Genomic DNA, 57671 nt, shown 5'->3' with positions numbered 1-57671 from the left:
TATAGGCCGTGCCGACGCCGATCAGCTTGCTGTATTGCAGAAGGAAGCCGAAGCTCCACTCGTAATGCATCTCGCCTATCCCATACCAAATGATTGCGAATAGGCGGTCTGGGTCAGTCCCGAATAGAACCAGCGCCCGAGTGTAATGACATCGTAGACCGGCAATCCGAATTCACGCGACACCTCGGCGGAAAACGGCGGCAGATTGGTACATTCGAACACGATGGCACCGATGTTCGGATGACCGGAGAGAAGTGCCTGGACGGCCGCGAAGACGTCGCGCCGCAGCCATTCGCGATCATAAGGGCGATCGCCTTCGATATGCGCGCGCAACGCCCCGTCTGGAGGAAGTCCGACCCGCGGCGTGCCAGGATCGGCGCCGACGGCAACGAAGTGTCTCTCCGTCAGGGCCTTCGCATCGTAGGTGACGACGCCCGCTCGGCGGCCGGCCGAAAGGCAGCGCTCGACGATAGGTAATTGCAGAAGGCTGGAGGTTGCGAGCGGCAGCTTCATCCGCGCGGAAAGCTCGCGCTGTCGGGCAGCCAGAAAGCCGCACGACGTCGTGAGTCCGATGGCGCCCTCCGCATGCAGCTCGTCACCGGCTTTGACGAACGCATCCATGAGGTCGGCGTCATCGCCACCGACGATCTTACGGGCGGATGCGCCTGGAACGATCTTGAAGATCACATCGAACGGCCAGCTTGCGGAATGGCCGACGTCCCCCGGCGGACGGTGGATCGCTGCATCGAGCATGATGATGCCGAGCGGAGGATGTCGTTCATTCTGCGTCAAGCCGTATTCCTTCAACATCGCTGCGGGCCAGCTCAGCGTGGCCCTGACACAAAACTGCCCGCGTCAGACGTGGACGCGGGCAGATCGATGGACAGCATCAGAACTGGAGACCAGGAGGAATATCCTGCTCCTGGATGTTCACCAACGAAAGACTCCCCAGGATCCATTCGCGCAACGCGCCGAGGGCACGGCTATATTCCAGCCAGTTGTCGACATAGGTGCGGAAACGGGTATCGGAATCGACACGCACTCCGCAGCAGGTCGGCTGCGCGGCCACCGGCGTCGGGATGATGACCTTGCCGACCTTCGCGTTCTTCTTGACGGTCACCAGCGACAGCATCGCGACCTGGATCAGGCAGTCGGCGCGGCCGGATTGCACCGCCAGCACAGCCTCATCCGGCGACTTGAGAGCAACCAGCGTCGCCTTCGGAAGGGTTCGCCGCGCGTAGAGATCGTGCGTAGAGCCGATGTCCACGGCCACTTTCACCTCCGGCTTGTTGAGGTCATCCCACGATTTCGGCTCGAAGCCGGACTTCGCGATGATGGTAAACGTGTTGTTCATGATCGGGCGGGTGAATTCCACGATCAGGGCCCGTGACGGCGTCGGGCTCAGTCCGAACATGATGTCGATCTTATTGGCCTGGAGATCCAGCACCGAGTTGCCCCAGGTCGACTCGATGATCTCGACCTCGGCCTCCATCGCCTTGGCGAGTTCGGTCGCCATGCTCACGCAGAAGCCCGACCATTGCCCGGTCGCGATGTCCTTGTGGTAGTAGGGCTCGGTACCGACGATACCGGCAATCCGAAGCTTCTTGGTCCGGCGAATTTGCGCGAACGTGCTCTCCGGTTGCGACTGCGCGAGGGCCGGCGATGCGACCGAGCCAGCTGCGAGTGCGGCCGCGGCTGCGCCAAGTCCCACGAGCGATCCGATGTCGCGACGATTAACCATTCTCAAACTCCCCCTGTAGGTGTTGAACTCAGGACGTCGCGCGTCGATACCGCGGACAAGACACATTCATGCAGCTCTCTTGCTAGCAAAGCGAGCGGCAAAGTCACCCGTTTCGGAGCTGCGGGCCTCCCTGGCCAGCCGGCTGCCTTCACGGGTGGACAGGAAGTCCGACAGGCTCGCATCCTCCTGGCGCACAAAGCCCTTCGCCGGAAGCTTGCCCGCGAGAAACAGCTCGACCATCGCGACACAGCCCGCGGCCGTCGTCAGTTGGATGGCCCCGAGCTCGGGCCGGCCATCGTAGCGCAGGACGATGCTGTCCTCCTCCATGCGGCCGTTACGCTCGCCGATGCCGGTGACGAAGATCACGACGACGTCCTTGTGCGTGAACGGGGCGGCGCGGTTGAGAATGCGGCGCATCGTTTCCCGGTCGTCAGCAAGCCCCAGACCCTGCAGCAGCAGCTTCATGATCTCGGCATGCCCGGGGTAGCGCAAGGTCTTGTAGCTCATGTCGCGAACCTTGCCCGCCAGGGTCTCCGTCAAGGTGCCGAGGCCGCCCGAGGTGTTGAAGGCCTCGTAGGCGACGCCGTCGATCATCACGCCCTCGACCCCCTCCAGCGCGGGTACCGCAATCGGCTTGCCGTCGAAAACGATCTCGCACGGATTGCAGTACTCGTTGATCAGGCCATCGATGGACCAGGTCACGTTGTAACGCAAGGCATTGGTCGGATAGAGCGGCAGCGCGCCGACGCGCATCTTGATGGTTCTCACGCTATCGAACCGCGATGCCATCTCGGCCCCGAGCACGCAGATGAAACCCGGCGCCAGGCCGCATTGCGGCGCAAACATCACGTCGGCGCCCGCTGCAAGGTCCTTGATGTAGGCGGTCGTGGCGACGTCCTCGGTCAGGTCGAAATAGTGTGTCCCGGTCTCCGCGGCGATCTGCGCAATGCCACGGTTGAGAAAATACGGACATGCGCTGACGACGATCTCCTGCTCCTTCAGAAAGGCGCGGAGGGCAGCTAGGTCTCCGGCATCCACCACTTTGGTAGCGAAGATGCGTCCGACACTCAAGCCGAGCTGCGCGTCCGATGCGTCCGCCAGCGTCACCTTGTGCCCCTGCTCCGCGAGCATGCCGGCGATCACGGCACCGATCTGCCCGGCACCGAGAACAGCGATGTTTTTCGACGATTGAGCCATTTCGAACCCCTCCTAGAGAGCAGCCTGAACGCCGACGGCCGCCGGATCGGCCCCGACCTTCTTGAGCCATGAGAATACCGGCGGCAGGCGATCGGCGATGGATTCCACCGCAACGTCGATGAAGACCGGCTCGTTCAGCTCGAACGCCTCGCGCAACGCGGCCTCCAGTTGCGCCGGCGTTTCGACCCGGAAGCTGCGGATGCCATAGACGGACGCGAGCCGGCTCATGTCGTATTTGCCGAAGTCGACGCTGAACGTCGGGTCGTTGACCGGTACGGCAGGGCTATGCTCGGACGCCTTGCGCGCACGATCACGGTCGACGACCCGCTGCAGGGCCTTGATCCAGCCGAAGCAGGCATTGTTGAAATGGATCAGGACTGCCGGAACTTGCAGGCGCGAAAGCGTCTCCAACTCGCCGGCCGACATGCCGAGCGAGCCGTCGCCGAACAGGCCAACAGGCCTCAGATGGGGAGCCGCGAAGTAGGCACCGATCACCGCCGGAATGGCGTATCCAAGTCCGCCGTAGAAGCGCGGGATCACGAGCTTGGACTGCGGATCGCGCAGGCGAAGAAAACGCGTGGCATAGGGTGTCGGCGTACCGGCATCAGACACCACGTTGCAGGGCATCGGCAGGCAACGGTTGAGCGTTTCAATCACCCGCTCGGGCCGCAGCGGCACCTCGTCGCTTTGCAGATGCGGCGCCATCACATCCCAGAAGTCGGCGCGACGGCTGTTGATCTCGTCGACCCATGCAGCGGTCACCGACGCATGATCGGCGGGCGCCTTGGCGATCAAGGCCTCCACGACCGCACGCGCATCACCCACCAGCGGAAAATCGATGGCGTAGGTATTGCCGATGACTTCCGGCTCGAGATCGACTTGAACGATCCTGGTCTCTCCGTTCGGGACCGGCCACTGCCAATTCATGGTGGCGACCGACCCCATGCGGCAGCCGACATAGATCACGAGATCGGCACGGCCGAGCGCCCATACCGCGTGCGGATGAAAGCCGTTGTCGCCGATGATTCCGATCCCGAGCTTGTGGTCGTCGCGAATGACGCCCTGCCCGGTGATCGTGGTGACGACGGGAATGCCGAGACGCTCGGCAAAGGCGGTGATCGCCTCCGCCGCTGCAGACCGATTGGCTCCGCCGCCCGCAACGATCAGCGGACGCTCGGCGGCGAGAATCGCGTTCAGCGCGCTGTCGAGATCGGCGTCGGCGGGCCTGCTCCTATAGGACGGCGCCTGCCGGCATTGCGGCTCGACATGCAACGACACGCCCTCGCTGGGCAGGTCCTGGTAGAGAATATCCTCTGGCAGCGCGAGGACGACGGCGCCGGGCCGGCCGCCGGTGGCCTCGCGAAAGGCGCGGCGCACGACCTCTGGAAGCTTTCGCACATGAGCAAGCGTCTCGGCCCGCTTGCTGATCGGCTTGAACAGATCCTGGACGGGCAGCTCGGTCAGCGTGCCGCGCCCGACGCCCGGCTGCGGGATGTCGTTGACCAGCAGAATGAGGGGCACCGACGATTTGTTGGCTTCAGCGACGCCGGGCAGACCGTAGAGCGCACCGGCCCCGCTCGGCACCTCCGCAACCCCAGGCTTGCCAGACAGGCGCGCATAGCAGTCCGCCATGAACACCGCCGAACGTTCGTCACGGCACAGAATGTGGCGAGGCGCGCCCTTCGTCATTCTGAGAGCCTCATAGAGCGCGACATTGGTATCGCCCGGGACGCCGAAGATGACGTCGACGCCATATCCGGACAGCATGCTCACGAGCGCGGTTGCACCGTTCATTTTCAAATGCTCCTTGTTCTCAGTTGTTATTCAGGAGCATAGGCGCGGCATAAATATCCAAACCGCCGGCTATAGGAAGAATATAATTGCAAACCGCTGGACTAAGACTCGTTTCGACGGGAAACGAGACATCTTGCTAACAATCGAAGCGAGAAGAACGACAACGAGGCAGGATTTGCCCAGGCATTGTTCACCTTTCGAATTTCCTGGCGAGAAGAATCGACGACGTGGTGCGTCGAACACCATCCATCTCGGCGATCCAGTCGATGATTTCGTCGAGATGCGCCGACGTCGCGCAGTTGATCTTGACGAACAGATCGAACGGGCCGCTCAGCGTGTAGCAGTCCACGACTTCAGATTTCTTCCGCAGCGCGGCAATGACGTTGCCCTGCTGCCTGACCTCCAGCTCGATCAGGATGATCGCCGAGATCGAGGTCACATGCGCCTGCTTGCCCAGGATCGCAGTGTAGCCGGCGATTGTTCCGTCCTTTTCCAATCTTGCCAATCGCCCCTGCGCGGTCGCCCGGGACACGCCGAGCGCCTTCGCAAGATCGGAAATCGAGGTCCGCGCGTTGGACATCAGGATGTTGATGAGGTCCTGATCCTTCCTGGCGTCCGCGGGGCGGGCCATATCTTACCTCTTCGAATTGATCGTTTCTGAGCAAAACGAAGGGAAATTATTACGTTCTGGCCAAAACGGTCCAGCACTTCTTCCAGTCAACCCCTGCCTGTCTATCGATCAGGCGCGGTCACCGCGATGAGCCACTCCCGGAACGCGCGAAGCGGCGGATAGGCTGCACGCTCCGATGGCCAGACCAGATAGTAGCGCTCCGGGCTCTCCATCGGCAGATTGATGGCGCGGACCAGCTTGCGGCTCGCAAGCTCCTCCTCGATCAGGAATGTCGGCAACAAGGCGACGCCCAGGCCCGCCATCGCCGCCTGCGCCGCGGTCGCAAACTGATCGAACACCATTCCCTGGGCTGCCCTGGCTGCGACGTCGTGCATCGCAAACCAGCGCGTCCAGGCCTGGGCCCGGGTCGAGATGCTAAGCAGCGGCGCCCGCCTGAGATCGTCGGCGGCACGAAAGCGATACTCCCGTTTCAGGCCGGGACTACACGCCGGGATGACCTGCTCGGAGCGCAGCAGGGCCATTTCTGCGCCCGGCCATTCCGCCTGGCCGAAATGGATGGCAGCATCCAGGGCTTCCGCGCCGAAATCGAAATAGGACAGCCGCGTCGCAAGGTTGATCGTGATCCCGGGATTGGCCGCGAGGAATTGCGGCAGCCGCGGCGCCAGCCAGCGCGTCCCGAATGTCGGGAGAATGCCGAGATTGAGCGTTCCCCCACCCGGATTAGCCCGCAAGTTCAACGAGGCGGAGCTGATCTTGTGGAGCGCGTCGCGGATCTCGCGCGCATAGGACGCTCCGGCGGAGGTGAGCCGCACCGTCTGGCGTTCGCGAATGAATAGCTCGGCCTCGAGCTGCTGCTCTAGGATCTTGATCTGCCGGCTGACCGCGCTCTGTGTCAGCTGGAGCTCCTGCGCCGCCATCGTCATGCTGCCGGTGCGGGCCGTCGCCTCGAAGGCGGCGAGGACTGCGGTAGAGGGCAGGAAGCGGCGCGGTGTCTGGATGCTCATCGGGTCATTCCAATTCAGAATGATCTTCTGAGCAATCATTGTTTGAACCGGCCCCAGCGACAAGTCTAATCTGCAGATGTCATGATTAAATTGCATGACTGAGCGATCAGGGCCTCGCACGATCAGGCTGGTCCGGCCCCACTGGAGATCTCCGATGCGAGCACTGCACGCGGACGCCGACAACATCCGCACCTTGTTTTCGCGCGCCATGTCGGACATGTACCGCGCCGAGGTGCCGCAATACGGAACGCTGATGGAGTTGGTCAGCGAGGTCAATCGGGCGACCTTGCAACAGAGCGAGCAGTTGCGCGAGAGCCTCGAGCGGAGCGACGAACTCGAGCGATTGAGCCTCGAGCGTCACGGCGCGATCCGCCTGGGACGCCCGGAGGAGTTGTTCAACGTGCGCCGCGTGTTTGCCGTGATGGGCATGCACCCGGTCGGCTACTACGACCTGTCGGCCGCGGGCGTGCCGGTGCATGCGACGGCGTTTCGCCCGATCGACGATGCGGCTCTGCGCCGCAATCCGTTTCGGGTCTTCACCTCGCTGCTGCGCCTGGAGCTGATCGAGGACGACGCGCTCCGCGCGGCAGCCCAGCGAATCCTCGGCGAGCGCAGCATCTTCACGCCGCGCACCCTCGAGCTCGTGGAGGTGTTCGAGACGCAGGGTTACCTGACCGTCGCGCAGGCCGAGGAGTTCGTCGGCGAAGCGCTGGAGACCTTCCGCTGGCACAGCGAGGCCACGGTCAGCCTCGACGTCTACCAGCAGCTGCATGATGCACATCGGCTGATTGCCGACGTGGTGAGCTTCAGGGGTCCCCACATCAATCATCTGACACCGCGCACGCTCGACATCGACGCTGTCCAGGCCGGAATGCCCGGACGCGGCATCGCGCCGAAGGCCGTCATCGAGGGCCCGCCGCGCCGCGGCTGCCCAATCCTGCTGCGCCAGACCAGCTTCAAGGCGCTGGAGGAACCGATCATCTTCATGCGGGACGACGGCACATCGGCGCCCGGAACACATACTGCGCGCTTCGGCGAGATCGAACAACGCGGCGTGGCCCTGACGCCGAAAGGGCGCGCGCTCTACGACGCGCTGCTTGCGTCGGCGCGCGAAACCGACGGTATCGAAGCAAGCACGCGCAGCTACTCCGAGAGACTGGCCGAACGCTTTGCGGCGTTTCCCGATGATTGGGCAACGCTACGACAGGAAGGCCTGGCCTTCTTCCGCTATTCGGCGACCGAGGCCGGGGCTGGATCGGGCCAAGCTTGGACGTCCTCCGTCGATGATCTGATTGCCGAGGGGCTGCTGCGCTTCGATCCGATCATCTACGAGGATTTTCTCCCGGTGAGCGCTGCCGGCATCTTCCAGTCGAATCTCGGCTCCGAGGATCAGAGAACCTACGCGTCCAACGCCAGCCGGTCCGCATTCGAGGCCGCCCTTGGCGCCAAGGTTTGCGATGACATGGAGCTGTACGCGAGGGCGGAGCAGGAATCGCTGCAGCAGGCTCTGCTACAGCTGAAATCACCGCATTTCGGACGCACGGCGATCGCCCGTTAGCCGCGGGCTGATCGCGACAACTCTTCGCATCCACCGTTTAAAGGCCGTTTGCCATGACCGATACGCCGTCCCGTTCCATCACATCGCTCGCCGACGAAGTGGACGCATTGCTTGCCAGGCTCGGCGTCGAGCCCGGCCGGCATAAGGGCGGCACGCTGGTCGCGCGGACCCCGATCACCGGCGAGATCACCGGACGCGTGCACGAGGTCAGCGCCGCGCAGGCGGCCGTCGAGATCGACAAGGCGCACGCCGCCTTTCTGGAATGGCGGCAGGTCCCTGCGCCGAAGCGCGGTGAGCTCGTGCGGCTGCTCGGCGAGGAGCTGCGCGCCAACAAGGAGGCGCTCGGCCGGCTGGTCTCGATCGAGGTCGGCAAGATCGCCTCGGAGGGTCTGGGCGAGGTCCAGGAGATGATCGACATCTGCGACTTCGCCGTCGGCCTGTCGCGCCAGCTCTATGGCCTGACCATCGCTACCGAGCGCAGCGAGCACCGCATGATGGAGATATGGCATCCGCTCGGTGTGACCGGCATCATCTCCGCGTTCAATTTCCCGGTGGCCGTGTGGTGCTGGAATGCGGCGCTGGCCTTGGTGTGCGGCAACAGCATCGTCTGGAAGCCGTCGGAGAAGACGCCGCTGACTGCGCTCGCCACCGAGGCGCTGTTCGCGCGCGCGCTCGAGCGCTTCAAGCAGGCGGGCGGACCGGCTCCGGATGCGCTGTCCGTGGTGCTCTTCGGCGGACGTGACATCGGAGAGATTCTGGTCGATCACACCAAGGTCCCGCTGGTCTCGGCCACCGGCTCGACCGCGATGGGCCGCGCGGTCGGCCCGCGGCTCGCCAATCGATTTGCGCGGGCGATCCTGGAGCTCGGCGGCAACAACGCTGCGATCGTAACACCGACGGCAGACCTCGACCTGACGCTGCGCGGTGTTGCGTTCGCTGCGATGGGCACCGCCGGCCAGCGCTGTACGACGCTCCGGCGTCTCTTCGTGCACGAGACCGTCTACGACACCTTCGTGCCGCGCCTGAAGCGCGCCTATCAGAGCGTGACGATCGGCGATCCGCTCCAGGCGGGCGCTCTCGTGGGGCCGCTGATCGACCATGGCGCTTATTCGAGCATGCAGAAGGCGCTCGATGCGGCGCGTGCCGTTGGCGGCCACGTGCTCGGCGGCGAGCGCGTTGCGCTGGCGGGAGCCGACGAGGCCTATTATGTGCGCCCGGCGCTGGTCGAGATGTCCACGCAGACCGGTCCCGTCAGGCACGAAACCTTCGCGCCCATCCTCTACGTGATGACCTATCGCGATCTCGACGCGGTGCTCGAGCTGCACAATGACGTCCCACAGGGGCTGTCGTCCTCGATCTTCACCAACGATCTGCGCGAGGCGGAAACCTTCCTGTCGGCGCGCGGATCCGACTGCGGAATCGCGAACGTGAACATCGGCCCCTCCGGCGCCGAGATCGGCGGCGCGTTCGGTGGCGAGAAGGAGACTGGTGGCGGACGCGAATCTGGGTCGGACGCCTGGAAGGCCTATATGCGGCGCGCGACCAACACCATCAACTTCGGACGCACGCTGCCGCTCGCCCAGGGCGTCAAGTTCGACCTCGCCTGAGAGGAGCGGCCCGTGAACGTGCTCGCCAAACAACCGTCTCCGTTCAAGCCGGCGCAGCGGCTGTCCGCGATCGGCGTGTCGGAGATACTGAAAGTCACCGGGCTCGCCGCGCAGATGAAGAGAGAGGGCCAAAATGTCATCATCCTCGGCGCGGGCGAGCCGGACTTCGACACGCCCGAGCCGATCAAGGACGCCGCTGCGCGGGCGATGCGCGATGGCGCCACCAAGTACACCGCTCTCGACGGCTCGCCCGAGCTGAAGGCCGCCATTCGCGCCAAGTTCAAGCGCGACAACGGCCTCGACTTCGCGCAGGACGAGATCACCGTTTCGGCCGGCGCCAAGCAGGTGCTGTTCAACGCCATGATGGCAACGCTCGATCCCGGCGATGAAGTCATCATCCCCACGCCATTCTGGGTGACCTATGCCGACATCGTGGCGATCGCGGGCGGGACGCCGGTTCTCGTGCCGTGCTCGGAAGCCAATGGCTTTCGGCTGTCGCCCGAGGATCTCGCGCGCGCCATCACGCCTCGCACCCGCTGGCTCATGCTGAACTCGCCGTCGAATCCGTCGGGAGCCGCATACTCGGAACATCAATACCGGCCGATCCTCGACGTTCTGCTGAAACATCCCTCCGTTTGGCTCATGGTCGACGACATCTACGAGCACATCGTCTACGACGGCTTTCGCTTCGTCACGCCAGTCGCCATCGAGCCGGCGCTGCGCAACCGCACCCTGACGGTGAATGGCGTCTCCAAAGCCTATGCGATGACCGGCTGGCGCATCGGCTATGGCGCGGGCCCCAGCGCGCTGATCAAGGCCATGGCCGTCGTGCAGAGCCAATCGACCTCCTGCCCCTCGTCCATCAGTCAGGCCGCCGCAATCGAGGCGCTGACAGGACCGCAGGATGTCATCGCCGACCGCTGCCGGTCGTTTCAGCAGCGGCGCGACCTCGTCGTCGACGCGTTGAACAGCATCGAAGGCATCAGCTGCTGCGTCCCAGAAGGCGCCTTCTATACGTTCGCGAGTTGTGCAGGCCTCATCGGCAGGACCACGCCGGATGGCCGCGTTGTGGAAGATGATACAGTGTTCGCAGACTATCTTCTGCGCGCCGCCGGCGTTGCCGTCATCCCGGGTTCGGCCTTCGGCCTCGCGCCCTATTTCCGGATCTCCTACGCCACCTCAGCGGCCGAGCTTCGCGACGCCTGCCAGCGCATCGCTGCCGCGGCGGCTCGACTATTGTAGATTGCGCCGAACGTTTGTGAGCCGCTCGCATTTCACCCATTTTCTTGCGCAGATACTGACGCAAGGAGATATCGCGTTGCATGAGCGACGAACTGGTTACACAGTTCGCCCCAGCTTGTGACCTTTTGCCGCGATCGCCTCTAATTCGCGCCGGCTTTTTGTAGCCCACAGCTTGCGGGCCTCCTCACCTTTGTCGCTGCGGAGCTTATCGGCTAGGGGAGCAAAAACCAAAACTCCCGCAGCCGAGGCGGCTACGGGAGTGTCGTTGGTTGCGGGGATAGGATTTGAACCTATGACCTTCAGGTTATGAGTACGATGATTGCTCATTCCCGCCTGTTCCCCACGTGTCCTCACGTGTCATAAGTCTTTGTTTTCGCACTATTTATTTGACTTTTAGATTTCGGTGATGTCCTGTCATTTCCGCTACGGTGGCGACACGGTGGCGACACGAAGAACAAACCGACACCCCATTTCTCCACTGGTATGCCAATCAAGCTTTCCAAACGCACTGTTGACGCCATCGCTGCTGGTCCTCTCCCCGCCATTCAATACGACGTGGAATTGCGAGGGTTCGGGGTTCGTATCGGCGCGAGCGGCTCGCTCAGTTGGTTCATAGAATATCGGCCGGGTGCCGGTGGTCGGCGCGTCGCGAAGAGGCGGTACTACTTTGGGTCGCGCGAGTTCACGCCGGAGCAAGCGCGCCAGACCGCGAAGGAGCTGCTTGCCAACGTGGCGTTGGGCGGCGATCCAATGAAGGATAGGCTTCACGAGCGCCAATCACTAACATTCAGCGAATTCGCCGAACGGTACTTGTCCGAGGAAGCCGAACCGAAGTTGAAGCCTGGCACGGTCGCGAACTACCGCATTGCCGTTCGCCGACATGCCAACCCCGAAATTGGCAAGTTGAAGCTCCACAAGATTTCGAACGCCGATCTCGCGCGGCTGCACACCAAGATCGGCAAGACTAGCACGGTGAATGCAAACCGGACCCTGGAATGCGTTTCGTCGATTTTTCGCTATGCGGTCACCTGCGACATCGTTCCGGTCGGCCACAATCCGACCAAGGGAATTCGAGCCTTCCGGGAGAATCGGCGCGAACGGTTCCTGAACTCCGACGAACTCGCCCGCCTTGGCAGCGCAATCCGGGAAGCCGAGACGGTCGGCATTCCCTACGAGATCGACGAGACAAAGCCGACTTCCAAACACGCACCGAAACCCGAAAATCGTCGAACCAAGATCGACTCGTATACGGCAGCAGCGCTACGCCTGTTGATCCTGACCGGCGCTCGCCTACGCGAGATTCTTCACCTCAAGTGGGATTACGTGGACTTTGAACGCGGATTGCTGCTGTTGCCGGACTCCAAAACAGGACGAAAGGCTATCGTGCTCAATGTGCCCGCCCTTGCAGTTTTGTCCAGCCTCGACCGCAAGGGCCAATACGTCATTTTTTCCGAACAGGAAGATAAGCCACGCGCCGACCTAAACAGGCCGTGGCGAACAATCTCTGCACGAGCGAAACTGCAAGGTGTTAGGCTCCACGATCTGCGGCACACTCACGCGAGCGTCGGTGCCGGTGCCGGTCTTGGGCTGCCCATCATCGGAAAATTGCTTGGACATACGCAGGCGAGCACGACGCAACGCTACGCTCATCTTGATTCTGATCCTCTGCAGAAGGCATCGAACAAGATTGCCGCCAGTATCTCTGCTGCTATGGGTGACGACGCTGGGCATGTTGCGCAGTCGAGAAACGTTGCGCCAAAATCGTCGGCAATAAGAAAGCCTCGCTGATATGGCCAGACTCAAAGGTGACGGTGCACGCCTGCCCCTGAAGAAGATTCATAGGTACGTGGTCCGCGATACAGAGAACGCCTGGCGCGAAGTGGAGACGGCAGCAGGCATCAAATTGACCTCAGAGTCTCGGGAAAGGATTCATCTTGCCACAACCGTCTATGCAAACATCGGCCCGATCTACTCTCCCAAGCGGTCCGTATTGGCGAAGGATGCCAAACTGGCGATTGACTCGTGGTTAGCCGCGACCGAGCGGCTAATTGAGGCACTCACCCCTCCTGGTGCCGATCTAGGGGATTTTATGCCGCCTATCGACGAGAAGCTGTTTTCTCGAATGTCGAAACTGACCTCAATCGGGCAAGTTGCGCTTGTTGGATTGATCGCGGTCGGGGTAAGTCAAAAGGCTCTCGACTCCTTGGGTCAGGAGAAGCGAAATGGGCGTATCGAACAGGACCAATGGGTCGCCTGGGTGTGCTTGGTGACAAAGGAACTGAGGGCAGCGGGACTTAAAATAGCTGGCAAGAGCCTCGACAAATCAAACAGTGAATCGCCCTATATCAGGGTCATGCTGATCCTTCAGTCCTGGCTTCCTGGCGAATGTCGTCATTGCGGTTCATACGAATCGATGCGAACGCGGGCTCAGGCAGCCCTCAGGAAATTCGGCCGTCTACGCGAAACAACATTATTCCAGATCATTGCTGGCTGGGGCACTCAACTGCTTCCGAGCTATCCTGGTAACCTAAGGCAGGCTTCCGAAGAGACGCTCGCAAGTTTTGATAATTTCGCCCAACGGGTTCTTGATCAAGCGAAATCGCGGGTTTCAAAAGCTCGCGCTCCCGGCTGAGGCCTCGAACGAATCATGTGTGCGTGCCTGCGCCCACCAAGGAAGCTGCGGGAACGAGAATCCAAGATTTGAGCCTTAACTGCTCCCGCTAACCCTCAGCCATCGCATCTATGTGTCGTCTCTCGCTTCCGGGCTAGTCCGGAAGTTTCCGCGAGACAACCATGTCACAGGCAAAAACACCTAACGAACCCGCGTACTTGAGGCCGCGTCTGGCGGCCGACTATCTCAACACTTCTACATCCACTCTGGCAAAACGGCGTCTTTACGGCGGTGGCCCCAAGTTCTCCCGCATCGGGAGAGCGATCCGGTACGCCAAAGCAGACCTCGATGAGTTCATGGCCCTCAGCGCGGCCTCATCGACTACCGAGGCGTCGGCTCAGATCAAGCAGGCGAACGAGAAAACGCTGCGCTTGCGGCAGAACGTCTGCGTCGAGGAATCAAGCTGACGTGAGGTCAACTGGTCACTCCGCAACCCAGCGACATGGAGACCTTCTTGCGCAGTTGGTCTCCTCAACGTTCCCCCATTCCAGGTCGTAGCCAATCGCGACCGTGCATCTCAACATCAAAACGAGCCTATCATGAAAAAACGATCAACTGACATCTTGGATCTTGTTCATCAGTTTGCAGAACGAGACCTACCCGTTCTGCCCCTTCTTGCCGAACAGAAGCGCCCGGCGATCAAACGCGGTGTACATGGCGCGACGACGAACAAGAAAGAACTCAAGCGGTACTTTCGAAACAATCCTCAGGCCAATTACGGGGTCAGCACCGGCGGAACATCGAACATCTTTGTGCTCGATATCGACGGGCGCGCCGGGAAGCACTCTCTGTCGAAGTTGATTTCCGAGCATGGCAAGCTGCCAAGGACGGTTACGGTTCTGACCGGAAGCGGCGAACACCGTTACTTCAGAGGCAACGGAACGCCGATTAGGAACTCGTCCGGAAGGCTCGGCGAAGGTCTCGATATTAGAGGCGACGGCGGCTACGTCGTAGGCCCCGGTAGCATTCACCCCTCCGGTAAAGTTTATTCCTTCAAGGAAGGGCGGGCACTAGATGACGTGGCAATTGCGAAAGCTCCGCCCTGGCTTCTCTCTCTGATTAGCTCAGATCGCCCGCACCAGGCCACCAGGATGCAGCTTGAAGTGCCAACCAATAACTCGCGCCGGTTGGCCGCATACCTGGTCGCAGCGCAAGACCGTGAATTGGAGCGGCTCTCAAGGGCACCGAATCACCGGCGGAATCACTGCTTAAATCGGAGCGCCTTCAAGCTTGGGCAGCTACTTCCCTATAGAATTCTTGATGAAGGCGGCTGCACGCGCAAGCTTTCCGAGGTTGCGCGGAGCATCGGTCTCGAAGAATCAGAGATCATTCCTACGATCCGCAGCGGTCTGTCCGCTGGGAGCCGTAACCCTCGTCCCCTGCATTTTCTGAAATGCCAGATCGACAATCCAGCCGTTGCCAAAAACGAGTCTCAAACCCCAGAGCTGACAATCGAACTCGCTAAGCTTCGTGAAAATGACACGGACAATGCACAGCGTTTCGCATCGCGCTGGGCTGACCGCATTCTCTATACCCCCGGAAAGGGGTGGCTTGTTTTTGACGGCAAGCGCTGGAAGCCCGACAGCCTTCTGGAATGCATGGAGTTCGCGAAAATCACAGCCCGCATGATCGCTTGCGAGGCGCAACACTTGCCGGATGATCAAGCAAAAGCGACTCGAAGGAAGTTCGCCGATAGCTCTCTTTCAAAGGGCTCGTTGGAGCGGATGATCGACCTGGCGAAGAGCTTAGTGATGGTAGACGATAGCAGGCTGGATGCAAACCCGTGGCTGCTGAATACCACAACCGGAACTATTGACCTTCGAACCGGAGATTGTGACGATCACGACCCTCGCGACCTCCTAACCAAGATGATACCGGTCGCCGCCGACCCAACAGCAAAGTGCCCCCAGTTCAGAAAGTTTCTGAACCGTATAACGGGCGGGGATCGCGCCTTGATGAGATATCTCAAGAAGTGCGCGGGGTATACTTTGACAGGGTCCACTCAGGAGCAGGTCTTCTTCTTTTGCTACGGGAAGAGCGGCAGCAACGGGAAGTCCACTCTTATCAACCTGCTGCGGGACATGCTGGGCGACTACTCACGTCACACTCCAACGGAGACATTGCTTACTAAGCAGTATGACAACAACATACCTGCCGATCTGGCGCGGTTAGCTGGAGTTCGCATGGTCACAGCCATTGAGGCAAACTTTGATCGCCACTTGGATGAGGCCAAGCTAAAAAGCATGACCGGCGGTGAGCCGATTACGGCTCGGTTTATGCGGCAGGACTATTTTGAATTCACTCCCGCCTTCAAACTGTGGCTCGTGGCGAATGATATGCCGCGCGTGCGCGGCACCGACACAGCGTTCTGGCGGCGGGTACGGGTCATCCCATTCGACGTTCAAATCCCCGAATCGGAAAAGGATCCCGAACTTCCGGCGAAATTGCGAGACGAATTTCCCGGCGTTCTAGCCTGGGCCGTGCGGGGCTGTAAGGCGTGGCAAGCCGAAGGTTTGGCCGAGCCTCAGACGGTGAAGCTTGCTTCTGGGCGATGGCTCGAAGCAGCCGATCATCTCAAGAGGTTCGTTGCGGAGTGCTTGATTGTTGATCCTGAAAACAGGCTGCCCTCGTCATCGCTGCTCAACCGGTACAGCAACTGGTGTAGCAAGAATGGAGAACAGCCGCTGACCGTTCAAAAGCTAAATGCTTCATTACGCGAAGCTCACAACTTCACCCACAAAGAGTCAAAACATGGAAGTGAATGGGTCGGCTTGAAGCTCCGGCTGTAGGAGCGAGCCATGGTGGCAGAGGTGGCAGGCATTTTTATTAAGATCTGAGAGAAAACATTGCCTTGAATTTATTACTATTTGGCCTGCCACCTCTGCCACCATGGCTGGCATAGCCTCGATGCATCTTGGAGTTCTTAGGGCACGGCAGCCGACATGCCCCAGCTAAGCACTGGCCAGGAGCCGTTGGCTGTGTCCTCAACGGTGAAATGAAGATCCTTCAGGCGCTTTGCTTCCAGCATCCTCAGCATGTCTGAAAACTCCCCGCGCGTAACGACAAGCGAAAGGTGCAGAGAAGGAAGCTGATCGGCCTTGAACACGTGGCCGGCATCCGGGAATTCCGTTTTCAGGGGAGTGGGCGTCATAACCATGATTACGCCGGGCCAGGTGAAGCGCACCTCAGGCATAGAGAAGGCGGCGGGCATTATCATGTAGGTGAACTCGACGGACTGCTTTGGCGGGCCGGGCTGAACGACTTGTCCGAAGTTGACCGTGCAGCCTCCAAGGATTTCACCCCGCCAGTTACCCGGCTTTACATCAGGCAGTTTGAACGAGGGCTTTTTCTTTGCGTCGCGCGCCATCGTGCTTCTCCACCAATCGAGCTGCTCAGGGGAAAACGTCGATTTAGTATCTTCAAGACTTCAAGAAAGCGAGACTCTCATGATGGTATGTCGTGTCTACCCACCCGTCGGCGACTCAATCTCTTGATTAGACGGCCTCGACCTGGGGCTCGATCAAAGCGAGTTCGAGCCCATCGATGTCTTGAAGAGCCTTACCAGCAATGCCTTGCAAATCACCATACATGCCAACGGTGGCTTCGATGACGCCCCGGATTCGGCCTTCGCGTTTCGCTCATAAATGAGCATTCCAGCCGACGACAAATCTTGAGGCAAGTGATTTTAGACCACCGTCAAGGAGCGAATGGCGCTCTGTTTAATCGCCCCTGCCCCAGCACGATCACCGTACAATGAACTTGAGCGCGGGTGATCGCGTTATACAGCAACCGGCGCAAGTGATCGGAACTGCCCGCAGCGGTATGCGGCCAAAGCACAATGACGTTTGGAAATTCCCGATTCTTGGCGCGTTGGATGGTCATGGCAAGATGCCCCCGGTGCTGCCGGAAGCCCAGACGCGAACGGCTGCGCACGGACTCCCGCACAAACTCGGTCACTTGCGCAGCGGTGAATACCGCGTGGCCGTGCACCCGGCGTAATCGGTCCATGCGGCTGATTGCCTGCGCGACGGATGCGTGTTCGGTCAGCGGCCTCAGAAGCGCGCGGAGGTCCGCGCAAGAGGCTGTTTCTGGCAAGACGATATCGGCGAGCAACGCGTCGACTTCTTCGTCATCGTGACGATCCCATGTATGAGGATACGGGCCGAACGTCACGCCGCTTTTTTTATAGATTTGCTGTTTTGTCTGCACTGTTTGCAACGCCGCACGAATAACCTGATTGTTTGAGTCCGGAGTAAGAATAACCACCGAACCTTGCCGTTGATTTATGTCATTGGCGATCACCCATGCCAAAAGACCGGAATTGTTGTTCTTAATAGATGCTTCTACGAGTCGAAACCCCGCGCCACTCCAAGATGTACCGCTCTGAGCCGTCCGGGCCGTGAGAACCGCCCTCACATCGCGACCTTCGCGCACGGCTAGGGCGGCGGCAAGAAGCCCCTGTTGCGTCGTGCGCCGAACCTGCGTGAGACGATGTGTTTCTCCTGCGCCTTCAAGCCAGCCCATGAGAGGAGCCGTATCGCGTCCCTTGTGAAGGCACTGGAAGGCGTCTGCCGCCGCGACGATCCGGCAAGACCACGAAAGTCCTTGGAGAATGCGCATTCGGTGTTCGTCGAGGTCTTGCGCTTCATCGACCAGAACCAACGGGAATCTTCGCGCCACCCATCGGCGGACAGCTTCTTGTTCCAAGAGCGCAGCCGCCAGAGCGCACGGCCCATCAAACTCGTTTAGGAAGTTGGCCTGCTCCTGCATCTCCGGCGTAATCAGACTCCTGCGCCGCGCTGTCAGCATCCGGGCGAACACATCGAATGTCTGGCAATCAAAGCGCCTTCGGAAAGCCGAGTTATCGCCAAGGCGCGCATCAAGACGACGGCGCGCGCCGTTCATAAACGTAAGCGCCAATAGCTTATGCCCGTCGCCAAGGACGCCGTCGTTAGCGAATTCTCCCGCGCGACTCACGAGATTGTGGGTCTTGCCCGTTCCGGCCGCGCCCTCGAAAAAATCGAACGTCATGGGGATGCAAAACGAAAAACGTGCATAGCGGCGGTGGATTCAGCCTGAATCCGTGTAAACAGCGGAACATTCGCGTTCGCTGGATCCCGCAATACCTCACACAGGGCATTGAGCAACTGCGTGGCGCGAGTCCGGCAAGCGGCATTGGCCATGAGCGTGACAGCGACGCTCTCATGAGTTGGTGCATAGGATTTCTGGGTAAGCAAATAGGAGGCGAGCGCCTGACGGTCGGCGAAAGGCATCCCGAGCAAGGTCCCAAGGGCGGGCAGCGTCGCGGCTTGGTCTGCGCCTGCAATCCATGAAACAACGTGCTCCATCGCCCAGCCCTGTGACCAGAACACAACGCAGCGTGGGGGTGGATTGGCAACCCTCACAACGTCGAAATAGCCGCGCCCGTCGTTGTCCCCGTCAACGAGAATGCACGGCCGGGCATGAACGGCACTGACCAGCGTAAACGTGTCGGCGATCTTGGCGTCTATGGTCGGCACAATGCCAACGAATGTGGAGAGAAGCGACGCTCCATCTCCGGCATCCTGCCAACTCTGATGCAGTTCAAGGGCGGTCTGCAGCGCCTCAAGCCACGCCACGTCCGAAACCCCTTCGGGGATCAACACGCACTCGTGCATAAGCGCGGCCACCAGTTTTTGCCGCCATGCGTAAAGCAAATGCTGCTGGTGATTGGTCGGCTGCGCGGGGACGGCGCTCATCAATGGCTTGGCTTTCAAGACGCCCTCCCGCGTTTCGATGAAAAGCGTATTGGGCGCGGGAAACAAGGCCGCCACGATGGGCGAATGCGTCGTGACAATCGTTTGATCACAGAGCGCATTGAGGCGGTTGACCAGCCGCTTTTGCTGCGAGGGCTGGATATGAAGCTCGGGTTCCTCAACTGCCAGCACAAAAGATTGTCCGGTTTCCGCTCGCGCCTTGCCAAATTGCATGAGCAGAAGAAGGCTTTGCAGGGAGACAAGACCCGTGCCCTGCCGTTGCGAGGGAAGGGTCGGCCCCGTTCCCTGAACGAAGTGCGGCATGACGCTTTCTAGAACGGAATCGCTGTCAGTAGCCGTCAGCCGCAGTTGGAGCTTGGGCGCGCTGGCCATAAGCGCACGCAACTCATCGTTGGCTGCGCCGACGATTTCAGAAAGTCCCGGCTGGTCTTCGAGCCGCGCCCCTTCGGGCGGTGCCCAGAGGCGCTGCCGTTCGGCGCGCACGGCCTGCGCGGGCATGTCCCCGCGTGTCGCCACCACGCGGCGGAACAATTCCGAAGAAAAGGAAATCCAACGATCCCATGTGCGCGAAGCCGGAACCAGAAAGAACCCCAATTCCTGTAGCGTCTTGGTGTAAATTGTGCGCAAGTGCGCGTCCTCTGCGAAGGGATCACCGAGCGTGGCTTCGTCATCCACGAAGAAGCGGATGGTTTCGGCTTCCAACTCCTCCAGATCGAAACGCGCGGCAAACCCGATTTGCACGGCCAAGTCCGTATGCTGCGCGTCCGCGGTTGCGGTCAGCGTCATGGCGTTCGGATCGAACCATTTTTCGACACCGCGCTCGGGGCTGAACCAAGAGGCGTGGTGATGCGGATCATTGGGTGTGAAGCCCGTCACGGTGGCGATGCAAAAGATTCTCGCGGTCTCATCCGGCGCACTGCCGTGAAAATCATGTTCGGTAAGACGGCGCACCAGACGGTCGCGCCCGAACAGCAACGCCAACGCCTCTATGATCGTGGTCTTGCCGCTGTTATTCGACCCAACCAGAACGGCGTGACGACCGAGCAAAATATCTGCCGAGCGCGCTCCTCGAAAGCCGGAGATTTTCAGGCGGATGATGTGCATCTCAATTCCTTCTCAAATTCCGCCCTTATCGATAGCTCGCACAGGCGTGCGCCATCGCACGGTGTGGGACGGGCTTTTAGGAAATGTGCGAAGTGACCTCGACCTGGGCCTCGATCAGAGGGAGTTCGAGCCCATCGATCTCTTGAAGAGCCTTACCAGCAATGCCTTGCAAATCACCATACAGGCCAACGGTGGATTCGATGACGCCCCGGATTTGGGCTTCGCGCTTCGCCCATAGACGCGTCATCGCCTTTCTTTCCTTGTCGAGGTCATCCTTCATTTCGGAAAACTTCTCGACAATTGCCTCAACTCGATGCCTGAATTTAGGACCTGTCAGATACTGATAGATCAACTCCATCTTGGTATTCTGGCCGTCCTGAGCCTGCCTCACCGCACCAGCCTCGATGAGCGATTGTCGCAAGGCTAAAGCCAGCGGCACGGCATAACGAAAATCAGTAACCCAGATACCATCAACGTAGCCAAAGGTTTCCACATTTTTTGGCAATGCCGTCGATACGAGGATGGCCAATTCAGCGCCAGCAGCGCGTTGATCCGCTCGCAATTTGGAAAGCCAACCATCTGCCCAATTCTTGGTTCTTTTAGTTTCCCACAGCATGGCTCCGCATGTTTGTCCAATCGGCGTGGAGACACGCTGCACGACATCACCACCAAATTCTCCTTTGCGGACGGGCTCAATCGTATCGTGCGGGAAACTCGCGCGCAGAGTTGATTCCAATTCAAGCTCAAGAACCTCGCCTTGCAGTTGCTGCGATCCTTGCTCAGCCTTGCGCTTGAGGTCTTCGATCTGTCGTTGCAGCGAAGAGATTAAATTGTCCTTTTCGGCAACCTTCAACCGCTCGCCTTCCTCGGCTTCTGCTTTTGCCTTCTGTCTAATCTCTGCGATGGAGGCATCCACTCGCTTCTCAATTGTGAGGTCGAGTTCGCGCTTGGCTTCGTCGATCTCGCGCTGCTTGCGCATCACCTCAGCCTGAAGCTTTTGAGCCTCCTTCAGCTTCTCATCGCGTTGCGCGAGGAGCACTTGCAGATCACTGACTTCTTTCTGCTTTAATTGCAGGTCGTCCGCCGCCGCAGCCTTCGCCTTGATCGCCTCTTCCGCAGCAATCGCTTGACGCCCTTCCCTGAGCTTCGCCGCAACCAGTTGATCGACTGCATGGCGAGCTTTCTCAACGGCGGCCAATTGCTCCTTGATGCCAGCCTCGCGCCGCAACACTTCAGCGTCCTTACGGGCGATTCTTGCTTCATACTCCTCTCGCGTTGCGCGAATCAGAGGTGCCGCGAGAGATTCAGTTAGCCTGATTTCAGTTGAACAAGACGGGCACGCAATTACCGGTTCACTCATGTCTGCCCCCTTCGGCCCACCTGCCCGGCTCGCGGATGCAAAGCTCTTGACAAGGTAACTTACGAATAGTAACTAGACGGATATAGTTTCGAGGTCAATAAAGAAACTATACCCATTTTATCAGGAGCTAGTTCGAGTAATGCGCTGGGGAGTCGAAAAGCGCTTGGAATTCATTGAGTTTCGCCTCTTTTGGGAAGGCGGAATCAATCGAGCCGATATTATGGAGCAGTTTGGCGTGTCCGTTCCCCAAGCTTCCAAGGACCTCAGCCTTTACGAGGAGAAAGCGCCGGGGAATCTTCGCTACGACAAGCAGCAAAAGCGGTATTTGGCCTCCCCCACATTCAAGCCGTTTTTTTTGAAGCCCGAGGCAGACCGTTATCTGATGCAATTAGGATCCGTGTCGAACCATGTGATTTCTGCGGATGAAACATGGCTCTCCGATATGCCAGATGCGGACGCGATGCCGGCTCCGCAAAGGCGCGTCGATGTGAACGTCCTACGCGCACTGTTGGCGGCCGTGAGTAAGGGCCGCGCAGTCGAGATTCTCTATCAGTCAATGAACCCGACACGGCCTGAGCCAACGTGGCGATGGATAACGCCTCATGCCTTCGGCAATGATGGCCTGCGTTGGCACGTCCGGGCCTATTGCCACATCGATTTAAAATTCAAGGATTTCCTTCTATCGCGATGCCTCGAAGTTCGTGGTGATGGTGAAGCCGGCGCTGCACCCGAGCAGGACGTTTTCTGGAATGAGACCTTTCCTGTTGTCTTGTCCCCGAATCCGGCGCTCAGTGGAAGTCAGCAATCTATTGTGGCGCAGGACTATGCGATGACCTCCGGCAGCGTATCGGTCCCGGTACGCAAAGCCCTTCTCTACTACTTTCAGAAACGGCTGCGGCTTGATGCGGTGGGTTCCTTGGATGGCCCACAAGAAGCTCCGGTTGTTATTGCGAACCGCGAGGAATTTGCCCATGCCTTGTCGGAGGCGATGGCATGAAATCCGTGAACTTTGAAATCCTTCGTCCGCGATGGCGCGAGCTCGCAGAGCTTGGCGGCTTTGCTGAAGCCTACGCGCATGCTGATCCCGCGAGCGCCATGGTTAAGCTGCGCCTGTTTGCGGAGAACCTAACGAAAGACATCTATCGCGACCTGCGGCTTCCCAAGCCCGACCAGCCGACTTTTGTCGATCTGCTCAAGAACGCTGCCTTTGCGTCAGTTACGCCCAAAGTCGTGCTCGACAAGCTGCACGCCCTTCGTATCCACGGCAACAAGGCTGCTCACGGCGACGATGCCAGGACGCAGAACGTACTATGGCTACTCAAGGAAGCGCACGATCTAGCTCGCTGGCTCCTCGTCCAGTATGGGAAGGCCAAGGCCAGCGACATTCCAGTATTTAAGCAGCCACAAGAACCCCAGGCCGCCGAGACGCGTGAGCGCCGCCAGATGCTAGAGAGGCTCGCCGCGCAAGAAGCGCAGATGGAAGCCTTGCTGCGTGAACTCGATTTGGCGCGACAGGCGGTCACGGTCGCGGAAAAGAAAGCTGCGGAGCTGCAGGCGATTTCGGCGGAGGCGCAAGCGGCGGCTGACGCACTCGCCTTCGACGAAGCCACAACGCGTACCCGACTGATCGACAGCATGCTCGCGAGTGTCGGCTGGAACGTCGGACCCGGACTAACCAGCACTGAACAAGTCGGCAAGGAGGTTGAAGTCAAGCATCAGCCAACCGGCTCCGGTATCGGCTATGCCGATTATGTGCTCTGGGACGACAACGGCAACCCGCTCGCGGTCATCGAGGCAAAAAAGACTTCCGTCGAACCCGAGCGCGGCCGTCACCAAGCGAAGCTCTACGCTGACGGCCTCGAAAAGGCTTTTGGCCATCGCCCAGTCATTTTCTACACTAATGGTTTTGACATCTGGATTTGGGATGATGCGCAGGGCTTCCCACCTCGCCGTCTATTCGGGTTTTACTCGAAGGACAGTCTGCAACATCTCGCCAACTACCAACGCAAGGAACGCAAGCCGCTCGATACGGTCGAGCTCAACGAGCAGATCGTTGACCGTCTTTTTCAGATCGAGGCTATCAAGCGGGTGGCCGAGCGCTTTGAAGGCAAGCACCGCAAGGCACTCGTCGTTCAGGCAACGGGTACAGGTAAGACTCGTGTTGCAATCGCCCTCACCGATTTGCTGATCCGCGCAGGATGGGTCAAGCGCGTGCTGTTCCTTTGCGACCGGCGTGAGCTGCGTAAACAGGCTAAGAATGCCTTCAACGACTTCCTGCCGGATCCGATCCGGATTATCACATCGCGCGTGCGCTCCAACGCGAGCGAGCGCATTTTCCTGGCCACCTACCCAGCGATGCAAAAGGTTTTTCAATCGTTCGACCCTGGATTTTTTGATCTCATCATCGCAGACGAATCCCACCGCTCGATATACAATGTCTACGGCGACATCTTTCGCCATTTCGACTGCCATCAGATCGGGCTGACCGCAACGCCCGTCGATTTCGTCACAAAGAGCACCTTCCGGCTCTTTGATTGCGAAGGCCAATTGCCGACAGCGAACTACGATCTCGAACAGGCGGTCCAAGACGGCTATCTAACCCCTTTCGAGGTGTTCGAGCACACGACGCAGTTCCTGCGCGAGGGCATTAAACTGGACATCCTGACCAGGGAGCAGATCGAGGAGCTTGAAGAGCAGGGCGAAGATCCAGCCCAGTATGATTTTTCCTCTGAGCAGGTCGATAAGGTCATCTACAACAAGGACACGAACCGCGCGATCCTGCGCAATTTGATGGAAAATGGCCTTCGCGACGCTACCGGCCAGCTGCCCGGCAAGAGCATCATTTTCGCGCGCAACCATCAGCATGCAATCCTGCTCGCCCAACTCTTTGACGAGATGTACCCGCAATATGGCGGCAAGTTCTGCCAGGTCATAGACAACTACGATCCGCGCGCAGAGCAACTCATCGACGACTTTAAGGGCGAAGGTACTAACAACGACCTGACTATTGCGATTTCCGTGGACATGTTGGATACCGGCATCGACATTCCGGAGATCCTCAACCTTGTCTTTGCGAGGCCGGTCAAATCGCCTGTCAAGTTCTGGCAGATGGTCGGGCGGGGTACGCGGCTGTGCAAGGACCTGTTCGGCACCGGCCAACACAAGACGATCTTTCGCATATTCGATCACTGGGGGAATTTCGAGCGGTTCGAAGCGGGTTATCGCCCCGCTGAGCCTACGCAAAGCAAATCGCTCCTTCAGCTCGTCTTTGAGGAACGTCTGCTGCTCGCCCAAGCCGCGCTCCAGAAGAGCGAGATTTCAGTCTTTGACATCGCCATCGATCTGATCGCCACTGACATCGAGGCGCTTCCCGAGGAATCAATCGCGGTGCGCGAAAAATGGAAGGAGAAGCGAGCGCTCGCGCAGCCGGCCACATTGAAGACCTTTGCGCCGGCCACCGTAGAAAGGCTGCGCCAGGATATCGCGCCGCTGATGCAGTGGCGCAACATACGCGGCCGGGCGGATGCCTACTCGCTCGATCTGTTGATCGCCCGTATCCAGAACGCTGTCCTACGCAAATCACCGCAGGTCGCAGACCTGAAGATCGACCTGATGGACCGTCTTGCCGCATTGCAGATGCACCTCAATCCCGTGCGCGAGAAGGCCGAGGTCATCAGGCGCGTGAAGTCGGATGAGTTCTGGAACGGCATCACCGTCCAAACCCTTGAGGAGGTGCGCGGGCCGCTCCGCGAAATCATGCACCATCGCCAGCGCGGGAGCGGTCAACCGCTCCTGGCTAAAGTCATCGATGTCACAGAGGCGGACTCGCAGATTCTGTTCAATCGCCGCTCGGCAAGCCTGAAGGCGGTGGACATGAGGGCTTACCACCAGATAGTCGAGGCAGAGCTGAAGAAGCATTTCGATACGAACCCAACGTTGAAAAAGATTCGTGCCGGCGAGCCGGTTTCGGAGGCTGACCTCAACGCGTTGGTATCGCTAATCCTCACACAGAGTCCGAACGCGAGCCGTGATGTCCTGGCCGAATTCTTCAGCGCCACGGCGGAGCCCCTTCAATTTGCAATCCGTTCGATCATCGGCATGGACGCAAGTGCGATCCAAGCCAAATTTGCCGAATTCGCGCGCAAGCACCCGACGCTGAGCGCAAAGCAAACGCGCTTTCTCGCACTGCTTCAAAACCATATTGCCCGCTTCGGATCGATCACGATTGAGAAGCTCTACGAAGCCCCATTTACGGTCGTCGATGCGGACGGTCTTGATGGTGTGTTCGAGGACGAGACTGAAGTCAGCGACCTCCTCAACGTCATCCGGGCGTTTGGCCCGTCAGCCGGAGATACCGCGGCAACTAATCCTAACGAAAGGTCCGAATAAACATGGTCACGGGTGAACTCAAAAAGCGCGTTGACGCGCTTTGGCTCGAATTTTGGCAGGGGGGCATCACTAACCCGCTGACGGTGATCGAACAGATCACCTTCCTGATGTATGCGCGTCTACTGGATATCAACGAGACTGACCTGACGGATATTTTGGACCAGCGGGATAGAGACTACTGCATCGCTGCGCTCCGATCCAGATGCTGCAGTGTCGGCGCCGATGTTTGCGGCGCCGGGGGCCGGTAGCTCAGCGATGAGTGCGGTCGGATCGTGTTGAAGTGCTTGCGCCATTGCTCGATGACGACAGTGGCCTCCTTCAGGCTGTAAAAGATTTCACCGTTCAGGCATTCGTCGCGCAGTTTGCCGTTGAAGGACTCGCAGTAGCCGTTTTCCCATGGGCTGCCGGGCGCAATGTAGAGCGTCTTTGCTCCGAGCTTGGCGAACCAGTTGCGCACGACCTTGGCTGTCATCTCCGCGCCGTTGTCCGACCGGATGTGTTCTGGCACACCGCGTTCGAGCATTACGTCGGCCATCGTCTCGATGACACCGAAGCTGTTGATCCGGCGAGCCACCCTGATTGCCAGGCATTCCCGGGTGAACTCGTCGATCAAAGTCATCAACCGCAGCTTGCGCCCATCGTGGGTCTGCGCCTCGACGAAGTCGTAGCTCCAGACATGATTACGATGCTGCGGCCTCAAACGGATGCAGGATCCGTCGTTGAGCCAGAGCCGACCCCGCGGCTTCTGCTTCCTGGGTACCTTTAGCCCCTCACGGCGCCAGATCCGCTGGACCCGATCACATCCGACGTGCCAGCCGGCATCGACCAGCAGCGACGTGATCCGACGATAGCCATATCGCCCATATTGGGACGCGAGAGAGATAATCGCTCTCGTCAACGCATCCTCATCAGATCGAACGATGGTGGCGTATCGCTGTGTTCCGCGGTGCTGGCCGACGATCCGGCAGGCCTGGCGTTCGGAGAGACCGTACTTCCCTCGAATGCCATCGACCGCCTGCCGGCGCCGTTCGGGGCTTATAAGTTTCCCGAGGCAACGTCCTTGAGCACCTGCTTCTCCAGCGACAGATCGGCAACGAGACGCTTGAGGCGGATATTCTCCCGCTCCAGATCCTTCATCCGCTTCGCCTGATCGAGCTCAAGACCACCGTATTCCTTTCGCCAGCGATAATAACTCTGCTGCGAAATTCCGGCTTCCCGGCAGGCCACCGGCGCGGCCTTGCCCTGCGACATCAACACTTCAATCTGGCGCAGCAGCACCACGATCTGCTCCGCATTGAACCTCTTCTTCGGCATGATCAAAGCTCCTTTCCAAGCTCACTTTCTCACAAAGCTTGGTTCAAAAAAGCCCGGTCAGGTCACGAGCGAAGACAAGCTTCTCCGCATCAGGTCGCTTTATCCGAAAGATGGTGTGGTTCTCGGCTCGCAGATACAGCGGTCCATTTGGGGTGCCATCGCCATGGTGCTTCTGCCGAACGTGCACGTCCGCTCTGAAGCGCGTCCCAATTGGGTTTTCCTCGCGGAGATGCCTCGGAAATTCGACTTTCAGCCATCCTGGTAATACATCTACTGGTCGTACCCGCGGTCGGCTTACATAACCGTCTCTGAAGGTCTCAAGGAGCACCCCTTCGAAGAAGTCTCCTTCCTTGGGATCAATCTCATCCATGAGCATCACCGGATTATTGACGAGCTAATGCGATAGTCCTTACGCTCATATCGGCACTCCAGCTACCGCCAGCCGTCGAAATTGCCTACCACGGCACGCAGTCTAGTGCGGCAGGGACGGCTCACAAAGGCACCTTCCGAGCGGCGAGTGCAACTTGCGGCTGACAGTGATTTGGTACAGCCTTAGCCTTCTTCTGACTCAGCATCGCGAACGATCACAACGCCCGCTATACTTGGAAACTGCTTTTGTAGATTTCTGAGCGGATCGCTGCCTCGCTTGGTTGAACGTTGCTCAGCGGCGGCTTTGGCCAAATGAAAAATCGGCGGGAGCTCGTGCAATGGTTGATCAAAAAGAGGTGGGAGGGGAGCTGCCGCGCTTCGATCAGCAGGCCGCAAACGCCTGAGCGCAGCCAACGCCATCGCGGGCGACCCACCTGCGAGTCGAACTCCTCTACCGTTTGAGCACAGCAGACAATGCAGCGGCATGGAGATTTGCTTGTGCGTATCAAACGTTTGATCATCGAGCCTTTCGCGAACAGAATGAGCATCTGCTATGGAGATGCCCCAGGCGGCGGGCATTGTGCCAAGGTCAGCCAATTGTAGCGTTCCGCAATTTTGTGGAATGCGTGTCTCATCGTTGAGGTGGTTGTAGAAGGCGTAGATCGCAGGCCATCCCCACCCGGTGGCTGTATCGATTAGTTGATCGATCTGGCGAGTTTTTGTGCGGCCGATCCTGCGCCGGATTTCAGGATATTCGAAGTCGAAGAGATCGAGGGCTTTCGCCTGAACAAGCATTGGGAGCACGCTGGATCCGTCCGCACTCTCAAAAGCCCAGGCCCAATCAGCCCCGTACTGCGCTTCTCTTCGCTTGTTAAATGGCAAAATGAAAACATTTCCCGGAAAACGATCAGCCAAGTCCATGAGGACCGTTTCGGTGATCGATTCCTCTCCAAATGAAAGGTTATTGCGCTTCGCCGAGGCGCGTCGAACCCAACTGGTCCGCGCCAGGTTAAGCAGGCACATCTGCTCGGGGCTAAATGGATAGTCTGAAAATGGCATAGCAGAGAATGGAAATATTTGACACCATTCTAGCTTTTGTCAATGGATTGCTCAACTTAAGAATGCGGCTTAGATAGGCGCGGGTGAGCTACGTTGACCCCGCCGCCGCGTTCGCGCTGTCCGCCGCGAATTTTCCTGCATACCACGTTCGAATGACCAAGCCGTCATCCGCAAGAAAAAACTCACCTCCAAGGACCTCAGCACCTTCCTCCACTAGTCGCTTTTTCATCGCATCCTCTCCCGCTATGGCGACTCTCGCGTTGGGGTAGGGCGGAGGACCGACAATGCTTTCCGGATAACGAACAGCCCATTCAAATTGACCAAGTGGGTAAGCACTTTGAATCTGATCACGGCGTGACAGTGGGCTTCTTGAAAAACCTACCTTGATGATTGTCAATCCTTCAACTTGGTCGGCTGGCCGTCCTAGATATGCGGCGGTGTCCCCCTTCAATTCCAAAATATAAAGATGCTTCGGCCCATCGGTTTCGCCGACCCAATACGGTCCCGTTGCTGGCGGCACTGCGCGACTGGGCGACAGAGCCGTTGCAAGTTGGCGGAGCGTACCGTCGATTTGGCCTGTTTGTCCGTAGACAGGCGTTTCGTAAACCTGAAGCCGAAAAAGACTCTGCGCTTCGGCGTCTAACACTTTCACGCCATATGAACCTATAAACTCCGGATTTGAGTCGCGGTATGTGGTCGGAAACAACTCTTCGACCGGCTTCCAGTCTTCCGGAATGATTCTCCACGCTCGCGTCGCCCGAACGGCAAACAGCCATTTGCCCCTATATTCCGGGTCACTCTCTTTCTCCGCCCATCTGTCGCCTGAAATGAACTCGCGCGCGTGTCCCGCCTGATGTGACACCTCAAGAACGCCGACGACTTTGCCTCGCATCTCTTCAGGCCCGCGCCCTTTGGTCACATAGATTGCAACCAACGTTCCCGGCCTAGACAGCCTCAGATAGCGAGAGCGCCTTGATTCGTCCGCGAAACCGATGCAACCCCAGTCGCCGGGATCGAATCCCCAAAAGGATGTCAGCCACACCTCCCGACCGGCGGGAACCTGTTCAACGACCGCGCTCAGCTCAGGCACGCTCGACCAATCGAAAGCAAACACCCTCTCTTGGGCTTCATCGATATCGCGGTACGTGTAGTGTTTTGCAACTTGTTCAATAACATTTGGCGGCGGGTGCTTCTCTCCTCTCTCCACCAAGATTGCCGTTAGAGGGGGGCATCCGTTGTCCAGCATGTAACGGACAATCACATCAAGATTTCTACCCAGCCCGCGTCCTGTTGGATGAGACCATCCAATTGCCTCGCCTACCTCTTGATAAGTTGTTCTTGTGCGCCTCTTCGCTTTCTCAACAAGAAAACGTGCGATGTCTAACTGAAGCAGGTCCAATGGTCGATCCCCCAAGCACCCACGAGCACACCATCTTAGACCGTGGGGAAACATCACCATGTTCGATCATTTCAGGTGAAAAGTCACGAGCCAGCCTCGGGCATCGAGCACGTTCTGCGGATCACGGGTTTTGCAGACTTCTGAAAGACCTCTCCGAGTTGCCGAAAAAGGGGCACGTCGGCAAGACGTAGCTGTGGTCGAACTTGGTACATATTCACCATTTTGCAGTCATCGGGACCAAGCCCGTGGGGCTGCGATCATGCCCGTGAGACACATCAGGTTGCTGGCCTAGAGTACCACTCCTGAGAGACACACGGCCAAGACGTGTAGCTGCTTCAGTATGGCGGACGCTTCTCAGAAGTCGGCGTGTTGGCCGTCACAGGCATCGGATTGTGGCGCTGGACACAACTATTTGCGAGCTACCGCATCATGGCCCGACTGTCACAGGCAGGTCTTGGCCTCGGATCATTTCGAACGGCGTTTCGTCAGAAACGCACTTGTAGGTCCGAAACGCTGCGTAGCCTACTCCGAACTTCTCGGCTGCTTTGACCGCCTCCTCCGCAGAGGCGTAGGTTTGGCTGAGCTTGTCCATTGGCCTATTGAGTGGACCAACTTTGTAGACGGCGAATCCCTGGTGCACGGCTCGTTTCGTTCCAACCATCCAGGTGTTCGGTAGCTGTCTCATCAGGCACACACTCGCGATCATGCGTATCGTAGTCTCGCTGCCCAGAGTTGGCATCTTACCATCGATTCGCGATGCACGTGCCAAGCATATCAACGGTTACAGAAGGCTTCCGCGTCCTAACTCAGGCAGATAAGTCGGCTGCAAACGATAAGCTTTTCATAGAAAGCTTGCCGAAGTGCAAAGGCGCTAAATTTCCGGTTGCATATTGATCAAAGCACTCTAGAATCGTTTGATATTCATTCTGAGTGACATGGCAGGCAAGCAAGCCAAGACACTTTCGGCCGATCATATCGACGATCTCCTCCTTTTCGCCGAGCGCTCTCGCCATCCGTTACGCAACCGTTTGATCGTTCTGCTTTCGGTTAAGGCCGGTCTTCGCGCTGCAGAGATAGCCAAACTGACCTGGGATATGGTGCTCGACCCGAGCGGCGAAGTCGGCAGCACTATCGAGCTTCAAGACAAGATCGCAAAGAAGCGTAGCGGGAGATCCATTCCGCTGCATGCCGACCTGCGAGAGGCGCTCTCCGCAGTAAGGCAGTTAGGCGTAAATCAAGGGCCGGTCATCCGGTCACAGCAAGGCGGCGCAATGACGCCGCTGAGTATCGTTGTCTGGTTTCACCGCGCGTTCAAGACGCTGGATTTGAAAGGCTGCTCGTCGCATTCGGGCCGCAGAACGTTTATCACCCGCGCCGCTCGCCTAGTGCACAAGGCTGGTGGTTCCTTGCGGGATGTTCAATTGCTCGCTGGACATCGCTCGATCCAGACCACGCAAGGCTACATCGATGGCGACACGGATGCACAGAGGGCTTTGATATCTCTGATCTAGGACCGCGTTCGTCCAATTTACGACTGTCCCGACAGATGGCGGCAAAGCCGACTGCCCCCGCTACGAAGCTTCGTGAAGCACACAATCACGCCGATGCTTTCATTCGCGCGGTCTGCACGTTCGCTGGATCACTCTCGCTACTCGATGAGATCGATGACGAGTTTCGCCGCGCGGGTCTCGATCAAGCTGTCGCGTCGGGTGAAACATCGCCCATTTTTGATTGGCTCCTGACGGCGTTCAGCTTTCAGGGTGTCTCGGATCAAGCGGCCCGAAGCTACATGGAAAAGCATGGGAGCGCGTCCTGGGCCAAAATGGAGGCGAGCGTCCAAGCTTGCCCCTCCTGCCCAAAGCTCCAAAGTTACTGGAACTATGAAGGCTGCCGGTACGACAAGGGCAGCTTCACCTGCGCCGAGCCCGACCACATCGATGCCTGTCCAGTACCTCGGGCACGCCTGCGCAACGGGAGGCTGAATCAGACAGCGGCCTCATTCTTCCTCTTCGTCAGAGACATCGCTGGTGGTGATCTTGTCGGATGGATTGATACCCAATTGGAGACGGCCAGAGGATCCACGAACGCCGATCTCGAAGCTGCGAGGCAGGAAGCCTTAATTGGTCCCCTCCGAGGCATTTTTGGCGTCGCCGACAAGGTTCTGACCAACGCCCTGTCATGGCTTATGATAGGCGCGCGCGACCAACGACCCATCTGGTTCGAAACTGGAAAGGCCATGGTGGTTGTGGACCGGCTTGTCCATAATCACCTGTTTCGGACGGGCATAATGGAAGCTTGCGGCATTCCCCATCACTACGGCCGCGGGTGCTACGCCGAAGGCGGCTGTGCCGAGATCATCCGAGGTGCCGCAGATCGAATTGATGCACGCAGCTTTAATCCGAATTTTCCGAAAATCTTCCCGCGTTTCGTCCAGCATGCCGTCTGGTCATTATGTGCAGCGGACCGCTTAGACGTGTGCAACGCCAATCGGATTGACGACCAAAAGCCTTGCCAACTCAGCTACTGCCAACTGTTTCGAATCTGCGGTCGAAAACCGTTAAAAGCGACGTAAATTCAGTTATTTATCGTAATTTATCAATGCTTGTTCTTGGCCAAGAATTAGCCTATACTGTATAAGTGAGGTCGATTCACGACTTTGCGCATTTTAGACTTGGAGATACTTCCGGGAATACTTTTGCCCCACCCTTCGGGTCTGAAATGGCCGTTCCACTCGCGGATTGAGGGAGCCCTGTGGCTCCCTTTCGCATTTCTAGGAGCTGCTCGTTGGGCAAGAAAACTGGGAAGGCCGAACCAGCAAAGATTGATCCGGTCTACGTCATAGGACTGGACGCCAAGGGTAAGCCGCGCGGCGCTCGGTTCGCCGAGCTAAAGGACAGCATCGTGTCCGCTGCCATGGATCGTAAGCGTGGCGCCGAGGCCCTTTGGATTTTTTGTGCGGAGTCTTGAGAGCACCGTTAGAAGAGTCATCTTCTGCAAGGGTGCTCATAATGGACGACCATTCGGACGACATAAGACGACCGTTGTCACCGCGTATTGAAGTGTTCGCAGGCGCAGGTCGCAAGCGCTGGCCGGATGATTTGAAGGCGCAGATTGCTGCGGAAAGCCTCGAGCCGGGGGCGGTTGTCACAGACGTCGCCCGTCGCCATGGCTGCCGGCCCCAGCAGGTGCATGACTGGCGGCGCCGGGCGCGTTTGGGCCAATTGGTATTGCCGGCGTCGGCGGACACGCTGTCGTTCGTGCCGGTGATGTCGGAATCGGCGTTGCCTGCGGCCGCAGACCCCTCCGGGTCGCCGGAAGCCGCCGTTGTGACGGTTGAGTTCCAGGGCGCGCGCGTGGAGGTGCGCGGGGCGCCTGGCCTTGCTGTATTGAGCGATGTGTTCATTGCGCTCCGCCGGACACGTTCATGCTGACGCCACCCGCGAGCCTCATGATCTACGTGGCGACGCAACCTGTCGACTTCAGGAAGGGAGCGGAAGGCTTGGCGCTGCTGGCGAAGGAGACGCTGGGCCATGACCCGATGAAGGGCGTGGCGGTGGTGTTCCGTGCGAAGCGCGCCGATCGGGTGAAGATCGTCGTCTGGGATGGCAGCGGCCTTGTGATGTATTGGAAGCGGCTCGATGGCAGCGGCTTCAAATGGCCTCCCATCGTGGCCGGCGTGATGCGGATGAATGCCGCCCAGCTGTCCGCGCTTCTGGCCGGCATGGATTGGACGCGCATGCACGCGCCTCGAATCCCGCAGCCGAAAGCGCTTGCGTAAAAATGCAAATCATCGCTGCATCGTGACGCGAAGCATGGCAAGCTCGGGCCAATGAGTGATTTGCCCGATGAGCTGCCGAGCGATCCAGCCGAGTTGCGTGTCTTTGCCACGGCTCTGCTGGATCGCTGTGCCCGGCTCGAGCGGTTGCTCAAGCTTGCAAAAGATGCGCAGTTCGGTCGGTCCTCGGAAAAGCTGGACGCTGATCAGCTACAGCTTGTTCTGGAGGACGTCGAAGGGGCCGTCGCGGCTCTCGAAACAGCCGAGGATCGCGCTAATCCCAGAACCTCCGAGAAGAGAGCGGCCGAGCGTAGAACCAACCGTGGTCAGCTTCCGGAGCATTTGCCGCGCATCGTCGAGACCCTGATGCCGGCGGAGACTTGTTGCCCGTCTTGTAAGGGCGACCTCTTTGAGATTGGTCGGGATGAGAGCCAGAGGCTGGACGTCGTTCCGGCGCAGTATCGCGTCATCGTCACCCGCCGGCCCAAGCTGGCCTGCCGTGCCTGTCATGGCGTCGTCCTCCAGCACGCTGCTCCCGAGCGACTGATCAGGGGTGGATTGCCCACCGAGCGGCTGGTCGCGCATGTGATCGACGCGAAGTATCATTGGCATTTGCCGCTTTACCGCCAGGCGCAGATGCTGGCGACGCACGGTATCGCCATCGACCGTTCCACGCTCGCCTTCTGGGTCGGCTATGCCGCCCAGGAATTGAAACCTTTGTGGCATCGTCTGCGCCAGCTTCTGCTCGCCTCCTCGAAGCTCTGTGTCGATGAGACGCCGGCGCCGGTGCTGGATCCGGGGCGCGGCAGGACCAAAACCGGCTACTTCTGGGCGCTGTCACGCGATGACAGGCCTTGGGCCGGACCTGATCCGCCTGGTGTGGTCTATGCCTATGCACCGGGCCGCGGCGCCGTTCATGGCTTGCGGCTGCTTGAGGGCTATCGCGGCATCATCCACTGCGACGGCTATCAGGCCTACAAGACCATGACCCGAGAGACGCGTGCGGACGCCTTGTCCGGGACGCTCGCCTTCTGCTGGTCGCATCTGCGGCGCCAGTTTGTGAAGATCGAGCGGGAGGCTGCGCCGGCGCCAGCTCCGGTTGCCCGCGAGGCTCTTGAGCGCATCGCTCAGCTTTACGCGGTCGAGAAAGCGCTCCGCGGCCGATCAGATGCCGAGCGCCGTGCTGGCAGGCAGGCGCACGCCCGACCTCTGGCTGCAGCCTTGAAGCAGTGGTTTGAGGCCAAGCTTGATCACCTTGCGCAAAAGAGCGACACGGCGAAGGCTTTACGTTATGCGCTGCGTCATTGGGACGGACTGACGCTCTACCTTGATGACGGGCGCATCGAGATGGACACCAATGCGGTCGAGCGAGCGATGCGGCCGATCAAGCTCAACGCCAAGAACTCTCTTTTTGCCGGTTGCGACGAGGGCGCCGAGAGTTGGGCCGTCCTGGCTTCGTTAATCGAGACCTGTAAGCTCAATAGCGTCAGTGCCGAGCACTGGCTTGCTGACGTTCTCGCGAAGCTCGTCAATGGTTGGCCTGCGACGCGACTGGACGAACTGCTTCCCTGGGCATCGATCTACACGATGCATGCGCACGATCGGCTGGCGGCATGAGCCTGAACACGACCGCGGTCCGAATCAAGGTGACCCTCAAGGACGTGAAACCGGAGGTGATGCGTCGCCTTGTTGTACCCGTCACCTTACGCCTTGATCGGCTGCATCTGACGCTTCAGGAGGCATTCGGCTGGACGAACAGCCACCTCTTCGAGTTCTTCGCTGGTGAGGCACATTGGGGGATTCCCGACCCCGACAATGATTACGGCCACCAGCCCATGGATGCCAGCAAAGCGCGGCTTTGCGATATCGTTCGCGAAACCGGCGCCAAGACGATCCACTATCTCTATGACTTCGGCGACAGCTGGGACCATGTGATCAAGCTCGAAAAATGGTTCGAGAACACCACGACGGAGGGGCTTCCCTTCCTGCTCGAGGCACCCGGTCGTTGTCCTCCGGAAGACGTCGGCGGTGCGCCAGGCTATGCCGAATACCTCGCCGCCATCAGCGACCCCGGCCATCCCGAGCACGAACACATGCGCCTCTGGGGCCCGGAGCGGTTCGATCCCAACGTCGTCGACCGGAAGGCGCTCGAAGCCGCCGTCAACGCGTTGTCCGACACATGGATACCGCGGCGACGCGCCACGCGAACAAAATAGGCGTCAACCGCCAATCAAAAGGGCCGCAGAGCTACGCTTACCATGGATCTCAAGTGCCGCGTGCTGATCAACCCACCGGAAGCAGTGTCAGCACTGGGCATGAAGCTTCCAATGGGACGAGTTTACGGCGGCGGCAAGGTGGTAAGGCTGTTCGTCCCGAATATCAGGCGCGAACTCTATGATAAGATACTGGAAGCGGCGGGTCCGCTTGCAGACGGAGAGCCTGCCGCCGAAAGAGCCGATGTTCCGGGTCAGGCTTCCGAGAACCCTCAGGCAAAAAGCGAAACGGATGCTGCGACGGACGACGTGAGGTGCATCTCGCCGGTAACATCGGGCTTGCCGCGCAGTTGGGAGGAAATCACGGTCGGCCACATGGTGCTGGCCCACGAGTCGCCTGACGATGGCTGGTGGGAGGCCGTCGTAATCCAACGAGACCAAGAGATCCTGACCTTGCGGTATCGCGACGCACCCAAGCTGCCGAAGTTCATCAGGCACATCAACACAGTCGCCTTGGTCAACCCCGGCCCCGGCTGATCTATCCACCCTCCGTATCAAATTGGCCCGGACTGCGGCCCGGGCCAAGCCCCTACCCACGCGCCGGACAGATTCCGGCATTCCCCCAACATAACCGGAGAAACCAACCATGTCGGTTGAACGGATTCGTGCGCTCAATGATCAGCTTCGAACGACTCTCACGGGCGGCAAGGCGTTCATGACGCCTGGCATTGCCGCGCTCGGACCAGAGCCCGTTCAGCGTCTCGTGACAGCTATAGCGACGTTTGACGACTTCTGTGTAGCCAACGATCCGCACGGCGAGCACGATTTCGGCATGTTCGAGTTTGAGGGCTCGTCCATTATCTTCAAGATCGAGTATTTCGATGCGAATTTCGAGTTCGGTTCACCCGACCCAGCCGATCCTACCGTCACCCAGCGAGCGATCACCCTCATGCTGGCCGAAGAATATTAGGCGACTGCTGGGCGGACCAACGCACCACCACTAGTCAGAAAGAAGTTTCGTCAAAGGTACGGAAAGCGCCTCAGCGATACGAGCCATCACCAACAGGCTGGGGTTGCGTTTGCCTCGCTCGATGCCGCCCATATAGGTCAAGTCGATCTCGGCTTCGAACGCCAACTTCTCCTGTGTCATCCGTCGTTGCTGACGGATCTTCCGAACATTCCTCCCCAACACCGCGCGCCAGTCCTGCATTGCAGGATCGAGCACCATCGGGCATATAGTCTCTAGGGATTATAATCCCTATTCGTATCAACCTGTGCGGGCGCGCCAATGAAAGCATCGAAAGGATCGCACAATGTCCAGCGCCGAAAGCTCTTACCAGCAAAGCTTTCTTCAACGTGTTTCCACCCCATTATTTCTTGTTTTATCTCTGCTCCTAGTCTTCGCCGGTACTTCCGTGTGCGTCTTTGCGGCCATGATCGTGTGCGTTATCGCAGGTGTTGAGAATTCCGACTTGCAAGCCCGTCTAGGTCTGGCCGCCACGCTTATCGGCTTTGTTGGATCAATCTATCTGCTGATCAGAGCCAGGCGCTCTCCGCCTTCGCAGCAGCAGCAATCGCGAACAACTGCGAGCGCTCCCCCGCCTTTGCCGATTGTCCACGCGGTGCAAGACGACATCCGCCTAAGCAACGAGTCCGCCGAGGGCGACGAGCATGAGGCGACAGCCGAACCAGATAGTGAAGATATCGAGGACGATGTCGATCAGACCCCCATGGAGTCAAATCGAATAGTCGATTGGTTGAAGGTCTGCACCACCCCGGTCTTGATCGCCTTCAATGCCTCCATCGTCTTTGTCGGTCTCGCTGCGACGCTCTCGCCGACGTTTGGAATGATCGGATTTGTTGTCGTACCGATAGCTTTTGTTTCTGCTTTAACGTCCCACCTCATGGGTACCCACTTTAACGTCCCCGGTGATCGGCTCTCTTACCCCTATTTTGCGTGGCGGCTAGGATTGCCGTTGTCCGGCATTCACGACGCCAACGCGCAGACCATTAACAAGCGTGGTGTCGATGTTCTGGCGAGCTTGGGCGAAAAGAACCCAAAATACAAAACCGTGCACCACTACCATGTGAATCTGTCAGGCGATTTTGGTGCACGGCGCTTGATGTTCCGCTCCAAATTCAAACACGATCAATTTCTGAGTATTCTGCGAACGATCCGGCCTGACGTGCGGATCACGCGGTGGTCCTGACAGTGAGAATCCACATGCGGTTTTTTCTTAGCATACTTCTTGTTCTGTCTTTCAACGCGGCACAGGCCGAACCGACTGAAGTCAAGATCACGTGGAAGGGCGACTACGCTCACAATTCAAGCAAGCGCTGGTCGAAGGACAATCCCTACGACAGCGGCTTCAGCAAGAACTTCAAGAACGGCACGCCCCAGGAGTTAGGCGATGTGCAGAAGGAGGGCGAGTTGAACGCTTTCGTTTACTCGCCCAAGGATGCGAAGGGGCCGGTGCCGTTCGTGGTTGTCATGCATGGTTGTGATGGCATGAGCACGGCAGAGAAAGAGTGGACGGCTCGCGTTGCCAACGCGCTCAACAAGGAAGGCTTCGGCGCACTGGTGCTAGACAGCTACACCACACGTTACGTGGATAACAGTTGCGGCTTGTCGGACTTGCACTGGGGCAGGCGTCGCGCAGATGACGCCTACTCCGCTCTCGATTACCTAATCGAGAAGAAGCTCACCAAGGCTAATGAAGCCTATATCATGGGCTACAGTAACGGGGGCACGACGGCACTGGTGTCGATGACGACACAAGAGTCTGATCATCCGCACCATTTTGCGGCGGCATTCGCAGTTGCTCCAGGCTGTAGTCCGTCTTTGCAGCATTCCGCCCTTTATACCGGCCCGATTTTGATTTTTATGGGAGATAAGGACGATGCAAATAATCCGGAGTGGTGTCGAGAACTGACAAAAAAGAAACGGTCAGTTCCGGTGCAGATGGTCGAGTACCAGGGTGCTAACCACGGGTTGGTGCTCGACGTACCGTCGCATGTTGGCAATCATGGCTGGGCTCTGACCTACAATCCAGGGGCGGAGAAGAACATGATGCAGACGATCATCGCCGCGATTAAGTCGAAGACGTTCGCCAAGGGCGTGGAGTCCAGATGACCACTTGCTCTATCGCGAGTTCGTAATGGGCCAGAAAATCAGAACCGGCAAGCTTCGCCAACTCTCTATCCGCTGCTTAGACCGCAATGCAAACAGAAATGCTAGATCAAGATCATTGTAGCGATCTGAGATTTTTGAGCGTCTCTAGCCTTCGCAGCCCCTCGCTGACGACTGCCTGGGATTGCGGACCTGCAGACTTGTCGGTGACGATTGATTCGATCACTTCTAGAAGGACTCGCTCACTATTTTCGGTCCGCGCGTCCAGATCCCTCAGGAAAACAGACGGTGGCCATTGCTCTGGACCTCCACCTTTAGGAGCGTTTTGAGCGCCCTGTCGCGCCTTTTGAAGGTCAGGCCAAAGAACCAAATTGAAAGCGTTTTTGCTCGTCAGCAAGGGCGCAATCTGCTCCTGGCTGCCCGCATCATCTTGCCCAAATAAAATGGCTCGTAGATCATCATTCACGGCCACTGACCTTGGAAATGCAAGAACCGTTAATCCCCTCAATGCGCGAACGCATCCGTCGAGCTCGAAGAGTGCTTGCGAGAGGTCGCTGGTCGAAGATTTCAATTTACTGATCAGCTCCTCACGAACGCGAGTAGCCATGATTTCGCTCGCTGCGCTGACCTGCTGCTCAATTGTCTTCGCATCTAGGTCGAGTGAAAACTGCGGCAACCCAAACGGCAACTCAGTCTCTTTTAGATAGTTCGAAAAATCGAACGCAGTATTTTGGATAAGGTGACTACCTCCGCCATTCCATCCCAACCACACCCGGCTCTTCTGCCCGACTGTAGCACTCGCCAGCTTAGTAACCGTTCCGCTCGCCTTGTCTTTGGCTTGTAGCCAGTAACCAATTGTCGGCGCAGCGTATATCTGATATTCGCCAGTAGCCACATTTGAGTAGTATGCGATGTAAGTCAGTTCCAATTTGCCTAACCCAAGCATCTCCCATTTTAGAAGATCATCGTTCTGTAAAATTGCAGCCCAAACCTTTTCAGGGTTAAATACGTTCGGCCAACGCTCATCACCAACAACAGGACCACGCGGGGTCTGCGGCCCAACGCTTGGCCATGGCTTCTTATTTATTGCAATCAAGTCCTCGCTTGTTCTAGCAGCGTGTCGAATCTCACGTTTCGCAATCGTCGAAGCTAGAACCTTAACTTCGGGAGAGGCAGTTTCAAGCGAAGGAGAAGCATCTGCAAGCTGACTACCTAACGCGCTTATCGCGTTCTTCCGGACTTCAGCGGCCGCGGCCTGGGTCCGCTTTAAAGATTCGTTGTAGCGAACGATCAAATCGCGATACAGATTGAGTATCCGCGCGGGCTGCTTAAAGCTGATCTCCCACCCGAACTCCCGAGATAGGGCTTCGCCTTCGCTGTTTAGAGCGTCAAAATCGACCAACGGCGACGCCCGGAAGTAATCAATGTTCTCAGCGGAAAGATCAACGAATGCTGCTGAAGCTAACGCCCATCTCGTTGGGTTAGCGCGAATGCCGCCGAACTCAAATCCAGCTCTTGCCCTTGCCATGCCTCGAAACAAATTGACGTGTGCGGGCCAATCCTCATCTTTCAGTCTCTCGGCTAGCGATTGTGGCGTATCCAAAGAAGCGTCCCAATAATCAGAGCGAGTCGGATCTCGTGCCTCCTTTAGATAAGAAATAATCTCTGCAACGCAGTCGCTATATCTTTCTTGCGTTAGGCGTCGGCCAGTTCTTTGTTCGTAGCCTAGACATTTTTCCATCTCAGCGTGAAACCGCTGGTCAATCGCCAGATCCAGGCGCGCTAGTGTGTTTCGCTGAAAGGCATCGAGCCGTAGCGCAATCCGGTCAATGGCCCGCTGTGCTGCCTCGACATCATAGCGAACACGGCCAATAGATTCGGCCAAAGACGCGAAATCTCGCACCATCAAGGAGTAGATTTCGTTTAGCTCCCAATCGATATGGTCAAACCGAGCGCGAACTTCTTTCTGGAACTCGGCAAGCTGCTTAGAAAGCTCCTTAATTGCAGACAATATGATTGCGTCAGGGGAATCCTGATGTGGTCCGAATGCTTGACTTAGCAACAACCCAATCGACAAGAAGTTGTATGTCAAAGCTGCCGCGCTCATAGCTGTGGCTAGGTTCTCTCCATGGCGAGCTTTCAGTAGTAGCTGGTTCTGCTCGAAGTCATTCACAGAGGTGTAGAACTGACCGACCGCTTGTGTTGTCGCGTTAATGCCACGCGCGAGGTCGCGGTCGCTCAAGAAAGCAGATACTACGAAGCCTGCTGCGCGGAGGTCTTCTACCTCAGCCCGAACAATCGCGGCGCGGTTCTGCGCTTCCGCACTCAAGATGATTTTTTTGAATGCTTCCTCGCTTTTTGAACTCGCCTTAACCGAAATGTCCTCTTCTCGGCGCAGATTGCCTGCTATTCGGGATACCTCCGAACCCATCCCGTCGATCTTTGCTTGTAGATCGCGCTTAACTGCCTCAACTAACCGTACAGCACGATCCTGAGCAGATCCCCCGCTCTTTACCAGTTGTCGAACATATCGATTGTTCGCGTAGTCCGGGTTGTTCGCTAAAATCGTGTCAGCGGCGTCGTTCGTGTTCGCCCCAAACCTTCTTCCAAATACAACGTCGATGAACTCGCCGTAAGTCTTATCCTTTTGCGCAAGATCGTAAACGGCTCCGAGTACTTCAGTTAGACGCCTGGCGTTGGTCCGGAAGGAGTTGCTCGCCGCACGATTCTGTTGCGACAAGAGGAGCATCTCGCGAGGCTCGATAGCGGTGCGCAGTTGGCTCTGAAGCCAGTCCCCGACCAAAAAGCCTGGGGGACCGGCCTGCTTTAAAGCCTCATATATTTTGTTCGCGCGAGAGGCTTCTGGATCCAAAAACTCGCTATGCTGGACACCTGTCCTAGGCAATCCACTTTGGTCAAGAGAATCTATGAACGTTCGATGCTTTAGTGCATCTGCTTCATGGACCCAGACTTGACTGCTCGGGCCGCCTGCACTGATCGAGACTGTTCGATCAAGATAGTCAACGTATTCCCAGTTCCGTCCCCTGCTGATCTGATAGGAGGCGTTGCCAACCCAGACAGCTCTATCGATTTCCGACGCGGCGTTAGCTGGCGCGCCCAGAAATAGTACGAACACAGCCCCCAAAAAAATTCGCGCGGTCATATCGGCCCCCTAATGATGTTTGGCGGCACACAAAGTCGGGGGCGATACACAACCCCAAAAGATTAGAGTATCCCGTGAACCGGCCCGAGCCCAGCCGCACGCCAATTTCATCGCCCTTCTTGACCTGCTCGGCATGCCCAGAGCTGGTGGCGACACGGTGGCGACACGAGGCAAAAAGAGAGCCGCTCCGATTGAGCGGCTCTCTAGAATTTCCTGCTATTACAGGGACTTATTTGGTTGCGGGGATAGGATTTGAACCTATGACCTTCAGGTTATGAGCCTGACGAGCTACCGGGCTGCTCCACCCCGCGTTAACTGGTGCGACCCTGTCGGGAAGTGTCGGGTGTTCCTGGCTGACACTCGAGAGTGCCGCCGATCCATCCCAAAGGCTTCCTGAGAAGGCTTGAGCCCGTAGGCCGGGTCGGCCATCGGGTGCGGGCGGTATGTACCAATGCGAGGCGGATTTGGAAAGGGCTTTCGGCAAAGTTTTTTTGCGGGATTATGACACCTGTCCCGGGAGCCGCAATCCTGAAAAAAGCCATTTTGAATCAACCAGTTAGGATATAACCTCAAAAAAGCAGAAACCGGTTTTCCCAAGAGATCATGCTCAAGCAAGGAGAAGATCATGATGCGCTTCTGTGGAAACGCATCATGATCGAGTGGACGGCCGGTGCTCGCCCCGTGGCGAACAGGCGGTAAGCGGCGGCTGGGACCAGCGGCAGTTCCGCCAGGCGTCGGACGATCTCGTCGGCCCGTGGAAGAAGGCCTTCCCCTTCGAGGCGTTCGCAACCCCATCGCGACGGAAACAGCGGCCGCACGCTTGCCAAGGGTTTCGCAACACGGCAGCTTTGCGCAACGAACGAGAACGACGGCCCAAGCGCCGCCGCAGGACACGCGAGGAGACGCCCATGGATCAATCCCTGAAGAGCCCCCCTGTTCTGGCGCTCGATGACGCCTTCCATGCCATGATCGAGGCGTCGCGCAGCGCGCCGCCGCCGAGCCTCGCCGCGCGGCTCGACAGCCTGAGACGGCTGCGGACGATGCTGGCGGACAATGAGAAGCGCCTGGAGCAGGCGATCTCGGCCGATTTCGGCCATCGCTGCGCGGTCGAGACCACGATCGCAGAGACCCTGTTTCTCCAAGCCGAGATCAAGCACACGCTGAAACTGCTGCCGCGCTGGATGGCGCCGCGGCGGATCGCGACCGCGCTGCAGTTCTGGCCCGCCCGCAACCGCCTGCTGCCGCAGCCTCTCGGCGTGGTCGGCATCATCGCGCCCTGGAACTATCCGCTGCAGCTGACGCTCGCGCCCGCCATCGGCGCCATCGCCGCCGGCAATCGCGTCCTGATCAAGCCCAGCGAGCTGACACCACGATTCGCGGCCCTGCTCCGGGAGGTCATCGCCGCGCATTTTGACCCGACCGTCCTCTCCGTCACCGGGATCGAGGATGGCGTCGCGCAGGCTTTCGCCGCGCTGCCGTTCGATCATCTGGTGTTCACCGGCTCGACCCGGGTCGGCCGCATCGTCGCCGAGGCGGCGGGGCGCAATCTGACACCGGTCACGCTCGAGCTCGGCGGCAAGTCGCCGACCATCGTCGACGTCTCTGCCGACCTCGATCAGGCGGCCGAGCGCATCGCCTATGCCAAGCTGCTCAATGCCGGCCAGACCTGCATCGCACCGGACTATGTGTTCGTACCCGAGCCGCAGCGCGACGCGTTCGCAGACAAGCTCCACCGCAACATGCTGCAGATGTTCGGCACCAATCCGGCCAACAACGACTACACCTCGATCATCTCCGATCGCCATTATGCGCGGCTGGAGGGATTGCTGCGGGACGCGATCGCCCGCGGCGCCAAGCCACTGAGCGCGACAAGCCCGGAAGATCCCGCCTGGAAGAAGCTGCGCAAATTCCCGCCCACCGTGCTGATCGGCGCGACACCTGACATGGCGATCATGCAGGAGGAGATCTTCGGACCCCTGCTGCCTGTGATGACCTATCGCGCGGCCGACGAGGTGATCCGCTATATCAACGCCCATGACCGGCCGCTGGCGCTGTACTGGTTCGGTCGGGACGACGCGGCGCGCGAAGCCGTGCTGGCGCGCACGGTCTCCGGTGGCGTGACGATCAACGATTGTTTGTTGCATTTCGCCCAGATGAATCAGCCGATGGGCGGCGTCGGCGCATCCGGCATCGGGCATTATCATGGCGAGTGGGGCTTCAACAGCTTCAGCAAGTTGAAGCCGGTGTTCTACCGCTCGCCCTTCAACCGCATGAAGGACCTCTATCCGCCCTATGGCACCAGCATCGCCCGGATCGAGAAGTTGCTGCGGCTGCTGAGCTGAACGCCTTGACCGCGTTGCGCCGGGTGCATCCGGCGTGAGCCGGCATCCGCAGGCAAGCGGGCAAACATCCACTGCGCGATCCGGGGTCAGCTCGGCACGTCAATGGCATTGCCATCCACGTGCGCGTCACCCCCGGAATGACGTCCAACAACAAGCAAGACAACATCAGGGAGAGACGCGTGACGGACGAGGTCGATTTCATCGTCGTGGGCGGCGGCAGCGGCGGGGCGACGGTCGCCGGGCGGTTATCGGAGGATCCGGCGACGTCGGTCGCGCTGCTCGACGCCGGCGGGCGCAACGACAATTGGATCGTCACGACGCCTTATATGCTGTTCCTGATGGTCGCGGGTCCGGTCAATAATTGGTCGTTCACGACAGTGCCGCAGAAGGGCCTGAACGGCCGCATCGGCTACCAGCCGCGCGGCCGCGGACTCGGCGGCTCATCCGCCATCAACGCCATGGTCTATATTCGCGGCCACCGCGCCGACTACGACCATTGGGCCGCGCTCGGCAATGCCGGCTGGTCCTATGACGACGTGCTGCCCTATTTCAAACGGGCGGAGAACAATGCGGATTTCAACGGCGCCTATCACGGCCAATCGGGGCCGCTGCCGGTCAACCGCCTGCGCACCGACAATCCGGTGCATGAGATCTTCCTGCAGGCCGCCCGCGAGGCGCAGTTTCCGCTTCGCGACGATTTCAATGCCGAGACCCAGGAAGGTCTTGGACTGTATCAGGTCACGCAGCGCAATGGCGAGCGCTGGAGTGCTGCACGCGCCTACATCCAGCCGCATCTCGGCACGCGGCGCAATCTCCGGGTCGAGACCGCGGCGCAGGCCTCGCTGATCCTGTTCGACGGCAAGCGCGCGATCGGCGTCAAATATCGCCAGGGCAAGGAGGTCAAGGAGATCCGCTGCCGGCGCGAGGTGATCCTCGCCTCCGGCGCGTTTCAGACACCGCAGCTCTTGATGCTCTCGGGCATAGGCGACGCCGCCGCATTGGCGCGGCTCGGCATCGCCCCCCTGCACGATCTGCCGGGCGTCGGACAAAACCTCCAGGACCATCCCGACTTCATCTTCGCCTATCTCTCGGATAACCCGAACTTCTCGTCATTGTCGCCCCAGGGCATCAGCCGCCTGCTGCGCGGGGCGCTGCAATATCGCCGCGAGCGGCGCGGACCGATCACCTCGAACTTTGCCGAATGCGGCGGCTTCCTGAAGACCCGCCCCGACCTCGATAGTCCCGACATCCAGCTCCATTTCGGCATGGCCGTCACCGACGATCACGGCCGCAAGCGCCATGGCAATGGCTTCTCCTGCCATTTTTGTCTGCTGCGGCCCAGGAGCCGCGGCACGGTCATGCTGAAGAACGCCGATCCGCTGACCGCGCCGCTGATCGATCCGAATTTCCTCGGTGAGGAGGAGGACCTCGAGGCCATGGTCGCCGGCTACAAGACCACGCAGCGGCTGATGCAGACGCCGGCCATGCGCAGCCTCGGCAAGCGCGATCTGTTCACCTCCGAGGTCAGGAGCGATGACGACATCCGCGCCATCCTGCGCAGTCGCGTCGATACCGTCTATCACCCGGTTGGCACCTGCAAGATGGGCGTCGATGATCCGCTCGCGGTGGTCGATCCGCAACTGAGGGTCCGCGGACTCGCCGGGCTGCGCGTGGTCGACGCCTCGATCATGCCGACCTTGATCGGGGGTAACACCAATGCGCCGACGATCATGATCGGCGAGAAGGCCGCCGACATGATCAAGAGCGAGCTGCGCGGCACCTGATCGGCTTCGACCGGCGCCGGTCAGGTCAGCAGGAAGCCGCCATCGACGGTGACCACGCTGCCCGTCATGTAGCGCGAGGCGGGCGAGGCCAGCAGCATGATGGCGCCGTCGAGATCGCTCTCACGGCCGACGCGCCGCTGCGGAATGCGCTTGATCAGCTTCTCGCCCGCGGGCGTCTCCCAGACGTCATGGTTGATGTCGGTGTCGATGTAGCCCGGCGCCAGCGCGTTGACGCGGATGTCGCTGGCGGCGAGTTCCAGCGCCAGCGCCTTGGTCGCCTGAACGACCCCCGCCTTGGAAATCGCGTAGGGTGCAATGAACTTCACGACGCTGAAGCCGAGCACCGATGCGATGTTGATGATGTTGCCGCCGCCCTTGCGTGCGATCATCCGGCGCGCCACCTCGGTTGCCGCGAAATAAGCCCCCTTCAGATTGGCGCCGATCACCGCGTCCCAATCCGCCTCGCTCTGCTCGACCGCCAGCTTCTCGACCGCAATGCCGGCATTGTTGATCAGCACCGTGATCGGACCCAGCGCGGACTCGGCCGCATCCAAGCCCTTGGCGATCGATGCCGCGCTCGTCACATCCATCTCGACGGCCACCGCGCGACCGCCCTTGGCCTTGATCTCGTCCTCGAGCGCCTTGAGCTTGCCGGTCTGCCGCGCAGCCAATGCGACCGCGGCACCGTGCGCCGACAGCACGCGTGCGAACTGCCGGCCCAGCCCCTGGCTCGCGCCGGTGATCAGGATCACTTCCCGGCTGACGTCGAACAGGTCGGACATGACACTCCCCTTGGGTTTCCTCGTTTGTTGCGGCGCATTTGATACAGACGATTTGAAGGAGGGCAAACCGGAATTGTTTACCGGCCCCGCCTACAACCACAGCGGAACAATGATGAACGCCTTCGACCTCGCCGCTTGTGTTGGACTGGTGATCGCCGTCTATAGCGGCTTTTCGACCGGGCTGTTGCGCAGCGCCATCACGATACTGGCTTATCTGTTGGCGATGCCGCTGGCGATGGGAGCCGTCGCAGCGATGAGCCCGCAGCTCAGAGATGTCCATGGCGTGCCCCTGGCCCAGGGCTGGCTGCAGTTCTTCGCTGCCTTCGTCGTCATCGGCGTCGCCCTGGGCAAGATCGGTCGCATCCTCCTGGATCAGGCGATCGGTTCCGAAGCCGGCTTCGGCGACCGGCTCGCCGGTGCGCTGCTTGGCGCCGTGCGCGTGGGCATGGTGGCGACCACGCTCGTCCTGGTGTTCGACAAGATCGTCCCACCCGAGCGCCAGCCCCGCTTTCTCGAAGGCTCGCGGTTGCGACCGCTGCTCTCGCTCGCAGGCGCGAAGGGCTTCCGCTCGCTGCCGCCCGAGGTGGCCGGCCTGATCGATCGTCTCAAGCAGGAACGGCGCATCTGATCACCGCCCGCACTGGCGAGCCATGCAATTCGGCACAGCCCGGTTGCTCTTATCAGCGACAGCTTGCTTGGCTAGAATGCCGCCATCATCGCTTCTGTTTCACTGACATATTCGGAGTCATCAATCGTGGATCTCGGGATCAAGGGCCGCCGCGCCATCGTCTGCGCCTCCAGCAAGGGGCTGGGCCGCGCCTGCGCCATCGCGCTCGCCAATGAGGGGGTGCATGTCACGATCACCGCGCGCGGCGCCGAGGCGCTGGCCAAGACTGCAGCCGACATTCGCGCGGCCAATCCGGACATCACCGTGACCGAGGTGGCTGGCGACATCACGACGCCAGAGGGCCGTGCTGCGGTCCTCAAGGCGTGCCCGGATCCGGACATATTGATCAACAATGCCGGCGGCCCGCCGCCCGGCGACTTCCGCAACTGGACGCGCGATGATTGGATCAAGGCACTCGATGCCAACATGCTGACGCCGATCGAACTGATCAAGGCGACCGTCGACGGCATGATGGCGCGCAAGTTCGGCCGCATCGTCAACATCACCTCGGCCGCGGTGAAGGCGCCGATCGACATTCTCGGCCTCTCCAACGGGGCCCGCGCCGGCCTCACCGGTTTCGTCGCCGGCCTGTCGCGCAAGACCGTGATCAACAACGTGACCATCAACGCGCTGCTGCCGGGCCCGTTCGAGACCGACCGCCTGATCGGCACCGCCAAGATCGAGTCCGAGCGTCGCGGTATTCCGCCCGAGCAGATCCTGGCCGAGCGCGCCAAGACCAACCCCGCCGGCCGCTTCGGCGATCCCGAAGAGTTCGGCCTCGCCTGCGCCTTCCTGTGCGGCGCCAAGGCCGGCTACATCACGGGGCAGAACATCCTCCTCGACGGCGGTGCCTTCCCCGGCACGCTGTAGCACAGGGCTTCGTCGCGGCCGTTCCAAGCGGAACGGTCGCGCGGCCTGACCTCTCCCCGCAAGGGAGGCGAGGGATCACACCGCCCGCGTGGTCACAACCCGGCTTCGACAGACAGGACCAAACCAGCTATTCCACGCCCGCGAGCTGCCGCATATCACGAGCCGGATATCGCATATCCTATTGCTTTGTGATCTCGTCCTCGTCGCGCTGGCTCGGACTCGAGGAATCCGCCGTGGTGCGGCCTTCGGTCCAGTCGATGCCGAACGCATCGAGACCCTCCGCCAGGAGATCGCCGAGCATGGGCTCACCGAGGAGATAGCGCGCGGTGTGGCGGTCGCGCTGGCCGGCCGCTTCGCGGCGCAGATCGTCCCACTCCTCGATATCGCCATCGCCGCGGCCGAGCCGCATCAGCGCGACCAGGTCGGTCTGCTCGTCCTCGCTCATCGCATTGATGAAGCCGGTGATCTCGCGCACGACCGGATCATCGCCGTTATCTTCGAGCACGTCGATCATGTCGTCATCGACGGCATTGGAGCCGGAGTCGACGTCGCTCGCCTGATCCTTGACGTCGAATTCACGCGCCTTCTCGATCAGGAAGGCGACCTTCTCGGGCGATATGGCCAGCTCCGGCATGACACTCTCCTCCATGGACTGGCCACGACAACGCCTGTTCCCGAGAGTCGATCCATTGCGCTGGACCGCGCGACGCGGCATCGTCGCCGGCATCAAGAACAAACGGGGAAACGCGCATGCCATGGACGGTCGGCCGGGTCAGGATCAGCAAATTCGTCGAACTGGAGACGGTGGGCGGCACCCGCTTCATCCTGCCACAAGCGACGCCCGAGGCGATCCGCGCGCTGTCCTGGCTCACACCCGACTTCGCCACCGGCGAAGGCAAGCTGAAGATGGTCATCCAGACTCTGGTGCTGGAGACGCCGACCCGGCGCATCGTGGTCGACACCGGGCTTGGCAATGATAAGCAGGGCCGCAGCGTACCGGTGTGGAACAACCGCACCACGCCGTTCCTGCAGACGCTGAGCGCCGCCGGCTTTCCGCCCGAGAGCATCGACATGGTGATCTGCACCCATCTCCATGTCGATCATGTCGGCTGGAATACGCGGCTGGTCGACGGCCAATGGGTCCCGACCTTCGCCAAGGCGCGGTATGTGTTCGGCCGCACTGAATATCAGCATTGGCGCGACCATAGCGAGGCGGCCGACGAGACGGCGACCTTCGCCGATTCCGTGCAGCCGATCGTCGCGGCCGGTCGCGCCGACCTGGTCGCCAGCGATGCCGCGATTTGCGACGAGATCACGCTGATCCCGCCCCCCGGCCACAGCCCGGGTCACGTCAGCCTGCACATCCGCTCCGACGGCGCGGAGGCCCTGCTGACCGGGGATGTCGCGCACCACCCTTGCCAGATGGCGCATCTCGACTGGAGCTCGACTGTCGACTCTGATCCTGCCCAGGGGATCGCCACGCGGCAGGCGCTGTTCTCGCGCTTCGCCGACACCGCCACGCTGGTGATCGGCGGCCATTTCGACGCCGGCTACATCAAGCGCGATGGCACGGCCTTCCGTTTTGAGGCAGTGCGGGGCGGCGGCAGCGCATAGCCCGCGAGGTTGAATTTCGCCCCGCCATGCTCCATGACAGGGCCCTGGAATACAGAGATGCCAGGGAGAGAAACCAGATGAAGCTTGTTCGCTACGGCGAGAAGGGCGCGGAGAAGCCGGGCCTGATCGATGCATCCGGCCAGTTGCGCGACCTGTCGGCCCATGTGAAGGACCTCGACGGCGCCGCCTACGCGCCGGAGTCGCTGAAGAAGCTCGCCGCGCTCGATCCAGCCTCGCTGCCGGCCGTCGCCGGCAAGCCGCGGCTCGGCGCGCCCGTCACCGGCATTTCCAAATTCGTGGCGATCGGCCTCAACTACTCCGATCATGCCAAGGAGACCGGCAACCCGATCCCGGCGGAGCCGATCTTCTTCCTGAAGGCCAACACCGCACTGTGCGGGCCCTATGACCCGGTCGAGAAGCCGCGCGGCTCCACCAAGCTCGACTGGGAGGTCGAGATCGCCGCCATCATCGGCACCCGCGCAAAATATGTCTCCGAGGCCGAGGCGCTGAACCACATCGCCGGCTACACGATCTGCAACGACGTCTCCGAGCGCAACTTCCAGATCGAGCGCCTGGGCCAGTGGACCAAGGGCAAGTCGCACGACACGTTCGGCCCGGTCGGCCCCTGGCTTGTCACCAAGGACGAAATCCCGGATGTGCAGAACCTGTCGATGTGGCTCGACGTCAACGGCCAGCGCCGCCAGACCGGCACCACCGCAACGATGATCTTCTCGATGGCGAAGTGCATCTCCTACGTCTCGCAGTTCATGACCTTGCTGCCGGGCGACATCGTCACCACGGGCACGCCTCCGGGCGTCGGCATGGGCATGAAGCCGCCGACCTTCCTCAATGTCGGCGACGTCGTGACCCTCGGCATCGAACGTCTCGGCGAGCAGCGCCAGGAGATCGTCGAGGCTTGAGCCTCGAACATTGTCATTGCGAGCGAAGCGAAGCAATCCAGGGCCATTCGTGCCGCCCTGGATTGCTTCGTCGCTGACGCTCCTCGCAATGACGCTCATTATCTGCGTCGGTCAGGAAACAACGATGAAACTCACCTACTCGCCCGCCTCGCCATTCGCCCGCAAGGTGCGGATCGCCGCCATCGAGCTTGGCCTGATCGACAAGATCGAATTCGCGCCGATGTCGGTCATGCCCGGCCAGGCCAATGACGAGTACACGAAGATCACGCCGCTGAAGAAGCTGCCGGTGCTGATCCTCGACAATGGCGACGTGATCCTGGATTCCTATGTCATCGTCGAATATCTCGACGAGCTCGCCGGCGGCAACAGGCTGATCCCTGCCTCCGGCGCGGCGCGCTGGACGGTGAAGAGCGAGCATTCGATGCTGCAGGGCATGCTCGATTCCATGTTGCTGTGCCGCTACGAGAACGCGGTGCGGCCGGAAGCCCTGCGCTGGAAGGCCTGGTCGGACGATCACTGGAACCGCGTCTGGGCCGGCATGGCGCGCTTCGCCGCGCAGAGCGATTTGATGACGCGACCGTTCGACGTCGTCGCCATCGGCCTTGTCTGCGTGCTCGGCTATGCGGATTATCGCTTCGCCGATTGCGGCTGGCGCAAGGCGTTTCCGACCCTCGATGCCTTCCATCAGAAGATGCTGGAACGGGAATCAGTGAAGATCTCGGTGCCGCCGGCGGCTTGATCATTCCGGGCGCATCATTCCAAGGGACATCTCGTGGCTCTGACGTTTTCGGTTGCCGATCTCACGATCCATCGCATCATCGAGCAGGAAACCACCTTCCTGCCAGCCCGCGAGATCTTCCCGGAGCTGACGCCAGAGATGCTGGACGCCGAGCGCAGCACGCTGCAAGCGGCCAACGCGCTCGATGCGCAGGATACGCTGATCCTGTGCTTCCAATCCTATGTGGTGAAGACGCCTCACCACACCATCCTGATCGACAGCTGCATCGGCAACGACAAGCCACGCGCGCGGCCGGTCTGGAACATGAAGACCGACGACACCTACATGCGGGCGCTCGACGCCGCCGGCATGTCGGTCGACGACATCGACATCGTGATGTGCACGCATCTGCACACCGATCACGTCGGCTGGAACACGCGGCGTGACAATGACCGCTGGGTGCCGACCTTCCCGAACGCGCGCTATCTGTTCGCGCAACGCGAATATGATTACTGGGTTGCGCAGAACGCCAAGGCCGAGGTGCCGCCGTTTGCAGACAGCGTGCTGCCGGTGGTCGAGGCCAAGCGGGCCGACATCGTCATGGACGACTTCGCGATCGGCGATCATGTCCGCCTCGTGCCCACGCCGGGACATACACCCGGCCATGTCGCAATCGCGCTCGGCAAGGGCAAGGACGATGCGGTGTTCGCCGGCGATCTCATTCACTCGCCGCTGCAGCTGGCCTATCCCGAGCTGTCGCCGAAGTTCGATGTCGACCCGGCGCAGGCGGCCGTGACGCGGCGCACGTTCCTGGAGCGCTATGGCGACACCGCCACCGTGTGCTGCACGGCGCATTTCCCTTCGCCGTCGGCCGGCCGCATCAAGCGCAAGGGCAATGGTTTCAGCTGCGAGGCAATCTGATACGAGCGGGGCAGGACCCGCCACGGCCGCGCATCAACCGAACAGGCTCGGGGTGTAGTTCACCGCCGCGCCCTCGATCGCCAGCATCTTCAGCTTGGTGTCGACGCCGCCATTGGCGGAGAAGCCGCCGGGCTTGTTGCCCGCCGCCAGCACGCGATGGCAGGGCACCACGATCGGGCACGGATTGCGCCCGAGCGCCTGGCCGACTTCGCGCGACAATTCGACGCCACCGAGCTGCTTGGCAATGTCGCCATAGGTCAGGGTCCGGCCCGGCGGGATGCGGCGGGCGATGTCGTAGACGCCGCGCTGGAACGCGCTGACGCCATCGAGATCGAGTTCGATGTCGCTGAGATCATCAGGCTGCCCCGCGAGCAGCGCCCTGATGCGTCCGATGACGCGCTGCACCTGCGGCGTCGGCTCGGCTTCGGTGATGCCGGCATGACGCTGCTGCATCCGGGTGCGGATCTGCGTCACGCCGCCCATCGGCAGCTGCACCGCATTGATCCCGCGGGGTCCCCAGGCGATCGCGCAGGTGCCGATCGCGGTGTCGAACAATGCATAGACCTGGTCTGACATGGCGGGCTCCATCATCGCTCTGCCCCGTATCATCTGGCGATCAAATTAGGCTTGGAGAATGTTGCGATCCACCCGGATTCTGCCAATGTCGACAGGCGCCCCAAGCCTGGCCCGGGAGCGCGCATCGATGAAACAAGGACCCCGGATGACGCCTTTCTCCTTCCGCCTCGCAGCATTTGCCCTGCTTGCGGCCACCACCAGCCTATCGGCCGCCCAGGCCGGCCCCGATGAGACGATCAAGGCCGCAGCCGAGCAGGCCAAGCCGGCGGTGATCGACTCCTTGCGCGAGATGGTGCTGATCGAGTCCGGCTCGAGCGATGTCGAAGGGCTGAAGAAGATGGCCGACCTCACCGAAGGCCGGCTGAAGGCGCTCGGCGCCACCACCGAACGGCGCAAGACCACCCGCGGCGTCGGCGCGGACATGGTGATCGGCACCTTCGAGGGCACAGGCCGCCGCAAGCTGATGCTGATCGCCCATATGGACACGGTGTACCAGCCCGGCATCCTCAAGACCGAGCCGTATCATGTCGAGGGCGACCTGATCTACGGGCCGGGCATTGCGGACGACAAAGGCGGCATCGCGGTGATCCTGCACAGCCTGCAGATCCTCAAGGACATGGGCTGGCGCGACTACGCCAGGCTGACGGTCGCGTTCAATCCCGACGAGGAGGTCGGCTCGATCGGCTCCGGCGAGTTCATCGCCGAGCTGGCCGACCAGCACGACGTCGTGCTGTCCTGCGAACCGACCGCGGCCAAGCCCGCGGCGCCGGTCGACAGCCTGCTGCTGGGCGCCAGCGGCACCGCGACGGCCACCATGCAGGTGACGGGCCGCGCCTCGCATGCCGGTGCGGCGCCCGATCGCGGCCGCAACGCGCTGATCGAGCTCTCACACCAATTGCTGCAGACGCGGGACATCGCGAAATCGATTCCGGGCACACAGCTCAACTGGACGACGGCCACCGCCGGCACCGTGCGCAACCAGATTCCGGAAAAGGCCAGCGCCGGCGGCGACGTGCGCCTGACGGTCGCCGACGGCGTCGAAAAGCTGCAGGCCGCGCTCGACGAGACGACCAAGAGCCATCTGGTGCCCGACACCGAGGTCAAGGTGACGATCGAAAAGGGCCGTCCGCCCTTTATCGCGTCCGATCGCGGCCGCGCGCTCGGCAAGGAGGCGCAGGGGATCTACGCCGAGCTGGAGCGGCCGCTCGCGCTGGTCGACATGACCGGCGGCGCCACCGATGCCGGCTTTGCCAATCGCAGCGGCAAGGCGATCGTCGTCGAGAGCTTCGGCATCGCCGGCTTCAACTATCATGCCCATAACGAATATATCGATAGCACGACCATCGTGCCGCGGCTCTATTTGATGACCCGCATGCTGATCGAGCAGGGCAAGAAGATGTAGGATGTGACTGCGAGAGGCAGCCCGGCGAGCAGACCGGGCGCCTCCATCAGGGAAACGAGCGAGGAGAACGCCATGCAGCTGACGCCGGAGCAGATTGCATTCTTCAACCGCGAGGGCTGGCTGTTCCTGCCCGAGCTGTTCAGTCCGGAAGAGACCGCCTTCCTCGCCCGCGAGGCCGAGGCGATCTATGCCGCTGACCGGCCGGAGGTCTGGCGCGAGAAGAGCGGCGCGCCGCGCACCGCCTTTGCGGCGCATCTCTACAACGACGCCTTCCACGTGCTCGCGGCGCATCCGCGCATGATCGCGCCGATCGAGCAGATCTTCGGCGAGAAGGTCTACATGCATCAGTTCAAGATCAACGCCAAATCGGCCTTCACCGGCGATGTCTGGCAATGGCACCAGGATTACGGCACATGGAAGCGCGACGACGGCATGCCAGAGCCGCGCGCGATGAACATCGCGATCTTCCTCGACGAGGTGATGCCGATCAACGGCCCCTTGATGCTGGTGCCGCGCAGCCAGCATGCCGGCGACCTCGAGGCGTCGCACGATCTCGCCACCACGTCGTATCCGCTGTGGACCCTCGACGAGGCGACCGTCACACGTCTCGTCGCCGAGGGCGGCATCGTCGCGCCGACCGGCAAGCCCGGTGGCATGCTGATGTTCCACGGCAATCTCGTGCACGGCTCCGCCGGCAACATCACACCCTACCCACGCAAGATCGTGTATCTCACGCTGAATGCCGTCTCGAACTACATCCGCACCCCCACGCGCCCGGAGTACATCGCGCATCGCGACTTCACGCCGATCGCCACGCTGCCGGATGACGCGTTGCTGCAGCTGGCGCGAGCGCATCGCGAGGCGGCTGAGTAAAGCACAGCACGCGCCACGAAAAATGTCGTCATGCCCGGGCTTGACCCGGGCATCCATCAACGGAACGATTCTCCCGCAGAGAGATGGATGGCCGGGCCTCCGCCGCGCCGAAGGGGCTTCGGCCCCGCAGGCGGGTCAAGCCCGGCCATGACGAGAAACTGATAGCCGCCCTACCGCGCCTTCAAGAAACGCTGGAATTCTCCAATGAACCTCCACTCCCTCCTCCAAGCCCGCCACGCCTCCGGCCAACCTGTCCGCGTCGCGCTGATCGGCGCCGGCAAATTCGGCTCGATGTTCCTGTCGCAGGTGCCGCATGTGGTCGGCCTCGAGGTGCCTGTGATCATCGATCTCGATCCGGAGCGAGCGCGCGACGCTTGCCGGACGATCGGCTGGAGCGCGGAGCTAATTGAGCGCACGGCATTCAGTGTTGATGGCGCGAAGGCGCTGGCTGACAACATCGATGTCGTCGTTGAAGCCACCGGCAGTCCGGCCGCCGGCATCCGCCACGCGCGCGCGGCGATCCGTGCCGGCAAGCACATCGTGATGGTCAACGTCGAAGCCGACGTGCTGGCGGGACCGCTGTTGGCTGACGAGGCGCGCAAAGCCGGCGTGGTCTATTCGCTCGCTTATGGCGACCAGCCGGCGCTGACGGCGGAGCTCGTCGATTGGGCGCGCGCCACCGGCTTCCATGTCGTGGCGGCCGGCAAGGGCACGAAATATCTGCCGGCCTATCACGACGTGACGCCCGACGGCGTCTGGCAGCATTACGGGCTCACGGCCGGCGAGGCACAGTCCGCCGGCATGAATCCGCAGATGTTCAACTCCTTCCTCGACGGCACCAAGTCGGCGATCGAGATGGCGGCGATCGCCAACGCGACCGGGCTCGATGTTCCGAACGATGGCCTGTTGTTCCCGCCTTGCGGCGTCGACGACCTACCGCATGTGCTGCGGCCGCGCGAGCGCGGCGGTGTGCTGGAACGCTCGGGCATGGTCGAGGTGGTGTCGTCGCTGGAACGCGACGGCCGCCCCGTGTTTCGCGATCTGCGCTGGGGCGTCTATGTCGTGCTGGAAGCGCCGAACGACTACGCCGCGGATTGCTTCCGGCAATACGGCCTGAAGACCGACACCAGCGGACGCTATGCGGCGATGTACAAGCCCTATCATCTGATCGGACTTGAGCTGAACGTCTCGGTGCTATCAGCAGCGCTACGCAAGGAACCGACCGGCCAGCCGCGCGGTTTCCGCGGCGATGTCGTCGCGGTCGCCAAGAAGACGCTGCGCGCCGGCGAGATGCTCGACGGCGAAGGTGGCTATACCGTCTGGGGCAAGGTGTTCCCGGCTGCGACAAGTCTTCAGCTCGGCGCGCTGCCGATCGGATTGGCGCATCGCGTGAAGCTGACCCGGGACGTCGCGCATGGCGAGGTCGTGCGCTGGAGCGATGTCGCCATCGACACCGCCGATGAGACGGTCAGTGTTCGAAAGCAGATGGAGGCGGTATTCGCGCGCTGAGCCTGCGATCCACTCGGCCAGCACGGCACAATAAGAAGCCCCGACCGCCGGTCGGGGCTTTCGTGATCCTGAAGGATCAGCAATATCAGTTGTCATCCTCGCCGAACGCGGCGGCGAGCTTGTCGTAATATTTCACGACGAGATCGATGTTGCCCTTGTTCTCGACTTCCGGCGGCTTCGCCTTCAGCGCCGCGTTGAGATCGTTGAGAACCTGTTT

The 57671-nt window shown here is 60.2% G+C and carries 52 protein-coding genes, 1 tRNA gene and 1 pseudogene (2 of these 54 cut by a window edge); 31 read left to right on the top strand and 23 right to left on the bottom strand.

The window, feature by feature from the left end; genetic code table 11:
• The 7 genes from BBTA_RS05925 to BBTA_RS05895 form a co-directional block, all read right to left on the bottom strand.
• Positions 1-70 carry the 5' portion of an amino acid ABC transporter permease gene (locus tag BBTA_RS05925; protein WP_012041539.1) on the bottom strand. The gene continues 590 nt to the left of window position 1, outside the view, so 70 of the gene's 660 nt are visible here — the first part of the coding sequence; its start codon is at positions 68-70; its stop codon lies off the left edge, out of view.
• A gap of 5 nt (positions 71-75) precedes the next feature.
• The gene (locus BBTA_RS05920) at positions 76-810 is read right to left on the bottom strand and encodes an aspartate/glutamate racemase family protein (RefSeq protein WP_012041538.1); all 735 of its coding nucleotides are present in this window, start codon (positions 808-810) and stop codon (positions 76-78) included.
• 79 nt (positions 811-889) lie between these two features.
• Positions 890-1741, bottom strand: a complete 852-nt coding sequence (locus BBTA_RS05915; protein ID WP_041750371.1) for a transporter substrate-binding domain-containing protein — start codon at positions 1739-1741, stop codon at positions 890-892.
• Positions 1742-1807: 66 nt separating this feature from the next.
• Positions 1808-2938 (bottom strand): saccharopine dehydrogenase family protein, encoded by a 1131-nt coding sequence (locus BBTA_RS05910; protein ID WP_012041536.1) that lies wholly within the window; start codon positions 2936-2938, stop codon positions 1808-1810.
• A 12-nt stretch (positions 2939-2950) separates the two neighbouring features.
• A complete protein-coding gene (locus BBTA_RS05905) occupies positions 2951-4732 on the bottom strand; it encodes a thiamine pyrophosphate-binding protein (protein ID WP_041750370.1) in 1782 nt (593 codons plus the stop codon).
• A gap of 190 nt (positions 4733-4922) precedes the next feature.
• Complete coding sequence (locus BBTA_RS05900) at positions 4923-5363, bottom strand: Lrp/AsnC family transcriptional regulator (protein ID WP_012041534.1); 441 nt, start codon at positions 5361-5363, stop codon at positions 4923-4925.
• Between the two features lie 101 nt (positions 5364-5464).
• A complete protein-coding gene (locus BBTA_RS05895) occupies positions 5465-6367 on the bottom strand; it encodes a LysR family transcriptional regulator (RefSeq protein ID WP_012041533.1) in 903 nt (300 codons plus the stop codon).
• Between the two features lie 154 nt (positions 6368-6521).
• Here BBTA_RS05895 and BBTA_RS05890 point away from each other — a divergent pair, with 154 nt between their 5' ends.
• The 7 genes from BBTA_RS05890 to BBTA_RS38050 all read left to right on the top strand — a co-directional run bounded on the left by BBTA_RS05890 (position 6522) and on the right by BBTA_RS38050 (position 16234).
• On the top strand, positions 6522-7925 hold the full coding sequence (locus BBTA_RS05890) for a VOC family protein (protein WP_041750369.1): 1404 nt from the start codon (positions 6522-6524) through the stop codon (positions 7923-7925).
• Between the two features lie 53 nt (positions 7926-7978).
• The gene (locus BBTA_RS05885) at positions 7979-9532 is read left to right on the top strand and encodes an aldehyde dehydrogenase family protein (RefSeq protein ID WP_012041531.1); all 1554 of its coding nucleotides are present in this window, start codon (positions 7979-7981) and stop codon (positions 9530-9532) included.
• A gap of 12 nt (positions 9533-9544) precedes the next feature.
• Positions 9545-10774, top strand: a complete 1230-nt coding sequence (locus tag BBTA_RS05880) for a pyridoxal phosphate-dependent aminotransferase (RefSeq protein WP_012041530.1) — start codon at positions 9545-9547, stop codon at positions 10772-10774.
• A gap of 483 nt (positions 10775-11257) precedes the next feature.
• Entirely contained in the window at positions 11258-12562 is a 1305-nt protein-coding gene (locus BBTA_RS05875) for a site-specific integrase (protein ID WP_012041529.1), read from the top strand.
• Between the two features lies 1 nt (position 12563).
• Positions 12564-13406 (top strand): hypothetical protein, encoded by an 843-nt coding sequence (locus BBTA_RS05870; protein WP_012041528.1) that lies wholly within the window; start codon positions 12564-12566, stop codon positions 13404-13406.
• A gap of 161 nt (positions 13407-13567) precedes the next feature.
• The gene (locus tag BBTA_RS39905; RefSeq protein ID WP_012041527.1) at positions 13568-13852 is read left to right on the top strand and encodes an AlpA family transcriptional regulator; all 285 of its coding nucleotides are present in this window, start codon (positions 13568-13570) and stop codon (positions 13850-13852) included.
• Positions 13853-13984: 132 nt separating this feature from the next.
• Positions 13985-16234, top strand: coding sequence for a phage/plasmid primase, P4 family (locus tag BBTA_RS38050; RefSeq protein ID WP_012041526.1), 2250 nt, complete (start codon positions 13985-13987; stop codon positions 16232-16234).
• Between the two features lie 134 nt (positions 16235-16368).
• On the opposite strand, the gene BBTA_RS05860 is transcribed toward BBTA_RS38050, so the two are convergent.
• The 5 genes and pseudogenes from BBTA_RS05860 to BBTA_RS05845 all read right to left on the bottom strand — a co-directional run bounded on the left by BBTA_RS05860 (position 16369) and on the right by BBTA_RS05845 (position 21665).
• The gene (locus tag BBTA_RS05860; protein ID WP_012041525.1) at positions 16369-16812 is read right to left on the bottom strand and encodes a hypothetical protein; all 444 of its coding nucleotides are present in this window, start codon (positions 16810-16812) and stop codon (positions 16369-16371) included.
• A gap of 127 nt (positions 16813-16939) precedes the next feature.
• Positions 16940-17083, bottom strand: a pseudogene (locus BBTA_RS41760) (DUF2130 domain-containing protein); the annotation flags it as partial.
• 58 nt (positions 17084-17141) lie between these two features.
• Entirely contained in the window at positions 17142-18476 is a 1335-nt protein-coding gene (locus tag BBTA_RS05855; protein WP_041750368.1) for an ATP-dependent helicase, read from the bottom strand.
• On the bottom strand, positions 18473-20305 hold the full coding sequence (locus tag BBTA_RS05850) for an ATP-dependent endonuclease (protein ID WP_012041523.1): 1833 nt from the start codon (positions 20303-20305) through the stop codon (positions 18473-18475). The genes BBTA_RS05855 and BBTA_RS05850 overlap by 4 nt, the downstream gene beginning before the upstream one ends.
• 76 nt (positions 20306-20381) lie before the next feature.
• Positions 20382-21665: a DUF2130 domain-containing protein gene (locus tag BBTA_RS05845; protein WP_041750367.1), complete on the bottom strand. Its 1284-nt coding sequence runs from the start codon at positions 21663-21665 to the stop codon at positions 20382-20384.
• Positions 21666-21804: 139 nt separating this feature from the next.
• Between BBTA_RS05845 and BBTA_RS05840 the strand changes: the two genes are divergently transcribed.
• Positions 21805-22662 carry a WYL domain-containing protein gene (locus tag BBTA_RS05840; protein ID WP_012041521.1) on the top strand — a complete coding sequence of 286 codons (858 nt, stop codon included), beginning with the start codon at positions 21805-21807 and terminating at the stop codon, positions 22660-22662.
• The gene (locus BBTA_RS05835) at positions 22659-26054 is read left to right on the top strand and encodes a DEAD/DEAH box helicase family protein (protein WP_012041520.1); all 3396 of its coding nucleotides are present in this window, start codon (positions 22659-22661) and stop codon (positions 26052-26054) included. The genes BBTA_RS05840 and BBTA_RS05835 overlap by 4 nt, the downstream gene beginning before the upstream one ends.
• A 175-nt stretch (positions 26055-26229) precedes the next feature.
• On the opposite strand, the gene BBTA_RS05830 is transcribed toward BBTA_RS05835, so the two are convergent.
• The 4 genes from BBTA_RS05830 to BBTA_RS39880 form a co-directional block, all read right to left on the bottom strand.
• Positions 26230-27368, bottom strand: a protein-coding gene (locus BBTA_RS05830; protein ID WP_148221383.1) for an IS3 family transposase whose coding sequence is annotated in 2 segments (ribosomal slippage) — positions 26230-27104 and positions 27104-27368 — 1140 coding nt in all. Because the reading frame shifts where the segments join, the coding sequence is not laid out codon by codon here.
• A gap of 43 nt (positions 27369-27411) precedes the next feature.
• Positions 27412-27738 (bottom strand): hypothetical protein, encoded by a 327-nt coding sequence (locus BBTA_RS40645; protein WP_168167872.1) that lies wholly within the window; start codon positions 27736-27738, stop codon positions 27412-27414.
• 182 nt (positions 27739-27920) lie between these two features.
• Positions 27921-28796, bottom strand: a complete 876-nt coding sequence (locus BBTA_RS39885) for a DUF6615 family protein (RefSeq protein WP_012041517.1) — start codon at positions 28794-28796, stop codon at positions 27921-27923.
• A gap of 88 nt (positions 28797-28884) precedes the next feature.
• A complete protein-coding gene (locus BBTA_RS39880; RefSeq protein WP_148221400.1) occupies positions 28885-30195 on the bottom strand; it encodes a hypothetical protein in 1311 nt (436 codons plus the stop codon).
• Between the two features lie 935 nt (positions 30196-31130).
• Here BBTA_RS39880 and BBTA_RS05810 point away from each other — a divergent pair.
• The 9 genes from BBTA_RS05810 to BBTA_RS05775 all read left to right on the top strand — a co-directional run bounded on the left by BBTA_RS05810 (position 31131) and on the right by BBTA_RS05775 (position 37153).
• Entirely contained in the window at positions 31131-31706 is a 576-nt protein-coding gene (locus BBTA_RS05810; RefSeq protein ID WP_041751266.1) for a site-specific integrase, read from the top strand.
• Positions 31707-31741: 35 nt separating this feature from the next.
• Positions 31742-32767: a hypothetical protein gene (locus tag BBTA_RS41225; protein ID WP_012041511.1), complete on the top strand. Its 1026-nt coding sequence runs from the start codon at positions 31742-31744 to the stop codon at positions 32765-32767.
• 212 nt (positions 32768-32979) lie between these two features.
• Positions 32980-33162, top strand: a complete 183-nt coding sequence (locus tag BBTA_RS39875) for a hypothetical protein (RefSeq protein ID WP_012041510.1) — start codon at positions 32980-32982, stop codon at positions 33160-33162.
• A 41-nt stretch (positions 33163-33203) separates the two neighbouring features.
• Positions 33204-33626 (top strand): transposase, encoded by a 423-nt coding sequence (locus tag BBTA_RS05800; protein ID WP_011931030.1) that lies wholly within the window; start codon positions 33204-33206, stop codon positions 33624-33626.
• Positions 33620-33973: an IS66 family insertion sequence element accessory protein TnpB gene (gene tnpB / locus BBTA_RS05795; protein WP_011931031.1), complete on the top strand. Its 354-nt coding sequence runs from the start codon at positions 33620-33622 to the stop codon at positions 33971-33973. Before BBTA_RS05800 ends, tnpB begins: the two co-directional genes overlap by 7 nt.
• Positions 33974-34024: 51 nt before the next feature.
• Complete coding sequence (locus BBTA_RS05790; protein WP_011931032.1) at positions 34025-35587, top strand: IS66-like element ISBrsp6 family transposase; 1563 nt, start codon at positions 34025-34027, stop codon at positions 35585-35587.
• Positions 35584-36186, top strand: coding sequence for a plasmid pRiA4b ORF-3 family protein (locus BBTA_RS05785; RefSeq protein ID WP_011931033.1), 603 nt, complete (start codon positions 35584-35586; stop codon positions 36184-36186). The genes BBTA_RS05790 and BBTA_RS05785 overlap by 4 nt, the downstream gene beginning before the upstream one ends.
• Before the next feature lie 42 nt (positions 36187-36228).
• The gene (locus tag BBTA_RS05780; RefSeq protein WP_148221399.1) at positions 36229-36720 is read left to right on the top strand and encodes a hypothetical protein; all 492 of its coding nucleotides are present in this window, start codon (positions 36229-36231) and stop codon (positions 36718-36720) included.
• Between the two features lie 109 nt (positions 36721-36829).
• On the top strand, positions 36830-37153 hold the full coding sequence (locus BBTA_RS05775; protein WP_012041506.1) for a DUF3768 domain-containing protein: 324 nt from the start codon (positions 36830-36832) through the stop codon (positions 37151-37153).
• A gap of 30 nt (positions 37154-37183) precedes the next feature.
• Here the strand turns inward: BBTA_RS05775 and BBTA_RS05770 are convergent, their stop codons facing one another.
• Positions 37184-37411 (bottom strand): helix-turn-helix domain-containing protein, encoded by a 228-nt coding sequence (locus BBTA_RS05770; protein WP_012041505.1) that lies wholly within the window; start codon positions 37409-37411, stop codon positions 37184-37186.
• An 85-nt stretch (positions 37412-37496) separates the two neighbouring features.
• Between BBTA_RS05770 and BBTA_RS05765 the strand changes: the two genes are divergently transcribed.
• Both BBTA_RS05765 and BBTA_RS05760 read left to right on the top strand, forming a co-directional pair.
• On the top strand, positions 37497-38393 hold the full coding sequence (locus BBTA_RS05765) for a hypothetical protein (protein ID WP_012041504.1): 897 nt from the start codon (positions 37497-37499) through the stop codon (positions 38391-38393).
• A gap of 14 nt (positions 38394-38407) precedes the next feature.
• Positions 38408-39316 (top strand): dienelactone hydrolase family protein, encoded by a 909-nt coding sequence (locus tag BBTA_RS05760; protein WP_041750364.1) that lies wholly within the window; start codon positions 38408-38410, stop codon positions 39314-39316.
• Between the two features lie 112 nt (positions 39317-39428).
• Here the strand turns inward: BBTA_RS05760 and BBTA_RS05755 are convergent, their stop codons facing one another.
• Positions 39429-42476 (bottom strand): hypothetical protein, encoded by a 3048-nt coding sequence (locus tag BBTA_RS05755; protein ID WP_012041502.1) that lies wholly within the window; start codon positions 42474-42476, stop codon positions 39429-39431.
• A 234-nt stretch (positions 42477-42710) separates the two neighbouring features.
• A tRNA-Met gene (locus BBTA_RS05750) sits at positions 42711-42787 on the bottom strand.
• Positions 42788-43384: 597 nt separating this feature from the next.
• On the opposite strand from BBTA_RS05750, the gene BBTA_RS05745 reads away from it, so the two are divergent.
• Together BBTA_RS05745 and BBTA_RS05740 are read left to right on the top strand one after the other, a co-directional pair.
• Positions 43385-44818: a coniferyl aldehyde dehydrogenase gene (locus tag BBTA_RS05745; protein WP_012041501.1), complete on the top strand. Its 1434-nt coding sequence runs from the start codon at positions 43385-43387 to the stop codon at positions 44816-44818.
• Between the two features lie 179 nt (positions 44819-44997).
• Complete coding sequence (locus BBTA_RS05740) at positions 44998-46602, top strand: GMC family oxidoreductase (RefSeq protein ID WP_012041500.1); 1605 nt, start codon at positions 44998-45000, stop codon at positions 46600-46602.
• 20 nt (positions 46603-46622) lie between these two features.
• Here the strand turns inward: BBTA_RS05740 and BBTA_RS05735 are convergent, their stop codons facing one another.
• Positions 46623-47384: an SDR family NAD(P)-dependent oxidoreductase gene (locus BBTA_RS05735; protein ID WP_012041499.1), complete on the bottom strand. Its 762-nt coding sequence runs from the start codon at positions 47382-47384 to the stop codon at positions 46623-46625.
• A 112-nt stretch (positions 47385-47496) separates the two neighbouring features.
• On the opposite strand from BBTA_RS05735, the gene BBTA_RS05730 reads away from it, so the two are divergent.
• Together BBTA_RS05730 and BBTA_RS05725 are read left to right on the top strand one after the other, a co-directional pair.
• Positions 47497-48012 carry a CvpA family protein gene (locus tag BBTA_RS05730; protein WP_012041498.1) on the top strand — a complete coding sequence of 172 codons (516 nt, stop codon included), beginning with the start codon at positions 47497-47499 and terminating at the stop codon, positions 48010-48012.
• 126 nt (positions 48013-48138) lie between these two features.
• Positions 48139-48921, top strand: a complete 783-nt coding sequence (locus BBTA_RS05725) for an SDR family oxidoreductase (protein ID WP_012041497.1) — start codon at positions 48139-48141, stop codon at positions 48919-48921.
• Positions 48922-49099: 178 nt separating this feature from the next.
• On the opposite strand, the gene BBTA_RS05720 is transcribed toward BBTA_RS05725, so the two are convergent.
• On the bottom strand, positions 49100-49555 hold the full coding sequence (locus tag BBTA_RS05720) for a DUF3775 domain-containing protein (protein ID WP_012041496.1): 456 nt from the start codon (positions 49553-49555) through the stop codon (positions 49100-49102).
• Between the two features lie 116 nt (positions 49556-49671).
• Between BBTA_RS05720 and BBTA_RS05715 the strand changes: the two genes are divergently transcribed.
• The 4 genes from BBTA_RS05715 (at position 49672) to BBTA_RS05700 (ending at position 53094) form a co-directional block, all read left to right on the top strand.
• Complete coding sequence (locus BBTA_RS05715; RefSeq protein ID WP_012041495.1) at positions 49672-50535, top strand: MBL fold metallo-hydrolase; 864 nt, start codon at positions 49672-49674, stop codon at positions 50533-50535.
• Between the two features lie 77 nt (positions 50536-50612).
• Complete coding sequence (locus BBTA_RS05710) at positions 50613-51455, top strand: fumarylacetoacetate hydrolase family protein (protein ID WP_012041494.1); 843 nt, start codon at positions 50613-50615, stop codon at positions 51453-51455.
• Positions 51456-51579: 124 nt separating this feature from the next.
• Entirely contained in the window at positions 51580-52194 is a 615-nt protein-coding gene (locus BBTA_RS05705; RefSeq protein ID WP_012041493.1) for a glutathione S-transferase family protein, read from the top strand.
• A 33-nt stretch (positions 52195-52227) separates the two neighbouring features.
• Positions 52228-53094 (top strand): MBL fold metallo-hydrolase, encoded by an 867-nt coding sequence (locus tag BBTA_RS05700; RefSeq protein ID WP_012041492.1) that lies wholly within the window; start codon positions 52228-52230, stop codon positions 53092-53094.
• Between the two features lie 33 nt (positions 53095-53127).
• Here BBTA_RS05700 and BBTA_RS05695 read toward each other — a convergent pair whose 3' ends face one another.
• Positions 53128-53670, bottom strand: coding sequence for a methylated-DNA--[protein]-cysteine S-methyltransferase (locus BBTA_RS05695; protein ID WP_012041491.1), 543 nt, complete (start codon positions 53668-53670; stop codon positions 53128-53130).
• A 145-nt stretch (positions 53671-53815) separates the two neighbouring features.
• Between BBTA_RS05695 and BBTA_RS05690 the strand changes: the two genes are divergently transcribed.
• From BBTA_RS05690 to BBTA_RS05680, 3 genes are all read left to right on the top strand, one after another.
• A complete protein-coding gene (locus BBTA_RS05690) occupies positions 53816-55072 on the top strand; it encodes a M20/M25/M40 family metallo-hydrolase (protein ID WP_012041490.1) in 1257 nt (418 codons plus the stop codon).
• A 72-nt stretch (positions 55073-55144) separates the two neighbouring features.
• Positions 55145-55945: a phytanoyl-CoA dioxygenase family protein gene (locus BBTA_RS05685; protein ID WP_012041489.1), complete on the top strand. Its 801-nt coding sequence runs from the start codon at positions 55145-55147 to the stop codon at positions 55943-55945.
• 204 nt (positions 55946-56149) lie between these two features.
• On the top strand, positions 56150-57454 hold the full coding sequence (locus tag BBTA_RS05680) for an NAD(P)H-dependent oxidoreductase (protein ID WP_012041488.1): 1305 nt from the start codon (positions 56150-56152) through the stop codon (positions 57452-57454).
• A gap of 85 nt (positions 57455-57539) precedes the next feature.
• On the opposite strand, the gene BBTA_RS05675 is transcribed toward BBTA_RS05680, so the two are convergent.
• Positions 57540-57671: the 3' end of a hypothetical protein gene (locus tag BBTA_RS05675; protein WP_012041487.1), read on the bottom strand. 462 nt of this gene lie beyond the right edge of the window; 132 of the gene's 594 nt are visible here — the last part of the coding sequence; the start codon falls outside the window, past its right edge — the gene reads right to left on this strand; its stop codon occupies positions 57540-57542.

It is taken from the genome of Bradyrhizobium sp. BTAi1 (assembly GCF_000015165.1).
GTDB classification, from domain to species: domain Bacteria; phylum Pseudomonadota; class Alphaproteobacteria; order Rhizobiales; family Xanthobacteraceae; genus Bradyrhizobium; species Bradyrhizobium denitrificans.
This window is presented reverse-complemented; position numbering and strand designations above follow the sequence as displayed.

What these genes read in the sequence shown, in the direction of transcription:
- BBTA_RS05920 (WP_012041538.1), bottom strand. Translation starts at nt 810, where the DNA reads ATGTTGAAGGAATACGGCTTGACGCAGAATGAACGACATCCTCCGCTC.
- BBTA_RS05915 (WP_041750371.1), bottom strand. Translation starts at nt 1,741, where the DNA reads ATGGTTAATCGTCGCGACATCGGATCGCTCGTGGGACTTGGCGCAGCC.
- BBTA_RS05910 (WP_012041536.1), bottom strand. Translation starts at nt 2,938, where the DNA reads ATGGCTCAATCGTCGAAAAACATCGCTGTTCTCGGTGCCGGGCAGATC.
- BBTA_RS05905 (WP_041750370.1), bottom strand. Translation starts at nt 4,732, where the DNA reads ATGAACGGTGCAACCGCGCTCGTGAGCATGCTGTCCGGATATGGCGTC.
- BBTA_RS05900 (WP_012041534.1), bottom strand. Translation starts at nt 5,363, where the DNA reads ATGGCCCGCCCCGCGGACGCCAGGAAGGATCAGGACCTCATCAACATC.
- BBTA_RS05895 (WP_012041533.1), bottom strand. Translation starts at nt 6,367, where the DNA reads ATGAGCATCCAGACACCGCGCCGCTTCCTGCCCTCTACCGCAGTCCTC.
- BBTA_RS05890 (WP_041750369.1), top strand. Translation starts at nt 6,522, where the DNA reads ATGCGAGCACTGCACGCGGACGCCGACAACATCCGCACCTTGTTTTCG.
- BBTA_RS05885 (WP_012041531.1), top strand. Translation starts at nt 7,979, where the DNA reads ATGACCGATACGCCGTCCCGTTCCATCACATCGCTCGCCGACGAAGTG.
- BBTA_RS05875 (WP_012041529.1), top strand. Translation starts at nt 11,258, where the DNA reads ATGCCAATCAAGCTTTCCAAACGCACTGTTGACGCCATCGCTGCTGGT.
- BBTA_RS05870 (WP_012041528.1), top strand. Translation starts at nt 12,564, where the DNA reads ATGGCCAGACTCAAAGGTGACGGTGCACGCCTGCCCCTGAAGAAGATT.
- BBTA_RS39905 (WP_012041527.1), top strand. Translation starts at nt 13,568, where the DNA reads ATGTCACAGGCAAAAACACCTAACGAACCCGCGTACTTGAGGCCGCGT.
- BBTA_RS38050 (WP_012041526.1), top strand. Translation starts at nt 13,985, where the DNA reads ATGAAAAAACGATCAACTGACATCTTGGATCTTGTTCATCAGTTTGCA.
- BBTA_RS05860 (WP_012041525.1), bottom strand. Translation starts at nt 16,812, where the DNA reads ATGGCGCGCGACGCAAAGAAAAAGCCCTCGTTCAAACTGCCTGATGTA.
- BBTA_RS05855 (WP_041750368.1), bottom strand. Translation starts at nt 18,476, where the DNA reads ATGACGTTCGATTTTTTCGAGGGCGCGGCCGGAACGGGCAAGACCCAC.
- BBTA_RS05850 (WP_012041523.1), bottom strand. Translation starts at nt 20,305, where the DNA reads ATGCACATCATCCGCCTGAAAATCTCCGGCTTTCGAGGAGCGCGCTCG.
- BBTA_RS05845 (WP_041750367.1), bottom strand. Translation starts at nt 21,665, where the DNA reads ATGAGTGAACCGGTAATTGCGTGCCCGTCTTGTTCAACTGAAATCAGG.
- BBTA_RS05840 (WP_012041521.1), top strand. Translation starts at nt 21,805, where the DNA reads ATGCGCTGGGGAGTCGAAAAGCGCTTGGAATTCATTGAGTTTCGCCTC.
- BBTA_RS05835 (WP_012041520.1), top strand. Translation starts at nt 22,659, where the DNA reads ATGAAATCCGTGAACTTTGAAATCCTTCGTCCGCGATGGCGCGAGCTC.
- BBTA_RS40645 (WP_168167872.1), bottom strand. Translation starts at nt 27,738, where the DNA reads ATGGATGAGATTGATCCCAAGGAAGGAGACTTCTTCGAAGGGGTGCTC.
- BBTA_RS39885 (WP_012041517.1), bottom strand. Translation starts at nt 28,796, where the DNA reads ATGCCATTTTCAGACTATCCATTTAGCCCCGAGCAGATGTGCCTGCTT.
- BBTA_RS05810 (WP_041751266.1), top strand. Translation starts at nt 31,131, where the DNA reads ATGGCAGGCAAGCAAGCCAAGACACTTTCGGCCGATCATATCGACGAT.
- BBTA_RS41225 (WP_012041511.1), top strand. Translation starts at nt 31,742, where the DNA reads ATGGCGGCAAAGCCGACTGCCCCCGCTACGAAGCTTCGTGAAGCACAC.
- BBTA_RS05800 (WP_011931030.1), top strand. Translation starts at nt 33,204, where the DNA reads ATGGACGACCATTCGGACGACATAAGACGACCGTTGTCACCGCGTATT.
- tnpB (WP_011931031.1), top strand. Translation starts at nt 33,620, where the DNA reads ATGCTGACGCCACCCGCGAGCCTCATGATCTACGTGGCGACGCAACCT.
- BBTA_RS05790 (WP_011931032.1), top strand. Translation starts at nt 34,025, where the DNA reads ATGAGTGATTTGCCCGATGAGCTGCCGAGCGATCCAGCCGAGTTGCGT.
- BBTA_RS05785 (WP_011931033.1), top strand. Translation starts at nt 35,584, where the DNA reads ATGAGCCTGAACACGACCGCGGTCCGAATCAAGGTGACCCTCAAGGAC.
- BBTA_RS05780 (WP_148221399.1), top strand. Translation starts at nt 36,229, where the DNA reads ATGGATCTCAAGTGCCGCGTGCTGATCAACCCACCGGAAGCAGTGTCA.
- BBTA_RS05775 (WP_012041506.1), top strand. Translation starts at nt 36,830, where the DNA reads ATGTCGGTTGAACGGATTCGTGCGCTCAATGATCAGCTTCGAACGACT.
- BBTA_RS05770 (WP_012041505.1), bottom strand. Translation starts at nt 37,411, where the DNA reads ATGGTGCTCGATCCTGCAATGCAGGACTGGCGCGCGGTGTTGGGGAGG.
- BBTA_RS05765 (WP_012041504.1), top strand. Translation starts at nt 37,497, where the DNA reads ATGTCCAGCGCCGAAAGCTCTTACCAGCAAAGCTTTCTTCAACGTGTT.
- BBTA_RS05760 (WP_041750364.1), top strand. Translation starts at nt 38,408, where the DNA reads ATGCGGTTTTTTCTTAGCATACTTCTTGTTCTGTCTTTCAACGCGGCA.
- BBTA_RS05755 (WP_012041502.1), bottom strand. Translation starts at nt 42,476, where the DNA reads ATGACCGCGCGAATTTTTTTGGGGGCTGTGTTCGTACTATTTCTGGGC.
- BBTA_RS05745 (WP_012041501.1), top strand. Translation starts at nt 43,385, where the DNA reads ATGGATCAATCCCTGAAGAGCCCCCCTGTTCTGGCGCTCGATGACGCC.
- BBTA_RS05735 (WP_012041499.1), bottom strand. Translation starts at nt 47,384, where the DNA reads ATGTCCGACCTGTTCGACGTCAGCCGGGAAGTGATCCTGATCACCGGC.
- BBTA_RS05730 (WP_012041498.1), top strand. Translation starts at nt 47,497, where the DNA reads ATGAACGCCTTCGACCTCGCCGCTTGTGTTGGACTGGTGATCGCCGTC.
- BBTA_RS05720 (WP_012041496.1), bottom strand. Translation starts at nt 49,555, where the DNA reads ATGCCGGAGCTGGCCATATCGCCCGAGAAGGTCGCCTTCCTGATCGAG.
- BBTA_RS05715 (WP_012041495.1), top strand. Translation starts at nt 49,672, where the DNA reads ATGCCATGGACGGTCGGCCGGGTCAGGATCAGCAAATTCGTCGAACTG.
- BBTA_RS05710 (WP_012041494.1), top strand. Translation starts at nt 50,613, where the DNA reads ATGAAGCTTGTTCGCTACGGCGAGAAGGGCGCGGAGAAGCCGGGCCTG.
- BBTA_RS05705 (WP_012041493.1), top strand. Translation starts at nt 51,580, where the DNA reads ATGAAACTCACCTACTCGCCCGCCTCGCCATTCGCCCGCAAGGTGCGG.
- BBTA_RS05695 (WP_012041491.1), bottom strand. Translation starts at nt 53,670, where the DNA reads ATGTCAGACCAGGTCTATGCATTGTTCGACACCGCGATCGGCACCTGC.
- BBTA_RS05690 (WP_012041490.1), top strand. Translation starts at nt 53,816, where the DNA reads ATGACGCCTTTCTCCTTCCGCCTCGCAGCATTTGCCCTGCTTGCGGCC.
- BBTA_RS05685 (WP_012041489.1), top strand. Translation starts at nt 55,145, where the DNA reads ATGCAGCTGACGCCGGAGCAGATTGCATTCTTCAACCGCGAGGGCTGG.
- BBTA_RS05680 (WP_012041488.1), top strand. Translation starts at nt 56,150, where the DNA reads ATGAACCTCCACTCCCTCCTCCAAGCCCGCCACGCCTCCGGCCAACCT.